Source organism: Candidatus Anaplasma sp. TIGMIC, from assembly GCF_028204095.1.
Lineage (GTDB): Bacteria > Pseudomonadota > Alphaproteobacteria > Rickettsiales > Anaplasmataceae > Anaplasma.
The window spans coordinates 1-54,465 of sequence record NZ_JAQLOH010000003.1 but is presented as its reverse complement, the minus strand read 5'-3'; the positions used below and the strand labels follow the sequence as shown (position 1 = coordinate 54,465).

Genomic DNA, 54,465 nt, shown 5'->3' with positions numbered 1-54,465 from the left:
TTATGTATTTTTAACACCCGATATTCCTTTGTGACAGAATTCCGACTATCGAATAGGGATTACCTGCGTGCATTTTTATGTATGTGTACTAGAGACCAATGCTAGCAGCACTTTGCGCTTTTTGAGGTCATATGCGATTTCACTACGGATTGATAAACAGAGTAGCGGAGATTCAACTATAACCGGTTGTATAGAACTAACTGCAGCAAAGCCGAAACATTTTCTGCAAGTTTTTGATCGAGCACACTGCCCTGTGAGTGCCTTATCTGGAGGTAAAAAAATAAGCCCCTTTGCCCAGCTATCATACATGTAGAAAAACTACTGGGAACAACACCTACTTAACATTGCGGATTAAATCCATGACTTCGTAATCTATGAAACCACTTTGCGGCAAAGTGACCTCCAAAATGCGCCTTTGAGGTATGCATACGTCTCCGCATACGGCAAAACTCATGTGCAGTTTTACTGACCTCGTAGCTCGATCTCTAATACCCAGCGTTACGGGAAACACGGTAACCCCTCCATATGTGAAACTACTGAGCACCTGATTCCCCACTCTATTACGCAACTTTGTCGGTTTTGGCCAATGCACAGTCACGTCACGCACTCCTGTATCATCCACCCAAAACTGTGTAGGCATTCCTATATCACCCGACTCTTTGCCGTATATGTGCCAACCAGGCTGAATTTCGCACAGCACGGCGATCTTGGCAGAGTTTGTCTTCACAGAGCCAACAAGGACTCTCGTGTTAACGTGATTATCGTATTCATGAGCCCCAACCGCAAATGCGCTATGAGCACTAAACAGCAGTATAAAAAGACACAACAGAGGCACGTAAAAACAACACCGTAGCAACGCAAACCCTCTCTACCTTTCCATATGTAAGACGTTATTGCTTTTTTATTAGCATTGCAACTGCATAACGCCACAAGCGACAAGAAAGGAAATATGCTACAATTTTAAACCTAGATGCGCAAAAACTAGGCGAAATGCGATTCTGAATATACTTGAAGCGTGACTGCTGCAATATACCTTACATGGTCAAGCTTGGAGAGTGTAATATGGTGACCCCTAAAGTTGTCAGCAAAGGCGCCACTACAAAGGGGTTTCTTGTGGATAAGCACTACGGGTGATACCATTGTTTTTAATCGCCGTAAGAATGAGGATAGCTTCGTGGATAATGGTCTGAAGCTCAGTGGAGTATCGCACAGATACAGGAAGAGCAGTTTTCTCTTGGAGGTCGAGGATTTTTCTGGAAAAAAAGGGGAGGTTGTGTGCCTATTGGGCCCATCAGGGTGCGGCAAATCTACGATTCTCAAGCTCATTGCAGGCCTAGAGCACAATCTTACGGGCACTATAGAGATAAACGGGAAAATTGTCAGTGATGCGTGTAGAAATTACCACGTATCTACAGAGAAGCGGAATGTTGGGTTAATTTTTCAGCATCCTGCGCTATTCCAACACCAAACAGTAGTGGAAAATGTTGCCTTTGCTGTGAAAGAATCAAGTAGGGATAAAAGAGTTAAACATGCTCTAAAGGCCCTAGACACCTTAGGAATATCGAATTTTCGGGATGCGTATCCTCATATGCTTTCAGGGGGACAACAACAGCTTGTCACCATAGCCCGAACTATGGCGCAAGATCCTGATATAGTATTACTTGATGAGCCTTTCTCAAATCTTGATGTAATGCTCAGAGCAAAAATGAGGACGGAGGTGCTGTCGGTAATTAAATCAGACAAAATTACTGTCGTCTTGGTGACCCATGATCCGGAAGAAGCCTTGGAAATGGCCGACAAAATCTACGTAATGCGTGATGGCAAGATAGTTCAATGTGGTTCTCCGTATGAAATATACAACTCGCCCAAGGATGCTCACCTTGCAAGGTTTTTTTGCACGCTCAACTATTGTGAATCCGTTGTTCGTGATGGCATGGTGTCGTTAGGGCTTGGGAGTATTAAGGCCGACACTATGGAGAATGGCAGCCGGGTTGCAGTGTGCATAAGGCCGGAAGCAATTGTGTTGCGAGACGGTAGTGGCACTGATGCAGTGGTGAAACTTGTGAGATTTTTCAATAATATGGTATACATAACAACTGGTGACAGTGCGTACTGGATGAAGTTTTATGGTTCGGTCTTACCCGAAGTAGGAGATACTATACGAGTGTCTCTGGATCACAGTAAGGCTTTGCTGTTTAAGCTCTGATGTTTTTGGGGGTGCATATTATGAGTTTGGGTCCGTGGCAGGTTTTTTTGATACTGGTGATAATTCTGGTACTGTTCGGCGCTGGCAAGTTGCCACAGGTTATGGGAGATCTGGGCAAGGGTCTAAGAAACCTCAGAGGCGAGTTAAAGGATGGTAAGCTTGCTGCTACCACGGAAGACAAGCCTAACCACTAGTCAACGTTATGGGTTTATGTATCCTAAGTAATAGTTTGTGGGTTCTGGTGTTTTGTGCCTCTTGAGCGTTGTTTATAGTGATGGACATTGGTAAGTTGATAAGCTTATTCTCAAAGCTTCCTAGCTTGGGTCCGGCTTCATCTCGCAGGATAGTTCTGCATTTATTGCGAAACAAAAGGGATGTAATGATGCCGTTGGCTAATGGCATCAAGGAGCTTGGTGAGCAAACGAAAGAGTGCGAAGTTTGCTTTAATCTCGACACTACGTCTCCTTGCGCAATTTGTGCAGACGCTAGTAGGGATAAAAGCCTACTGTGTGTGGTTGAAGAGTTGGGAGATCTCTGGGCTTTTGAAAAGGGGAGAATATATACGGGTATGTATCACGTGCTAGGGGGTGCGCTGTCGGCCCTTTCTGGCATTGGGCCCGAGGATCTCAATCTTGGAAGTTTGCCCAGTAGAGTCAGGCAGCAGGGTGTGAAAGAAGTGATAGTCGCCACGGGGAACGATATGGATGGCCAAGTCACCTGTCACTATATTGCTGAATCTGTTAAGGGTCTAGACGTTAAGGTGACAAGATTAGCCTGTGGTATCCCGCTGGGTGGTGAGATAGATTATCTTGACGAGGGGACTCTGCAGGCCGCGCTTGCTTCCAGATATACGATATGACTTTCCGCACTGTGGGTTGATTGCAAGGTAGTTGGTTTGTATTGTGGCCTGAGGTCGTAACGTTGGCTATTACGGAGCTCCTACTGTGTTACGTGCGCGATTGCACGACAGGCTTAGCCGTTATACGTTCCAGCATTTTTCAGGAATGGTTGCTGTTTTCTGATGCGTACATCTGTGCTGCTTGCATTGGTTAACCATGTTTTTGCGGGTTCTTGTTATTGGCGAAGTGTGCGCTTGAAAGCCTTTAAGCGTCCTGATGGTTCTTTTACATGTGGCACCAATGTTATTCTTGGTTTGGATATGAAGGGTGCTGAGACTCCGGTATGCTAAGTGCAAATTGTTTCTAGACCTGCAATCTTCCACTATCGCCGCTAATTACTTTAATATTCGAATTGCTGGGTTTATATTATTGGCAGAATTCGCATTTGCGTATGTTCAAGTTCTGTGATGCCTTGCCTGCAGCACTGGGATTTTTGCATGGCACGAGAATATGAGCTCTCTGCAAAGCCGCATTCCTTATCTATATGCTTATTTTGCATCTGACAAAAGGTTCGCTGCAGGCTAGATTTTTTGAATAAGAACCGGGATATATGCATATTAACGTTGTGTTTTGCATGATCGCAACGAGCAGATAATAGGCGCCACTGCATGGCTCCGTAGGCATGTGCCCTCATTAGCGACATTGGGCTATTCAAGGCATTCCCTAAACCCGTGCGCTAAAGTCTCCATGAGCTTAAAGTATCCACCGGTTTTCGGAGGTATTGAGATGCCAACAGGGTCTAAATAACGCACTTTCACTGCTTCATTTACTAGTTTATGACCATGTTGGTAATCAGGCACATCAGTAAAAATACACCTAACCGAATGTCTTTTTGCGGCATTTTTTGCCGCTACCAGTTCATTTGCTGTAGCGTGATTTGAGGGCAAAGAGGCGACGAAATTTAACCCGAAAAATCTATCGAAATACTGATACGCATCGTGTACCACTATGTAGGGAATGTCTTTTACTGGTTCCAGAACCTTGCTGATGTTGTCAGTCATTGTAACAAGGTTTTGCAGGATTGTTCTTGTGTTACTACGGTAGATAGGTGCGTTTTCTGGGTCTGCTTCAGATAACGTTGCGCAAATTTTCTTCACGATTTTTTTTACGTTATCAGGGCTCAACCATATATGGAAATCCATAAAGTTGTGCCCATGTTTGCTATTCGTGGATGACCTCTGTGGCAAAAGCTCCACTACGTCCGACAGACGAACAAGGGTTTTCCCGGAATCTCTTGAAAGCTTTTTTATGTACGGTTCCATGTGTTCGTCAACATAGAACACTATGTTTGCGGAGTTTAGACCTGCCACGTCAGAAGGTTTCAATACGTAATCATGCACGCAAGATACTCCAACAGATGGTAGCACAGGTTGCACTACTCCGCGCCCTACGTCGATTACCAGTAGGTGTATTGGATTTATGGTTGCGGCCACTTTTGGAACGGTATATCCTGCTATGGGCAGTGCCATAGCCACAAGTAGCAGAACAGCATGTATTACGGTCAGCACATCAAGGAACCTGTATCAAATGTGGCAATAAGAGCACAGAAAGCGGCGTTACCCATGCTCGTGGCGGACAGTATAACGCTGTTCTACGGAAATAGGAAGGTCATTGACAATGTGAGTCTGTCAGTAAGACCAAGGGAGATAGTCACTATTTTAGGGCCGAACGGCGGGGGCAAGACTTCGCTTGTGCGTATTCTTGTGGGTATAAATCGAGATTACATAGGTAATATCACATATACGGGCGATCCAGTGATAGCGTACATGCCGCAGGGTTTTAGGGTGAATAGCTTTATGCCTATGACTGTCGAGTACCTTCTTACGTGTTCTGGGTGGTGCAGAAAAGCATATCCCGATCTGCAGGATGTGATGCAATACGTCGATATATCAAGGCTCTTATCCCGGCAAGTTTCAGAGCTCTCCTCGGGCGAGATGCAACTTGTGCTTTTGGCGCGATGCATGGTTATGAAGCCTAGTATTATAATTTTGGATGAACCAGTGAGCTGCATGGATGTTGAGGCTAAGAACAACTTCTACAGGTTGATAGGCGAATTGGTATCACATTTCGGTATAAGCGTTATCATGACTTCCCACGATTTGCACTGCGTAATGGCATGTTCAGACCGTGTAATATGTATAAATCGCTCCATCCGCTGTGAGGGCACTCCCGCGGAGATCACTGAGAGTGCAAAATTCATGAGTGTATTTCCAGAGAATGTTTAATGCTACAAGGGGCGCTATCCGACTTTGCAGGATAGTCTATGCTTTGCTTACGTACGGTGTTCTGCCGGGGACGGGGCTGCTCGCGCGTAGACTACGTGATCCGAGTTACGGAAGAAGGGTATATTTATGCCTTAAGAGTTTGGGGCCCACATTCATAAAGTTTGGCCAGTCACTATCTGCAAGAGTGGATGTAGTAGGGGAAGATGTGGCGGAAAATTTACTGCTCATGTGTGACCAACTGCCGCCGTTTCCGTACAGTGATGTCGTCGCAATTATAGAGGGCCAATTTCACAAGAAAATGGGTGATATTTTTCTGGAGTTCGCCGAAGAACCAATTGCTGCAGCGTCGATAGCTCAGGTTCACAAAGCTAGAACTTTAGATGGCAAGCTCAAGGCTGTGAAAGTTCTGCGCCCAGGCGTGGAAGCACAGTTTGCGTCTGATATAAATTTGATGAAGAAAATTGCTGAAATCTCTAGGGCGCTAGGAATATTTACCCGTTTCAAGCTGCCAGAGTTGGTTGAGACGTTTTCAAACATATGTAAACTGGAGCTAGATCTCAGATTTGAGGCTGCAAACGCCGATGAGCTACGCAAAAACTTGTTGGATGATGCAGCAAACTTCTACATTCCATCAGTGGATTGGAAACATACTTCTAGAAGGGTATTGACTCTTGAGTGGATAGACGCTGTTCCAATACACAAGGTTGGCACACTTTGCAATCGGGAAGAGCTTGCGAAGAAACTAATAGTTTCCTTTTGCAACCAGGTATACAGGGACAGATTTTTCCACGCAGACATGCATCCAGGTAATCTTATGGTAGATGCAAATGGTAGGATAGTTGCGGTAGATTTTGGTATTATGGGCAGGCTAAATGGCGAAACATGTTTTTTTATAACAGAAATTTTTCTTGGGTTTTTGAATCGTGATTACAAAAGGGTTGCGGAGGCACACTATGAAGCAGGTTATGTCCCAAGTAGACATGATGATTTTATTACGGCCTGCCGCGCAATATGGGAACCTATAGCTGATGTTGATGCGCAAAGCTTTTCTATTGCAGAGCTACTTGCCCAACTCTTCAAAATTACTGCGGATTTTAATATGAGTGTTCAGCCCCAATTACTCCTTTTGCAGAAGACAATGGTTTTGGTCGAAGGTATGTGTCGGCAATTAGCCCCAGACATGAACTTTTGGAAAGTTGCCGAGCTGTGGGTCAAGGAGCACTACCAGAGAGATGGGTATGTAGAGAGATTAAGGAAGAGCAAGGCCTTCAGATCCGCAGTGCGCGTCAGATCTTTTGTATCGAAAGTGAATAGATGCATGGATGCAGTCATATCGTATGAAGAAAAGTTGCAATCTCAAAGAAGAGGAAGCAACGCCAGATATGTGGTCTTCCTCATTATCATCACCATGTTACTAGGCATTGTTATCTACCTAAAGTAAAAGCTTAGCATTAATGTGTAACATGCTTTTATATTCTCAATTAAATGTGTACGCAATATATCTAAAAGTAACACTTCATAAAGTAAAGTTTAAGTCCGGATAGAAACGACTTTTACAGTTATAAAGCACAATTGGTATAGTAGGTGGTTCTGATGTCTGTATTGCTGGCAAAGACTCTGTGTTCCATAGGAGGCTGCATCAGGATTTGCTATGGGCGTTATCCAAAAACATCTTGATATTTTTCAACGCGTACCCCATAAAACGTACGTGTATCCCAAAACAGTGGACTGTGCGACGCTTCCAGTTGCGCTGTGTGAGAAAGCTTAGACAGAAGGGCAAGATTTTATGTCGCGTTATATGAAGGATTCTGGCCTTACATCAGGCAGCTATAGCACTTATGGCCAATATGTCTTGTGGATATCCTCCGTACTAATGTTGCTGTCAGTATGTTGCTTCGAGTGGATGTATACAACATTTGGTAAAGTTGCGCTTGGTAGCGACATTAAAATTGCGCTTTTGCTCTTTACTCACATGTGCTTCTTTTCCATATTTCAGCTTTTTTCTGGAGTGCTTGTAGACCATTATGGGAGCAGGCTAATGTTGCCAATAGCGGCACTTTTTGTGTTTGTGGGTATGTTGCTACAGATACACACTCATGAGCACAATTTTCCACTAATGGTTATAATATCTCAGTCTTTTCTAACATTTGGATCATCTTTCGGTTTTATAGGTATTGGTTACCTAAGCTATGGTTTTTTTAGGAAATCCCTTGCGGGGGTAATGTTCGGGATAGCTCAGATGATGTACAGTATATTCTACTCATTATCGTGGTACGTCTCTGTGTATTATGATGCATTTCTAAAGTTTAACTTTAGCTTTATTGTGTGGTCGGTTGCGGTGTTTCAATTCATCGTATCCGTGATGATATTGTGCACTGCAAGAGATCCTGAGGCGTATGAATTTCGTGGTGGGAGCATAGGGTTTTTGGAAACAGTTCGCAGTATAGTCAGAGTTACAACAATGCCCAATGTTCTTACCATATCGTTGATTGGTGGCATGGAGTTCGGTCTATTTTTTTCTGTAGCCGGTGTGTTATTGCACAAAACCAATGGTGAAATCGGTACCGTGGCTTCCGTATACGCGTGGGTGGGTTTTGCTTTAGGTTCACCGTGTGCATGTTTCTTATATTCTCTACTCAGAAAAGGACGAGAGTACATTTTTTCAGTTTCCGGATTAATGCAAGGCCTGAGCCTCCTTTGTTTGATGATGTTGCCTATTCAAGATGGTATAGTAGCTGGTGGTTTTGTGTGGGATAACAGCTTTTATTACCTACTTACAGCTCTTTTTGGGTTCTTTTCGGGTGGCCACATGATAGCATTTACTCTGGGCAGCGATATGGCGCTTGCTGGGGCTTTGACGACGTATTGCGCAATAGTCAATGGCTTTATGTGTTTGCTCTCAGGTGCTATTGTGCTGGGCTTGACTGCATTGGCACGTTACCATTCCTTGGCAGATCTTCTTCTTGTTACAGCTATCATTGCGGTTCTGTATTATGGCCTACTTGGTCTTGTACTGCATTCCAAAGCTGCACGAAGCAAACTTTGTTAAGATATCCAGAGTTGCCAGTAGGTTTGAAAGGGCTCTGCCTGCAGGAAACTCGGCATGATCTCAAGATGGACGCATAGATTTGGTGCATAAAACACAAACCTCTTGTCGCTATTAATGCGGTGAACGCAGTAATGGCACGCTGTATACTGCGCTAAAAATTGATGCCATACCCGTTGTGCTAGCAAATTCAGGAATGTTGCATCATGCATGGGAGCTGCCTGAAGATCCGGTAACACCGCGTGCCTGTCCGCTATGATTCTACTTACTCACTTTACTTAATATATGTTGGCATTGTAAGTTACAGTGATTCTAACTATAGAAATAGAATAAGTTTATAGCAAAAATTAAAGTAGTTATATAAATATGTGACATGTGCATCGCGTTTATTAATAGTGCATTTGCGTTGTGCAGTCTTAAAATTCATATACTTAGCAAAATTTCAATCCCAAGTGTCTGCTGAAAATGGGTAATAAGGCACTTGAGCCGTATTGTTTATGCCTTCCCATGACTTAATCTCTGCAGTGTTGTAGGATTCAAGGCTGTATGGGTGATACAACTATGCTGAGTTGCTAAGCAAATATGTCCTTCCGGTGTGGGGTACACATTGATGTGCGCAGTAGTAAAAATGTGTGTAGCCTCCTTGTTGTGTAACGACGGCGTATACGCAGTTATTGTAGATCTACTATGGTGGCTACAGGTCTGGATACCAGTGCTGAGCTTTTGTGATTATGGTGCCTTCTTTGTACGAGGCTGTATGGTACATTCTTAGTGCGAACACAATGTGGCTGTTATGTTGGAGTGGGGTCATTTTCACTCCGGCAAGAGCTCGTATTATACCGGGCGCCGTGCATTTTATAGGCCATTTAGGCTTATTAGGAGCAGGAATCGGTCCGCATGATTTTGCTGTGTCGGAATGATATGTACTCTTTGAGCTTTCTTTAGGTTTTGGCACTGCAGAATTGCGTTCAGGGTATTGCGGCCCGTTAAAGTTGTCCTTATTGAAGATGCCTAATTGGGCACCTGTGCCCTCTGACGTTTATGAGAAAGTCACTGACTGTAATGTCTGTTATTTTTATGGCATGACCAAGATCCTTTAACAGAACTACATCTCCTACGTCCAGCTGCAGATGTTTTATAGGCAAGGATATCTCGTAGATAGTTTTTTGTGCGATAGTACGGTTATGCATTTGGTTCACAACCTTTTCTGCCTGTTCGTCGTCAAGCACTAAGGGTATAAGAGTAATATCTGTTCCATGAGACTGCTGATAAGTTCTGTATTTTTGCAATCTTGTTTGGTAGTCAAACTTCATGCTCAGGTATGCCAGGGCTTGCGTAGAGTCCATACTGTCTGGTTCGTATGTTGTGGTGCAACTTCCTTTTCCAATATCACTTGCAGTGATTGTGACGACACTTTCGGGGTTTTCATGTGCTATTACTAGTTGCCCGTCGCTTTCCCTTAAGTCAAAGGAATAGACAGTTTGCAGTTCTGAAATTAAATCTTGCACTGACAAGTTTCTTGTTATTGCATAGCCCAAAATTGCTTCATGTACATTTTCTGATACTCGCACTGTTCCTACTATTCCGGCGTTCTTTAGAGCATCCTGAATTATGGAAGTAAGGGTGATTAGAGTAAGTTTGTTATTCACACAATGGCTGTATTGCCATTTTTTGTACTCAAGGGCATCCGTGGGAATCTGCGCATGGTTTATGTCCCATGAATACAGGAACATTACCTCAACCATTTTGCTCGTATTCCAAGCTTTGAGTGTACCCTCAATGGCGATTTTTTGCGCCGCATAACTAGCAGTGTATAATGTGCGATCTTCTTGAGTAGGGTGGTTTGCTGAGATTTCGGCAAAACTTTTATCCTGCGTTACACTTCTAAACCCGTACTCTATGAACCAAATTCTTTTGCTGCGAGGCTTCCACTGAGTACCCGAAGAGTTGCCTTTGGATGCATGTTTTGTTCTCCACCAGTATGGGATATTTTTCCACGCAAAACTCTGGTTTTGATATCTTTCACGCGTGGTTTTGTTTGCAGGATCTGAGTAAAAGTATCTGTAACCTTCCCCAGATTTCCATAGTTGTGACACGCTTTCCACGCTAAGTTCGTCGTAGCACTGCCCTGTATGCAATAGGGGAAAGTACGCATTTATGCCAATGACATCTATGCTGCTGGAAGCCCATAGCTCGTCCATATTGTATATTCCGTTGTGTGAATGGTATTCTTCGTAATCGGCAGCGTAGGTCACAACCACATCCGTACCAAGAGTATTTTTTGTCATTTCCGCCAGTTGTTTTAGTGCTTCTACTGCCGGGTATTTGTTATTTACATCCTTTATTCCTGTGAGTTCGCTCATGCCACTTGCTATAACGAACGCGTCGATCATGTTTTTCGCAAGGGTACAGTAGTGCTTCACAAATGGTTGGTACTGCCGGATGAAGAACCTATATATATGGCTTGCGGCGCTGGCGCTTTCAGCTCCACAAGTGATTTTCGTACCATTCTTGGATGTTACTATCAGTTTTACTTGGAGCATGATTTTATATTTCCGAGCTCGCAGCTCCGACAAAAATCTTTTAAGAGAAATATCGCCTACTGTGCCCTCATACTTAGGCTTCCCATCTTCATACGGTATTGAGAAAGCGTTTGCCGCCGTATAGTGAGCTACTTGCCAACTATCAGGTACTGTTTTTACACTCTCATCGTAAATGGTTCCGGGCCTTATGATGCTTTCTTCTATGTCAGAATGTGATGCAAACCAATATACAGTAACTGCAATCCATCTGATATTAGGCAATGTATTGCGCAGCGAGTCTAACCCCGCGATAGCGCTTGACTTGCCGTGTGCTCCATTGATTTTTGATGCTATTCCGTGAGGTATTTTTTTGCCATCTATGTTCAAAGTATTCACGCGCGTTTGAACTGTGGTGTCATACGTAAATTCTCCGTTTCCTGTAACATGTATCGCATTGATTTTTTGCGACACGTGGTTTTGCAAGAATCCTTCGGGGTAAGAGGTTACCTCGAAGACGAAGTTAGGCATCCTGTTGTTATAGTTTGTAAGCGGCATTCCCTCGATGACCATGTACGCTATTCCCCGGTATGCAGGGGCATTCCCTTCGTATTCTTCTAGTAGTTTATCGGGTTCTTGAGTTTCTGTTCCATTGTATAGACGATACCGTAGTGTATTCATATTGAGAGGCTTGTTGTCTGCCCATATTTTCGATACTTCATGTATTGGTCCAGCGCAGATAGATACAGCCAATGTTGCACTATGGCTTATTTTCAGTTTGTGTTTCGGCTCTGATGTTCCGTCATATGATACTTCATGGTGTTGATGGTGTTTTATAGGCTGTGCCCATATTATTCTGCCTTCGACTTTTATGGTGCCGTATACTTTTGGTATTGTCATACCATACACGGAAGAAGATAGGAGTTCACTGCGATTATTTGGATAGTATTCTGGTAATCCTTGCTTTTTATGGAATAAAAGTTTTGCTATCTCTTTGCCAACAACGGCGCCAAGTGCTGATTCTAAGGGCTTGGTAATCAGATTTTCCACGTTTTTTTCTATTACGCTTGCAATGGTAGATAGCAGAGTTGACATGTATTCTCCTTATGTTTTCAAATGTGCATTTATAGAGTTGAAGGCGTGATTTACCCGGATTAGTGATGGTACACCGTAGTTCACTAATAGCTGAGCAAATACGTGCCATTATGTCCGCGCAGCCGACCCTTGATGACAGTATGTAAAGTGAGTTTTTCCTCTCGTCACAACGCAGGTTAAGCAGGGCTATCCCTACGGATACAGAAACGTTTCATGACTTGAAGGTAATTCTTCCAACGCATACCGCCACAGAGTATGTGAGTTATTTTTGTGTGTGCAATTGCTGAGGCCAAGCATGGCTCGAACGAGATTTACTGCAACGTATGCTTATAAGATAGTTTTTCTAGGGCTCATAGTTTCTCTTAAATTAGGTAGGTATGGAGAGTATATCATGGCTTTAGCCGCGCATGAGTGGCACCTACCATTACCTGTTAAGTGCGAAATGTCTGCAGGGCTTGCAGATATTGCGCCTTTTGTAGCTACAGTTTTCTTTCTCCCATATTGCTGCGTAGATGAAGGGTAGAGTGCGTGATATAGGATTGTTACCGGCTCTGCATTTATGGTGTTGCCCAACACTTTCTACATATGGCGTGACGGTATTTGCAGGAAAGGTAGCTGTTAAGGAGTAGCCGCTATGTTCGAAGACTCTTGGTCAAAGATAGCTATGTGAAAATGTTGCGTGGTTCCAGTTTGGTATATGTATCAGGCTCAAAAGCACGCGCTATCTGGTGGTGATGACAATGGCTTTGTGAGCGATTTTTCTGGTATATCGGCGTTCTAACTTGTCGGGTGCGAAAAAGGATATCGGAGGTTGCCGATTATAGTGGATGCGATGCTTACGCACGGGATCAAGGCTGTAATATCCGGAGCAGTGAGACGTAGAATACTAATTTGACCCATTCTCGATGCAAATTTGTCTGGCATGTTAGAGAAAGTCAGTAATTCCCAGACAATACGCACCTTTTCGCAGATCAAGGAGCGCAATTTATACAGGGTATCACGTTCATAGACTGTGCCTCAAACTGTTTTGCGCAAAGCATGACACGCTACGTTCAAAAGTACATGCCGCATAATTGTATAGCTCATGCAACGTAAGTAATTACATTTTACATTCGCCCGCACTGTGTCCGGGAACTACGTGTTCTACACAGAGCCACTTTGCATTGTATCGACGTACGTTGCAGCATTTAATGAATGCGGGGTTAGACTACTGTGTACACAGAGATATGGCCCCTACTACGCATATTGCATAAGCGGATTTTTCCCAGTGCGACACTTGTGGCGTATCTACATTTTCGTTTGATGATGAATCCATAGTGTTTTATGGTATGGCGTCCCGGTAAATATTGCCGAACTCTAGATGCTTTATTTGTGATTACAGGAATCTCTAGCAGTTTTTACTAGATATTACACTTAATCTGCCTACGAGAGGGTTTTTTACGCACTGTCGTTATCTATGCTGAAGGCATAATGCTCACCTGACTATCGGCTTTCCCAAGTGAGAATTTTTCTTTCACATATGGACTGCCTACGGTACCCGACTGTAACATCTAACGCACCGTTTACGGGTGTTATCTTTTTGGCGTGTCAGGAGCTCTTCATCAACAAATTTCTGTAGCTTCGGTGAGCTGACGTAACTCTTGCGATTCTTATTGCAAGTAATTATACAAACACTCATCAATAGCAGCTACACGAAGACCTGAATAGATTGTGCACGGCACATTGAGCTACTGGACTGCCATACCACGCATCCAGTACTTCAAGCCCTATTACTTTTTCAATGTTGCGATCTGGAATGACGGTAAATGCGTAGTTCATAGGTTATGAGAAAAGTACGCCACAGCTTGTTATGCAGTGTTACTGATCATCAGGCACTCCTGTTGTATGCGCGTATACAGTATGCAAATCTGGTACATGTGGTTCACCTCTAAAGTTTTTTGCATTTTCGAATTTTTTAACGCAAGTGTGGAAGTTTTTATCGCAGCCTGCTAATAAGGAGTAGTTATCGCCTACTTGTATGGGGTAAGGCGTGCATTCAGCTAGGCATATGGCATTTTGGGTATTTGCAAGTACAGTTAGCGGTATTTTCTTATTTCTCCCGGTTAGAAAGGTTAGCACTCCATATTTGAAGTAGTTTACTTTTCCCACTTTAACCTCGCTTTCGAATGCTTTGTAGTCTTCCAAAACCTTGAAAGCCGATCCGCGAAAAGTAAATCTCTCTGCGTTTAACTTGCAGGCGCTATCGCAGAATTGTGCTCTGCACTGTGGGGAGAATAGATCTCCCACTTTGTTCGACAGCGTTAACGTCAGGCCGTGGAGTTGGGCGCTGAATACGCCATTGCAGAGTTTTATTTCGCCAACTGTTCCACGAAATAGCGTGATAGCGCCTTTTGAGGTGTCCGCGTAATTTACCAAAAATATTTCTATTTGTGCTGAGTTATACAAACCCCTGTGTGCGCTGTCTGCAGTTATGGTATAGCGAGTGTGCATACATTCAATGTGTGCCGTACTGTTCCACTTACTAAAATGTACTAGTTTTATTTTTGCACTGGTATTTGATCTGTAAATTAGACCACCTATTGTTAAATCGACGTCGCAGTTGGTAAAGCACACGACGCTAGAGTCTTTCAATGTCATCTTGAAGCAGAAGGCAACTGTTGTGACATCTTTGGATAGATGAGACAAAAGTGCATCAGGTATAGCTTTCATACAGTTACATTCATTGCTTAAATTACCCTACAGAGGCTCAAGAAAGTCTGCAGCATGTTACTATCAGGATAGAAAACCATACGCTGTAGCGTAAGCAAAATGTTATAGGTATCTTGGGGTACTATGATAGCTTTGATACTAATGTAAAAAGTGCTAGAATGCGGGCAACGTGTCTTTGTGTTGGGAAGACATGGTATATCGGTGCAATTTAGGTGGTTCGGGTGTCTTACGGAAGATTAGACGAGGAAGGCTGTTTAGTCGGTGATAATGCGCTTTTTGTTGAAGAGATGTATGGTGAGCATGAGCAGGGTAGCGCCGAGCTTCCAGAGGGCTGGGGGCAGCTTTTTTCTCGCATTAAAGAACGCGCTGAGGATGCCTCAGTGGCAGAAAAAAAACATCCCAAATCTCACGGAGATGATGCTGACGAGCTGTATCGTGTTCTGGGATTAATGAACTTTTTTAGATCTTATGGACATGCTTCGGCTGATTTAGATCCTCTAAAAATGGCAGAGAGGACCAACATCGACTATGAGAGGTATCTTACCCTTATTGATCCGCGGGGGGATAGCGCGCTGTGGCCTAAAGCAGGGTTCTCTGTGGATAAACTGCTGCAGAAATTGATGGACACATACTGCAGAAATATCGGGTTTGAATACATGCACATACACTCGGATGAAAGGCGTATGTGGCTCCAGGACAGGATAGAAAGTGCTCGCAACAAAATCTCTGCTGATGAAAAAAAGGAGATTCTGAACCATTTGCACGAAACTGAGATGTTTGAGCAGTTTTTGCATGTGAGGTATCCCGGTTACAAGAGGTTTTCGGTTGAGGGTGGGGATACGCTTATTGTCGCGCTTGAGAAGGCTATAGCCTTGGCTCCTAGCATGGACATAGCGGAAATTGTTATCGGTATGCCGCATCGTGGTAGGCTGAACGTTTTGACTAAAATTACGAAAAAACCTTACGTTGCTATGCTGCATGAATTTTCAGGTGGTACAGCCTATAGAAGCGATCTCAATGTTACTGGAGATGTGAAATACCATTTGGGCTATTCCCACGATAGGAACGTAATGGGTAAGAATGTGCACATTACCCTAACAGCTAATCCATCGCACTTGGAAGCTGTGAACCCTGTTGTAATGGGAAGGGTAAGGGCGAAAATGGATCGGCTAGGTGTTCCGGTGTTGGGCATCATGGTACATGGGGATGCGTCTTTCATAGGGCAGGGTGTTGTAGCTGAGGGGTTCAATATAGGTGGGGTGGATGGTTATGCAGCGTGTGGTTATATCCACATTGTGGTGAATAATCAGGTCGGCTTTACTACTAACCCTAGCAGTGCCAGAACCTCCTTGTACTGTTCTGATGTTGCGAAGATGGTGGATGCTCCGGTATTTCATGTAAATGGCGATGATCCCGAGTCTGTTGTGGAAGTTATGCAGATAGCCATGGAGTATCGTGACAAATTCAAGAAGGATGTAGTTGTGGACATTGTGTGCTATAGACGCCATGGGCACAACGAGGGCGATGCGCCATCATTTACCCAGCCACTAATGTATGGCCGTATTGCGAAGCACAAAACAGTTGCTACTTCTTATGGTGATAAACTGGTGGCGGAGGGTGTTGTTTCCAAAGAAGAAATTGAGAGTTTCCGCAAGCAATTCCGTGCGGGGCTCGATTCTGCCTATTCGGAGGTTGCTAGTTATAAACCGCCTGAAGCTTGCTGGTACGATGGATACTGGAAGGGATTGAAGTATCCTACACCTGGGAAGTTTGACGACTATCTTACTGAAACCGGTGTTGATGGCGATAAGCTGGTGAGTCTCATGCGTGCTCTATGCAGCGTGCCGGCGGGCATTACCATAGACAAGAAGCTCTCTGCGATGCTCAATGCTAGGCTTGAGAGCATGAGTAGCGGCTGTATAGACTGGGGGGCAGGTGAAACTTTGGCTTTTGCGTCATTGTTGGCGGAGAAGAAGCGGGTTCGTCTTTCTGGGCAGGATTGCGGTAGGGGTACTTTCTCCCACAGACATGCGATGTTGATCGATCAAGTTACAGGGGCTCCGTATGTTCCGTTGAATAATCTTGGTGTGGATCAAGAAAAGTTTGAAGTTCTCAACAGTCCGTTGTCTGAATATGCAGTCATGGGTTTTGAGTACGGGTATAGCCTGGACTCACCTGACGCACTTGTAATGTGGGAGGCTCAGTTTGGTGACTTTGCCAACGGAGCACAGATTATTGTAGATCAGTTCATTGTGTCTGCAGAGACAAAGTGGCTGCGTTCTAGCGGGTTGGTATTGTTATTGCCTCACGGTTACGAGGGGCAGGGTCCTGAGCACAGCTCGGCTCGGATTGAGCGCTATTTGCAGCTTTGTGCAAGTGATAACATTCAAGTTGTCAACTGTACTACTCCGGCAAACTACTTCCATGTGTTGCGTAGGCAGCTGCACAGAGACTTTAGAAAACCTCTTGTGGTATTCACCCCTAAGTCCCTGCTGAGGCATAAGCTGGCTGTTTCCAAGTTGTCAGATTTTAGTGGTAGGTTTATGCCTGTGATAGGAGAGGCAATCGATCGCTGTACGGGGGCAGCTGTTAAGAAGGTTGTCATTTGTAGTGGGAAGGTGTACTACGATTTGCTAGCTGCCAGGGGGGATCGTGCTGATATAGCGCTTCTGCGGCTGGAGCAGTTTTATCCGTTCCCCAAAGATATTTTGGCTGCAGAGCTCGCTAAATACCCTGCTGCGAGTGTTGTGTGGTGCCAGGAAGAGCACGAAAACATGGGTGGGTGGCAATTTGTACGACATCGCATAGAGGAGTCCATGCAGGCTGCGAAGTTGAAAGGTGCTGTGACATATGTGGGTAGGCCTGAATCAGCCTCAACCGCAGTGGGATATGCTAGTATGCATGCCAAAGAGCAGGAGCTTATATTGTCGGCGATCTTGTCCTGATTCGGGGGATGTTTGTTGCAGCTTTCCTGTGGTGTTGAGGAGGATTCCGGTTTTGCTGTAATTGCCGTGTGCTAGTGTGCAAGGTACACGTTTTTTTTTTGCAGATTATGCTTCTGAGGCTAGGGCGCGCTAGCTTCGTGGCATGAGGCAGCCTAATGATCGCCGCCTCATGCTGGTGGTTTACATTGTATGTGTTGTAAGTAGCACGTGGGCCTATTCCCAACAGTTCAATCTATTATCAGCATCTACTTTACCAATCAGGGTGCATGTTTAAAGCCATGCTATCTAGGCGCAAGTGTTTTCTGTATGGCGATCTAGTGTTTTACTGGGACTTTTTCAGATCTGCACTTTTTCTTTCTTCGGGCATGTCTGCAGGGGAACTTGATAATGGGTTTTCAGAAGTATCTTGCGTGGTAGGGGGGTTGTTACCTGTTGCAACAGAAAGATCATCTTCTGTTGATGTGCCTCTGGCTGCTGGGTTAGTTGTGCCGCCACCTTGTTGAGAATCTGTAGCATTTTTTGCTGAATCATGTTGCGGAACCGTGTTACCTGTAGAGGTGCGCGCTGTTCTATTTTGCGATTCTGGAGCTCCGATTTTCAGCATTTTTATAGCATTCTTGTTTATAAGGGCTCCTCCTATGCGTTTTGTTACGTAGAATTTTACGAAGGCTTTACTGGTATAGGGGTCTCTAAGCACCCTTAGGTCGCTATTTTCCACTATTTTGTATGCACTTTTGAAGTCTGCTAGCGCGACAGCTGGGTATGTTGTGGAGTTTACCTCAGGCATGTCTGATGTTTGGTATACTGGTATACCCATAATCAGTTCTTCTCCCGTGGGTCCCTGTTGTAGCAAGTACTGTCCTGAGGCGGTTTTTAATGACCTAATCTTTTGCAGTACGCTACGATGCATAATAAATGATGCCCTTGATGCGAAGTACTCATCCAGTGAGTAGTACAGCTCTATTAGGGAGTCAGCTGTTAACTGTTCTGTGTACACATAGTCTATGGAATCAGTGGGTTCGGATTTAGGGGTTTGGTCGCCTTTAGAGTGTTTGGTTATGTTTTCTGGGGCGGTAGAACTTGTGCCCTTTTTTGTCTGTCGTGGCGGTATGGTTCGCAAGTAGCTCATGATCCCTAGTGGTTGCTTGTCCCCATTTCCACTTATGAATGCCCTGTTTTCTGTTCTACAAAATGCGTCAACCAAGTTGCTAATTAGCCAATCCTCTAGGTTTATCGATGCGTCATTTAGGAGTTTCTGGGATATTTGTGGTTGTGCATACATCTCACACAAGCTAATTGTAACACTCTTCATAGTGGGGGCAGTAGTAGCAGCGTCTGGTCCGCCCTCATTGTTACTCCAGCCCACAAAGGTGTTTCTATTATCCGTTGTGAGGTATTCCATACTTTCTCCTGATATTTTTTCTACAGAACAAAGCTTGCGCATTACGGAGCTTTTTTCCAGCAGCTTGTCGATGTGTAGGATGAATTTTCTGGGTACTAAGTAAGAAAAAGGGGTTCCTGTGTAGGAAGATTTTCTCTCCATATCAGAGTAGCTAGCACCAGTACTTATGTATTCACGTAGTGATTTGCACTGTAATGTATCGGGTTCCTCATTTAGGTTGATGTAGTTGTGCGTAGCCTCGATTTTATCAAGGCGTTTACTGCAATCATCAAACTTGCAATTTATGTTTCCAAGCAGCTTAAGTATCTCATCACTGGATGAATGAATGTTTTCCATTTCGTCTTCGTGCGATATGTGATGATGCGTCGCAGTATCCTGCGGAAAAAACTCTGTAATGCCATCCTTAACTTCGAGAGGAGGTATTGTCATGTTTTGCCTTGCTCAATTAAAAATGTAAAAAGAAATGATATGGACGTACGTTTTGTACGTAAGAGTATTATTCGTTCGTTTGCACAGTTACGTAAGCAGTAAATATTAAAATCACGAATAGTACCGCGTCTTCCACGATAACTTCAGCCTACGCTGTATGTGTACATTTGTGCTAGGATCCTACAGTGGACAATCAAGAACGCCACTGTGGGCAGTGAGAGTATCTGAGGCAGTATAGTGATGCTACCTGTAAATTTTGTATCCCGAGGGGATCATTGTAGGTTTTTAGACGGTGCTGCGACTAAGCCCACATAGGTGTATTTACAGGTACCGTCTGGTAAGGAGTATGACGTTGGATTTTTGGTAGGCAGTATACGTAGTTGTCTCTCACATTGTTGATAACGCTATTATGGCCAGTGTGATACTGAGAATGGAACGCTTTGATACCAGGCTTTCGGCGTGGCACCAACTTCAGTGTTAACACGATAACATGATGTTATTTATGTTTTGGCGCTACGCTGTGTTGGTTTTCAAGTGCGATAGGAAGTGCAGCATGTTTTATCCAGAATATTGTGGTTACGAATCGGTTTGGTATGCAAAGCGTTGATGGAGGTTTGCGTAGGAAGTTATAACATGCGGTAACGCCGTGTTGCAGATAGCTGTGGCCAGGTCTATTAAGTAGCAAGAGCCTAGTTATTGGTGTTAGTTATGCGATCGGGAGAGATACCGCATGTGGCGCGGGAATTGCGTCTATGACGCAATTCATACCACGTGATATTTGGCTGAGGTTCAGGTTTTTTGTATACACGTGTGTGTAAAAATACGTACGAGAAGTAAGCTACACTGTTGTTTAATGAGCTCCCAACCTGTTGGCCTTACTTAATAGAAACTACGCCATGCAGAGACTGGCTCTTCGCAGCTGATTTTCCTCAGTTATTGAGTGTTCTCTGTATGTTTCACTCTAGGAAGATGACTTTTGATAGCCAAGAATATGCACATGGAAGTGATACACAACTTGTCCTGCAGCCGCACCATGATTTGTTACTAGCCTGTAACCTCCCATACGTAGCCCGAGCTTATGAGCGATATGGCCTACGGTTTTGAAGAACGCTGATATGTCATAATCCGACCTTACAAAATCGTCGAACGACACATATTCTCCCTTTGGTATAACCAACACATGTACAGGAGCTTCAGGTCTTATATCATGAAATGCCAGAACGCAATCATCCTCGTACACCTTGTTACACGGCAACTCCCCTCTCAAGATCTTTGCAAAGATGTTGTTTCTGTCGTACTGCATATAACTACATTCCCTTTCCTTGCGATGTAGCTCCACGTGCCGCTTGCGACACAGGGGTAGCGTAGGGTGATTCCTGCGTTGTCCCACGGGGAGACTGATCATGAGACATGTCTTCTAGTCCCGCGGCAGCGTCTATGATCGTATCCATATTTAAGGAAGACCCGCTCTGCTGAGGCATAGAGCTACCAGCGATTCTGTCGGACTCCTCAAGGAACTGTGTTTGTCTAGTAATGTGATCGACGCCAGTGTCAGGAGAAACAGGGGAAACCCCTCCGCTCATTGAAAAGCTCTCAGCTACGCAATCATTCATCACGGCGCTATCTCGAGAAGCACCAGACGCTAGTTCTACAACGTCTGTATCGTGCGATGCACCGCGATCCGAAGCAGTCCTTTCTGCTCCACTAGCTACATCCCTACCACTGCCTTGTTCAGCAACGGGTCCTGATGTAGGCGTTTTGCTTGGGTTTTTGTACGTTTGGCTTACTAGATTGGATGTCTCCATACCGGTGTCTCGAGCATGTATCAACTCTTCCGCCAGGCTCTTAGCCAAATCAGGACTACCAATCCCCAGAGCCCCGAAGACATTTTCTATTTCCTTCTGTATATCCTCTACTGTCTTGTTATTTGTATCTATAGTTATTTTTAGCATTCTACTGAAGCCATCAGGTGAGCGTTCTACGGCCAAGCCTCCAGAATTCATTTCCAGGGACCGTCTGAGCTCTACAAGAGTCTTACACTGGTTGTTTGCCTGCATGTGTGTGAAGGCCAATCCAATATCACCAAGCCCGCCTTGCAACCCCTTGCTACTGGGGTCCAGCTTTCCTATTTCGCTGTTATCCAATGCTTCCAACAGCTGTAGAGACTCCTCACTGACCACGCCGTCTCTCAGTGAGAGCACTAGTCTCCCATCATTTTCGTAGTTGGGATTCACTAATGTTCCGCGCATCCTATCCCAGGAGAGATTTCGTATGCCGGCGGCCCTGTCATATAAAGGAGCGCCCTTGCCGACGAGATCCGCGGCGAAGTGCTTTGTAGCGCCCCATATGTTTCTCTGAGTTTTGGCTACGGAACTCTGTGTAAGGGGCAAAGTCGCATTTGCCACTGCGCGCCGCGCAAAACGCAGCGACGAAGCGAAGAATCTTCCTATTAACATGTTGACACCACGGATAATCCTGAATTATAGACCCCTAACATTCTGATTGCAAAGAAACTAAAAAGCCACAAAGCGAAACTGCGCACAGATTTAGGTATGCAAACGGACATGTTATGTTAAAATACGAGATCGTAGCCTAGCATGCTTAAGTTAACAAATACTTTAGAGTGACTAATAGTACGGAATACACGCCCGTTCTGAGGCAGTATAGATCGCTAAAAGAGCAGTATAAAGAGTGTCTGCTACTGTACAGATTAGGCGACTTTTACGAGTTGTTTTTTGAGGACGCAGTAATTGCGTCCAAGGCGCTTGATATAGTGCTTACCAAGCGTGGTGCTGACACTCCGATGTGTGGTGTTCCATATCATAGTAGTGATAGCTATCTAGGGAAGTTGGTCAAGCTTGGATATAAGGTCGCAGTGTGTGAACAGCTGGAGACCGCAGAGGAAGCAAGAAAAAGAGGCATAAGATCCTTGGTCCGGAGAGAGGTTGTGAGGATCGTAACTCCTGGGACTCTGTTAGAAGATGGAATGCTAAATGCGAAAGATGATAATTATCTTGCTTGCATTGCAAATATTGGAGACCGCTATGGGATCGCGTGGATGGAACTTTCCACAGGTCTGTTTAATGTGCGTTCAACAAGGATAGAAGATCTGGACAGCGAGATACAAAGATTAGGCCCGAGCGAGCTGTTAATTTCGGATAAGCTAAAAGAGCAGCAGTCAATGGAGCTTGTTCTGAAGAGGCATAGATGTGCGGTAACGAGTCATAATGAGAGTTTTTTTGATGCCAAGCGGGCAGAGAAGGTTTTGTGTGGCATATATGGTGTAAGTACGGTACAGGGCCTTGGTAATTTTGAAGAGGTTGAGATAGCTGCTTGTGGATCTTTAGTTGAATATGTCAGAATGACGCAGAGGGGTAATCTGCCGAAGTTGAGCTATCCTAAAGTCCGCGATAACAGCAGTTTTGTACTAATCGATGGGCCTGCGTTGCGGAATCTTGAGCTTTTTTGCACCCAATCTGGCGACAAGAAGGGCTCTCTGATCTCCGCTATTGATCGCACTGTTACGACCATGGGTGGTAGGTTGCTGAAGAGGTACCTTGCCTTTCCTGCCGCGTGCCACAATGTTATCAAGGGTAGGCAAGATGCGGTTGAGTTCTTTGTAAATCATAGGTCCATGTGCGAGATGCTCAGGGGAGTGATGGGCGGAATTCCGGATATAGAGCGCATATTGACTAGGATAAAGCTATCCAGGTGTTCTCCCAAAGATGTGTATATGCTGGGACAGGCCCTAAGTAAGATCTACGAATTGTCAAAAATCATGAGTGCTACTACGCACTCGATTGTATCCAGGATCCTTGTAGCATTGGGAGATCACAGGGCTTTGCTCAAACTAATAAGTGAGACTATTGCGGAGCACGGTGCAGTACATTGCAGAGATGGTGGGTTTATAAACCCAAGTTGCAACGAGCGTTTGGCAGAATTGGCACGCATACAGGACGACAGTGGGTCTTTGATACAGAGGCTACGCGATAAATACAGAGCGCAAACAGGGATTAGTAGTCTTAAAATATTGTGTAATAATCTTTTGGGGTACTACATAGAGGTATCCTCGTCTTATAGGGTGACCGATGAGTCGTTCATCCGAAGACAGAGTATGGTTAATAGTACGCGATACACCACAGCAGAGTTGAAGGAGCTCGAGGAAAGAATAATTTCTGCGCGTAGCGAGAGTGTGGACTTAGAGGCTCAGATATTTAAAAGTCTTTGCACTAGAATTGCTGATGAGGCACAGGGTATCGGCTTAGCTGCAGAGTCGGTGGCGGAATTGGATGTTCTAACATCACTTGCTGAAGTTGCTGTAGAGAGTAATTATGTCAGGCCTATTGTTGACGATAGTAGCAAGTTCAGAATAGTACGAGGTCGCCATCCAGTTGTTGAGGAAGGCACCGACTTTATTGCAAATGACTGTGATCTTTCGGAAGGGAGCCGTATGTGTCTTGTTACGGGGCCTAATATGGCTGGTAAGAGCACATTTTTGCGTCAAAACGCATTGATAGCAGTTTTAGCTCATATAGGTTCGTTCGTACCTGCGGAGTACGCCCACATAGGAGTAATCGATAAGATATTTAGTCGGGTAGGGGCTTCAGACAATATAGCTGTGGGGCACTCTACGTTCATGGTTGAGATGGTAGAAACAGCGGCTATTTTGAACCAAGCCACATCGCGTTCTCTGATCATTTTGGACGAGATAGGAAGAGGCACAGGCATAAATGATGGTCTTTCTATTGCTTTGGCCACTATCGAGCACATACACGATGTTACCTTCAGTAGGGCTATCTGTGCTACGCATTATCACGAGCTTCCAAAACTCAGCGAGCGTTTTGCTAATATGAAGTTTCTGTGCCTCAGAATAGAGGAGTGGAAAGGCGAAGTGGTATTTCTTCATGAGGTAGTTCCTGGTATTTCTAGTAAGTCTTATGGCATACATGTTGCAGGGTTAGCAGGTTTTCCCAAGAGGGCACTAGACAGAGCCAAGTTTTTCATGAGTAAGTTTGATGCACATGATGTCAGCTACAATAAATGTCTGGACGGTCTAGATACCGCTTGTAACAGCGTGGATGACGAGCTGTTGGTGGAAGAGAGAGAGTAAGCACCATACCTCACTATTTTTACGGCTCATTATCGAGGATCTTCATTTGGGTGATATTCTAGGGTGTCGCATATGTGCTTGTTTTGCGCTCACGTGTTGCTGTGAAGAATGATTGTGTGAAGTGTGTATAGCAGTAGGGCGTATGCCTTGGCGTCATTAATGTCTTGCGAACAATAGGGCATTAGGATGCGTTTAGAGGTATACTGTGTTACATTAGTTTTTAGCCGCTATGTGTGCTCATGTAAAACTATCGGAATCTGTTGGTCGCGCCGCAGATATAGTTTGTATTATGGTGCATCTGTTGTATCCATCCTGCATGTTCCGAATTCTTTTTTGTCTGGATAAGTGCCTAAACTAGCAAAGTGAGGTCCTGGCGAGTCTGCATAACTGCTAAGCGGTCGATCGCATTGTGCGGTGTCGACGCGAAAAATTTTGGTCTTAGACGGATAATAGGTTTGTCTACCCATGTTGAATATAGCGCGTGGCTATAGTATGGGAATGCAGTAAGTAGATTTTGTTCCTGCGACAGCGTATTAGGCCGCTGCCAAACTCCAGAGATGCCAGTGCAAATCATTACGGGCTTTTTCCACTGTAAACACGCAGAGGGCTTATAAGTACAGGCTTTCTACGGACAAAGCAGAGTTTATGTGTTTAAGTGGCGTTAGGGATGGCTTTGATGGTGTTCCGCTGTGCACACAGTTTTATGTAGTTTCACACAGGTGTTGTAGTCATAAGTTTAGTTGGTGGAGTTTCATGTTCTTCAATTAGTGCTGGCTGAAGGATTTGTACAAAACACCTTGGCATTCGCAAGTCGCTCGCACATATCACACATTGCGCTTAAGCGGATTATCGAGAATTGTGAGGAGTTGTGCTGCTATATGCTGGTAGCCAAGACAATTATGTGTGTCATTGTATTTCGAGGAAGTGCAATGACCACTAATTTTTAGACTGAGTGCAGTGTGTGGAAAGAAGAGCCTTTGTTAGAGGTCGTACATGACAGTCAAATATAATTTCCATAATTGACCAAAGCTTCAGCGCTGACGACGAATTATATGTTTAGGCGCAGATTGGCGCTGTTAAAAAGATACTTGCTTACATAACCCAGTGTTTCCCAGGGCAGAACATAACTTCTCATATGTTGTGGGAAATGTTTTAATGCATGGCGATATGACAGTCTAGGACAATCTCGAGAAATATAAGAAAGGTGCCCGAACGCGGTAGTATCTTGAAGTACGGTATGTTCTGGCAATAGCTTGCTTATGATGTCTGGCTTATAGCTTTAGTTGTTGAGACAGATGATATTTAAATGCTTTTTTCGGGACATGGGGTTTTGTTCACGGAACCTCGTGGCGTGACTCATGCAGATTTCAAAAAGGGTGAAAAATACGCAGCCTAATGGGTGGTGAGAATATATCAGAGAATTTACTGCTCCTAGGTTAGATTCTGTATTGGCTTTAACCCTTTGAGTAGAGGCATATAGCTTTGAAAAGCTCTTTTGTAGAGCATAACCAGATCTGTAAAGCTACATGTGTTTTGAATGCAAATGTGGTGTCTTTTCAAATTAGGACATACGGCTTTTCTTGAGGGCCAATTGGTACATGTAACACAAGCTACAGAGACGCAGTGAGTTTTTGATATTTTACTTTTGTGATGCTTGAAACTTCTTGTGCGATTCTGTGTTGCGACGTTTTAGGATGGTGGTAGGGGTTTGTGTGCCAATCTCCCGTGTGTTCCAGCGCTGTGTAATTTTGTGTAAGTGTGCAGAGATTTATAGAGCCACCTGCAACAATATCATAATGTGCGTAGTCTCCGATTCTGCAATGCCGTACAAAGTTATAAAACAACAAATTTTGCCCATGTGTTGACCAGAAGTTTGTTTAGGGTTTACAGGCAGTAGTTACGGATCGCATTGTGCCATGGCGCAGAATAAAGGAGGGCTGTGAGTGAGAACTATAAAGATGTTTTCGCGGTTTGCCCCGTTGACAAAATGTATCCAGCAAAAATCCACGAACCACATCTTGAACATTGAGCGGATAAACGGCGCTTAGAAGTATTGCCATGGGCTCAGCTATACGCGGAACAACAAACACTGAACAATGCTCAGCGCGCAGAGAGCGCAAGCCAGAGAACATAAATAACGCGGAGGCCTACGAAGACCTCTGCGTGTGGTTACAGTATCCCTGCAAGGATAGGACCTGGCGCTGCCTGATTGAGTTTGAAAGCTGACTTTCTTACCAAACCAGCTACTAGTTTGACCTCTTCCTCGTCGTAACCCAGGCGAACAACCTCTTTTTCGGGAAGACGCTTGTCAATCAGCAAATTCAGGATTGCGTCAAGCTTATGATACTCAGGCAACGTATCCTGGTCTGTTTGGTTTGGCTTCAGCTCAGCTGAAGGTGCCTTTTCCAGTATGGATTTGGGAATAACATTGCTCTTCGCACATAGGCTATGAACCGGTACATTACTATTTCTCCATCTTACCAGGTCATAAACTTTCGTTTTGTAAACGTCTTTAATGGGTGCAAATCCGCCACAAGAGTCCCCATACAATGTCATGTAGCCCGCACATATCTCAGACTTGTTTCCGGTGGCAAGCAGTATAAGCCCCATACTATTACTCACAGCCATCAAGTACATGCCCCTGATCCGGGACTGCATATTTTCATTGGTAACACAACCATCAATGCTACTTGTGCCAGCGGGCACCGTAACGCTCTCTGAGCAGGCACCAAAGATGGCCTCTATGCTGACGACCTCATGCGACACTCCGAGAAGGCCGGCGCACTGCTTTGCGTCATCTATGCTGCACTGCGAGGTGTATCGTGTTGGCAGCATGTACGTATATACACATTCCGGAGACAGCGCGTCTGCGGATATTGCCGCAACTAATGCTGAGTCTATTCCACCTGAGAGCCCCAGTACAACTCCCCTAAAACCACTTTTCTTAACGTAATCCCTCACAGCTAGCATTATGGTGCGGTATACGAATTCCTCATGACCAAAATGCGACAATGCAACGCTAGCACCGCTGCAAGCGTCTTTATTTGGTTCTACTATTGGAACACTACACTGATCCTGTCGCGATGAACTAGTTTTTGAATTGCCACCACTACACTCAGAAGATCCATTATTCCATGTTTCAGTGTCAGTAGTATAATCTGCCGGTACAGAGGGGGAAGATTTACCAGCTGAAGCCTGTAGCTCTAATACCTTTGTATCTTCCTCCCACATGCTAAATGCATCTGTGGACATGTTGCTGTAGATCAGGGATCCGCCGGGGAATATGCCGCTCTCATAGCCTCCAAGCATATTGAGATATATGAAACTGCCATGTTTCTTCAACACATCTTCCATGTTGCTCGAGCGAAAAAGCCCTGAGTACCCATTCTGAGACCTACCCAGTAATATCACTACATCAATGTCATCGGGTACGCCACCGTATACATCAACCCAGGTTTTCGTGCCTTGCTCTAAAGTACATCCTTCCAGTATCATGGCGACGCGCAACGAGCCCACATCAAAAACTACATAGCCAGAAGGTGCACTGTGAGTAAATGCGGGAATCTCCATAATCTTTTCTGATTTCCCGCGTGAGAGCAAATAAATCGCCTCAGTCAACATGCCATTTCTTTCCGAGACCCCGCCCACTATAGCATGGGTTCCCGAAGCACTTGAAGCCAAGTCCTGCACGCAATGATGCGAACGCTCTACAAACTCACCCGCAAGCACCGGCTCCTTGCTAAGATACCCTGAAATTGCGTACCTTCCGAACACTACCAAGTCTACATGCGAGGACTCGCACTTCCTGTATTCGGACAGCACCTTACTATAGTTCGCAGCGATGTCATAAAGACCATAATTGAGCTGTTTAACGCAAATTGTAGCCACTATACATATCCTCCGAATGACTGCCACTTTCTCGCCATTTCTAACGCGGCGTACGTGACAATGCACCGAGCCCCAGCACGTTTCATGCTGAGCAATGATTCATACATGCATTGGTCATAGTCCAACCATCCACGCAAGGCTGCAGACTTAATCATGGCATATTCTCCACTTACTTGGTAAGTGAAAACGGGAATGTCTAGATCTTTGCTAATAGACGAAAGGACATCTAAGTAAAATATACCGGGCTTCACCAACAATATGTCAGCTCCCTCGTTTACATCCATGCGCGCTTCAAGCAGTGCCTCTCTGGAATTGGCGGGATCCATATGATAGGTGCGCTTGTCTACAGATTGAGATGCAGTACGAGACCCAACCACCAGCCGAAATGGGCTATGAAGACATGAGCAATACTTTGCGGAGTATGACAAGATACTGACGTGGCTGAAAGAGCTGTTGTCAAGAAATTCCCTAATCACTCCAACCCTACCATCCATCATTTCTGAAGGCGCCACAACGTCGCATCCAGCTGCAGCCAAAACGGCGGCCTGCTTGCACAAAACGCCCAACGTTATGTCGTTATCAACAACGTCGCCAGCTAAAATCCCATCATGACCAGAAGATGTATAAGGGTCCAAAGCTACGTCTGCCATAACCCCTATGCTTGGTACAGACTCCTTGACCATGCGCACTGTTCTGCAAATAAGATTTTCAGGATTATATGCCTCCTCAGCATCAGCAGACTTTTTGCAATCTGCAGGGAATAGCATTACAGCACTTATCCCCAAGCTATGCGCTTCTGCTGCAAGATCGACCGCCATTTTCGGTGAAACGCGTTTCATGCACTCCAGACCTTCGAGCACCACACATTCAGTTTCATGCTCATGGATGAAAATGGGCAGTATCAGATCACTTGGCAGTAGAGAAGTCTCTCTCACCATACTACGAATCCACTCATGAGAACGTTTGCGCCGTAGCCGCGTTGTTGGGAACCGCATGATTGTCTTAAACCCGAGATATTGGGGCAGAGTATATTTTCTTTGCATACTCATATCAATCTATTTTTGCACCAAGTAGCAAAGCACGTACCAGGACTATGTCTTGGCTGAATATGCACCGATACCGTTGTTTTGCAAAGTGCTGTAAGGACTATCTTGTACCGTAGATATAGAGTTTGAAGTACATTGTGCGCTTCCAAAAACAGTAACCAGTGCCCCATTTTCAATAGCTCATGCAACAATGCTTAGGGACGTTATCTTAGCGAATGGATATTTGTGGTACGCAGGAGCAGTGAGTATTGCACTGTTAATATCATTCAATAATGCTGCAGATTGAGGTCAATAAATAGCCTCCTTAATTATGCGTGACTGTGAGAATTTGAGAATATACACTTGCCCGAGTTTTTGTCAGGTATAGTCAGTGCTTCCAGAAGGCAGAAATGGTGAAGTGCTTACCGTTCACAGCAGTGAGATGTTTGCAGAGGTTGTCGCCAGACACGCTGTATCGCACGCTGTGGATACTGTTGTCGTTCCCAACGATGTGGATGCAGACCACTTTCTTTTGGAGTTTAAGAGTATAGGAGGTAACTCCGTAGATGTTCTGTCATTTACAGACATTATTGATGCACATCGCTACTATCACGTAGACCGGGACAGTATATCTTGCCTGGTTCCATTGATGCAATTTATAGAGGAGTGGAATGTTTCTCATGGTTCAGAGTATCCCCCCTGTATAGCTGAGGAATTGCTGCTCTTATTGAAAGAAACGTACATGAACTGTGGTGATGTCAGTGTTTTGTCTTCACTGTCTTACAGTGAAAGTCTAGCGGAGCACTGGCGTTTGAAGTCAGAATTCTTAAGGGACTTTGCAGCCTGGTGGAAGCGTACTCTTCCTACAGAGCAAGGTACTGTGTCGGCTTACCAGCTGGTGGACAACTTCATTGCGAGCGTGCAGGCATCAGGGAAGAAGGTCATGTCTGCCGGAATAGCCTTCAATCGCGTGTTTGTAAGCTTTTTGAAGGCCCTGCAATGTGTTGCTGACAGCAAAATAATCCTTCCATTTTTGGACCTTGAGCTTTCAGAGGACGCATTGGATGCTGTGGAAGAGGGGCATTATCAGCATTTTCTGATGCAGCTTCTAAGACAGCTTGGTATCGAAAGAAAAGAAGTGAGGCGTATAGGTGATGTACGCCGTGGTAACAAGGTTTTGAGTGCAGTTTTCAACTTTGAGTTACCGGACAACAATACTCTCAACTCTTGCGCGTACGGTGAGGAGCTATCAAATATAAAATTGGTAACATGTGACTCCGAAAACGAAGAGGCAGTCAAAATCGTGGAGATTTTGCAAAAATATGCTTCTGACCCTGCAGAGTGTACAGTTAATAAACCGTGTGATGATGAAACGCAAGGCAGTGCTGCATTATCTAATGAGTTCCGTGATTCCGCTACGAGTTCTAAGAGCGCTAAAAAAATCGTTGAAAGTTTCAGGTGCCTGAATAAGAGATGCGTTGCGTTCATAGGTGGTGAATCTTTATTGGAAAGGGTGCATTCTATTTTGTCGGTAGAGGGTGTCGAGCCCTCCGTAACCGACTGTGGTCATATAGTATCTTCCCTGGTTAACAGCGTATTGGAGGTCGTTCTGTCCGCCGGTGAGGCTGCGCATCTATTAGCGTTGTTGAAGCACCCACTTGTCACTTTGGGTTATGAAGAGGAACAGTATCGCTCGATAGTTTCTGAATTTGAAATCGACATTATAAGGAAGAATTCCGTATCGGGGTTTGATGCGATAGGTAATGTCATAAGTGAGAAAAGCCCGGAGTTAGTTGAGTTTTGGTGCAACGTGCAAGAAGTGCTTCGAGGACTTGTGTGTCTTCGAAGCACTCACTCAATGGGCGAGATTCTAGGTGAGCATTGGAGCTGTATAAGGAGTCTTATTGCTGGCAAGCACCGTGATATGTCGGCCTATCGCAGTTCTGCACTCGACGAGATGGAGAATTTTTTTACCGAAATGTACAAGTACTGTACTACCGCGGAAGTATTTTCTATGCAGAGCTACAGAAGGGTATGCACAGAGGTTGTGGCGCACTACTTTTGTGCACGAAGTAATGAACTATCAGCCATGAGTTTTGCCAGGAACGAAGTGGTTATAATTGCAGGATTTAACGATGGCGAGTACTCGTTGTTGCCGTGTAAAACCCTGATCAACAATGATATGCGTTTACAAATTGGTCTTCCCACCGTGGGTGAGTATGAAGGATATATGAGATGTATCTTGTACGGTCTTTTGCAGGCAAATTGTGCTTATATCACAAGAGCAGCAGAACGTCGTGGCAAGGCCATGGAAGCCCCCGTACTTTTCAGATATATGAGTTTTTTGATGGGTGTTTCACCAAACGCTAGTGATACCCATTCAACAGAGGACATCATGGCCACTGATGGCATTGTAGCTCCTGAAGAGGTTATCGTGCATGTTCCAAATCCTGGGCTCGATGTTAGGAAATCAGCCCTTTCTGAATTAACTGCGGCAGCTGTAGCAATGTTGGTTAATAATCCTTATGTGTTTTACACACGCCATATTCTGGGCATACGCCCGGTGAATGAGGTCAATACAGGGAGAATAGCACCGAACTTTGTTGGTGCAGTTCATAGGATATTGTCAAAATACCTGCGTAGCGTAGGCGTTGGCAGCGACTGTTATGCCTTTATGGAAATGGCAAGGCAGGAATTCTGCCGAATAAGCATAGGATATCCATATGTTGAAAAGCTATGGTGGCCTCGGTTTAAGAGGATGTCTGAGGGATTTTTGCAAGTTGATGCGGAGAGAAAACGTAGCATTTCGAAAATAGACACAGACTGTGGTTTTTCTTGGAAAGTGAGCGATGAAATAACAGTAACGTCGCAGTGTGAAAGGGTGGAGTACTTGAAGGACGGAAAGTTATCAATTGCGTGCTATAAAGTTGGTTCAGTCCCTCCTCAGGTCGACATACAGTGCGGCTTTGAACCCAGGGGGATAATAGAGTCTATTTGTGCCACAGATAGCACGGGTATAGAGGATGTCTCTTTTGCGTATTGGAGGATCACTCCAGAAGCTGTGGAGATTACGGAGATCTCAGATTTTGCCAATGTTCTAGAAACGGCTAGGAGCGGGTTGAAAGGCTTTTTAGTCAAATATAGAGAGGAGATGACCCCGTTTCAACAACGGGAAGATTTTTCTAAGTTTGTCGAGTATGAACTTTTTTCCAGGATAAGGGAGCGTATTTCCATATACAGCAGACGATGGTAAACGTATACGGAGGGAGTAGCACATTATCGCATTGTGTGAGCGGACGTTTGGTTTTGTGCACGGCAAGTACTGAGATGTTTTAGATGGTGGCTCCAGAAGACCCTATAGCTTCTATGTGTAAGTCTCTACTGAACTGTTCCTGTTGAGAAAATATTCTTCACATGGTCATGAGTTGGCACGAGGGCTCTGACGTGCGTTTATGTAAGTCGCCATGGACGAGGATACATTTTTGTAAAACGCTCTAATTTGTTTAAGGCTAGCGTTGAGGGCAAGCCATCAAACGTGTTGTGAGATATCAACCGTTATATCATAAACACAACAGGATTTATCATATTAAGTATATTCATACGTTGTCCTGATTGAAACACGAGCGATATACAAAACCGCTATTGTACGGCGCTTGTATGTCCCATGGTATTTTGCTACACTAGGCCAAGTTCGCTATACACGGGAGGTATTCGTGGTTTTTAGATTATGGAAGAGGATAACAGGTCTTAATGAGGTTGTGCTGTCAACGTTGTTGTGCAACGCCATAGAGCATTACGACTTCATAGTGTATGGAATCCTCAGTAGCACGATAAATAAGGTGTTTTTTGCTCAAGAAAACTTTTTTTCTGGGGACGATAGCGCGTATATGGCCTCTCTTATAGGATTTTTTGTTTTCGCATCGGCGTTTATGGCAAGGCCTATAGGCGCAATATTTTTTGGTTACATTGGTGACAAGAAGGGAAGAAGGGTTGCGCTAAATGCATCTACATTACTTCTGATTGGGTCCGTTCTAGGAATTGCTATGCTGCCAACTCCTCCGGTGTGGGGCATATACTCTGTAGTGGCACTTACCTTTTTGAGAGTAATGCAGGGATTGGCCTATGGTGCTGAGATAGGTGGCGTGGTATTGATGGCGGAAAGTATCGATAGCATGAAAATCCGCATCATGTGGGTAGCGCGTGTTACGTGCTGCACGGTCGGGATGATCGTGGGCGTATTTGTTGTTAAATTGTGTGAGACTTTCCTATCTGCTGAGAATATGGGAATATGGGGCTGGAGAATACCGTTCCTCGTTGCGGCACTGATTAGTCTTCCGCTTCCGAAGCTTCGTAAATTCATAAGAGAGAGCACGGAGTACATTAAATACAGAGAATCCGGTGTGGAAGAGAAGATTTTAAATTCCCTTTTCCATAACATTTTCTCTGTACTGCTGATAACCACTACGAGTGCGCTATCTGCGGGATACTTCTACATTTTTGTCGTTTACATGGAAATCAGTCACAAAGCTATGTTCTTTGAGTACGAAATATCTATGACTCTTTTGGGTATGGCTGCGTACACAAGCCTGTTGGTGCATGACTTTACTAAGAGAAGGTACTGCTTTATTCTTATATTGCTGTTCCTCGCCGCAACAGCGATGCCGTTCACTTATTATGTCCGGGAAGGCTACATGATAGCGCGTGTGACTTATGTTGCAGTGTCGGGTATATATCTTGGTTGGTACGGCACATTTATAGCTTTGCTTTTCCCTGTAGGGGCACGGCAGACTTGTTTTTCCGTAGGATACAGTATGGGCTACCTTGTAGGTGCTCTGGCTCCAGCATTGTGTTTGTGGTTTTATCATACTACTGGTAAGGATATAATGCCGGGATTGTACTTTACTGTACTCTCCCTTGTGGCTGCTGTAATTTTCGCGTTCTTCGTGCGCGAAGAAGGTGGCCGATACAAACTCACATACGGAAGTTGGCGGTAACTTTATTGCCAATTATAGGAGGCCCTTGCCGCTTGTGGTGGAGGCCTCTAAGTGTCGGGTGCAGCTCATTTAGCAGCGCACTGGTGCGGTTGGTTAGCCTATCGTGTTAGTGCGCTGCGTGATGCGTATGCTAGTATCATGCACTGATCTACCGTTTTCGTGGTTTTACTTTAGTGGATTAGAGGAATTGTGGTGAGTCTTGTGATTGTACGAGACTTGCCATGCAGAGTTTAGGTGCTACGCTTTGAAAATGTAAGCAGCCCTAAGCGCACTGGTATATTACTGGCATATTGGTGGTATTGTCGAAATGTGTAAAGCTCGTCTACTATTTCCTGCATAGCCAAAGGATCTGTGCGATTTGCCTGGTACTACGGTGTGAAGTTTATCAAATTGTGCATTGTCTATAAGATTCAGATTGGCATCTTGTATAAGTGGTCATACACCGGGCGTCGCAGTGGGCGTAATTGTCTCGATTCCGATATTTTTACGTAGTTTTTTGGTTAGGTGGCAGGACTGAAAGGTGTGAATATAAAATTTCAAGATGGGAGCAGCTATTAATGGCAGTAATGTAATTTTTATTATCACACCATGCTATTGGGCAACTGCTCATAGTTATTCTGTCAGGGTCGTTCGCGCTACAGCAATATGTGGTAAATCTTAATACTCACTGACCCGCTACATAGCGGAAGGATGGTCAATATGGATTGCTTTTCATCCGCATAAACTCTCGTACAGTATGCATTTGTAGTATTTCCATTTGTGTTTCGAGGCCATTACGCGGATTACGGTATTCTAAGTAGCGCTATCAAGTTGATATTGACAACTTTGTTGAGGTTGTGCAGCTTTGCAAGCGCGAAAATTTGATACAATGAGATTATCAACCGTAGCATCCATTGTGCTGGCGCATGTTTTGCGGGAAGTATTTCCTACAGGTGGTAGTTACGCATACAGTATGACTGTAGCCACGTTTTTTCTGAATGCTCATGTAGTGAAATATTGCGTATTTGTTTGCAGTACTCAACAAAACTTGCTTGTTTACGTAACGTAAATGCGAGATATGCACGCATGCTTATTGTCTGCGGATGGATTCACGAGTGAGTGTTGCAGCTTCCTAGCTACAATGCGCTATACGCTGGGTTGCAGTGCAAGATTTTCAGCCTTTTGCGCTTAGTTTGCCTACGAGTCCGAACAACATAACATCAAGACCGTATTGCAAAAGTAGAGATATGTAGCATGTGGTTTTTTGGCTTGCTTGAAAACGGCGCGTAAAAACCTTGCGGGGCGGGGAAGGAGCACACCCTGCGCAAGAACGGGCAACCTGTCACCTTTACGGAGTCTGCACAGCATAACTTAAACAATGCACAGACGCCCCACAACAACTAGGTAGCTCAGCAACAGTAGGAAAAACTAGTATGCGGCGACTACTAGAATGGAATCTCATCCACGTCGGGGTCAAGAAAGTCCGCCCCACCTAGGCTGCCGTCACTTGCTGCGATGTCTGCAGGTGCGCAATCGGTAGGAATGTCATGCCCAGTCATACCCTTGGGGTCTAGCAGACACAACGCGGAGTTAAAGCCCTGAAGCACCACCTCTGTTACATATCTGTCGTTGTTATTCTGGTCCGTCCACTTTCTTGTACGTAGAGACCCTTCAAGGTATACCTTGCTACCTTTCTTTGCGCAGGTTTTTACTACCTTTACTAACCCCTCGCTGAACACCACGACATTGTGCCACTCTGTCTTTTCTGTACGATTACCAGAAGTTTTGTCCAGCCAACTATCAGACGTTGCCAAGGAGAAGCTAGCCATTTCCTTGCCATTTTGCATTACCCTGATGTCAGGGTCCTTTCCCAGGTGACCTATCAAGATGACCTTATTGATTCCCAGTGAAGACATATACGCTAAAAAATTAAAAGCACCGGTAATACTAATCTTCCAATGAATTTAATTCAAGTTTTTGTTATCGATTGGGAAAATCGGAGATGCCGGCTATTGCGCTGTAATGTTTGGGTATTTCAAGTATTTTGTCCTTATGTATAATAAAAATGTGTTTTACTGGTTATGTGATGTAGTACTAGCCTGTGTACACACTATAAATTAAGATGGGTAACCCCATAGAGTTCTCAAAGATCTGCTGTGCGCATAAATATTCTGGTAATAACTGGTAAAATTTTGGGGCATTGGTGGGAATTTTGGTATAGACGTAATCCTACAAATGTTATAGTATCCGCTATGTTGAACTAGCCGTTCTAGTCGGGTGGAAAACTCCCTATCGAGGATAAAATACAGGACCCTAAGCAGTGTGGCGCGAGTCATCGACGAGGTGACGGATGTGGTGCTTTCGTGGGTTGGTAATATCAGCAAAGACTTGTCGCGCAGCCAAGACGTAGACAAGCTACTGAGTAGGATGCATGAATGTGTTAACCCCAAAGGGGGTGAGGTTAAGGCGAGGCACAACACAATATCGCTTGGGAATCTGTATTTGCAATTGTCTGAGGTGGGAAAGACACGATTTTTGTGTCTACTTAACGATCATTTCAGCTCCAAGCGAGAGGAGATAGAAGACAGGGTTAGTAGGTATATTGAAAATACCGATGATTCCCTTGAAGAGAAGCTAAGATTTGATCTGGCTTCTGCCTTGTCTTCACCCAGGCTAAGCATTCTCAAGCAGTTTATGTCTCTAGAAGAGGGTGTAAAATTCTTGGTAGACATGAGGGCGGATGTAATAACGCTAACGAGGAAGGGCAAAAGCTTTTTCGCATTGGAAAGAGATTTGAAGAATGTACTTTCTTCACTGTTTGACGTTGGGCTACTGGAGCTTCGTCACATAACGTGGGATTCTCCAGCGTCTATGCTAGAGAAGTTGATATTTTATGAGGCCGTTCACGCGATTTCCTCATGGGAAGATTTAAGACACAGGTTGGACTCTGATCGCAGGTGCTTCGCGTTTTTCCACTACAAAATGCCGCGAGAACCGCTAATTTTTGTCGAAGTTGCGTTGGTAGACGACGTCGCAGATAATGTCCAGGAGTTGTTGGATGATAGTGTTCCAAAAAAGGATCCTCGTGATGCTAAGGTTGCTATATTCTATTCTATTTCCAATACCCAGGTGGGGCTTGTTGGCATTAACCTCGGAAATTTTTTGATCAAAAGGGTTGTCAGTATGCTTTCCAGCGAGTTTGACAACATAGGCACCTATGCGACTCTATCACCCATACCCGGCTTTGTCAGGTGGTTGACGGGCATTTTATCTGAGGGTGATGTGGCTCTACGTGATATGGGCGTGATATATTCTGCAGAAACCCTCATGCAGTATGTAGATTCCATAAATAGCGATGCGCGGTGTATTCCCCTTGTGTGTCAGGGGCTGTTTCTGAAGTTATGTGCGCGCTATCTCAGTACTCAGAGTGGCAGTCGAGTTATAGATCCTGTTGCGCATTTTCATCTTAGCAACGGTGCGTCTATTCGGAGACTGAACTGGATGGCAGATAGTTCGCAAAAGGGTTTAAGTAGCTCGCTTGGTATAATGGTAAACTACAGTTATGAGCCGAATAGGATTGATGATAACTACGAGGCTTATGTTGTGCACGGTAAGGTGATATACTCTAAGGAAGTTGCTGCGCTTTTAAAGAACACTAAGAGAAGGGAGGGTGCAGGTTGAGCGCGTCTGGTACAATAAAGGGTAACCGATTTGACTGGGAAATGGTCATTGGGTTGGAGGTTCATGCACAGGTTACATCGGAGAGTAAGTTGTTTTCTCCAGCGTCGGCATGTGTAACCAATGAGCCGAATACCCGGGTTGCGCTGTTGGATATTGCCATGCCTGGAATGCTTCCAGTAACAAACCTGTACTGTATAAAACAAGCTGTGAAAACTGCTCTGGCGCTGTCATGTGAAGTAAATAGGTATTCTGTTTTTGATAGGAAGAACTACTTTTATCCTGATCTGCCTTCAGGATATCAGATAACGCAGTTTTACCATCCTATAGCAAGAGATGGCCACATAATTCTTGATGAGACCGCTGATGGCAAGAAGATAGGCATAACACGCATTCATCTCGAGCAAGATGCTGGTAAGAGTATGCATGTCGGTGAGAGGACTTGTCTTGACTTTAACCGGGCGGGCGTTGCTCTTATGGAAATAGTGACGGAGCCGGATTTACGTTCTCATGAGGAAGCTGCTGAATATTTGAAGAAGCTACGTATGATCTTGAGATGTATCGGGACATGTAGTGGAGATATGGAGAATGGGGCCCTGCGTTGTGATGCAAATGTCTCGGTGAGACGGGTGGGTGAAAGTGGATTGGGTGTTCGTTCCGAGATCAAGAATTTGAATTCTATAAAGTATGTAGCTCAGGCCATAAAGTACGAAGCTTGCAGGCATGTAGAGGTATTGGAAAGTGGTGGAAAGTTGGAGCAAAGTACCCTGCTCTACGATGTAGAAACAGGTACCACTAGAACAATGAGAAGTAAGGAAGATGTGTGTGATTATCGCTACTTTCCAGATCCTGATTTGCTTCCACTTAAGATTACAGAGGAGTTTATAGATGAGATAAAGGCGTCTATACCAGAGTTGCCCATGGAGAAAATGGCGAGGTATATGAGAGATCTCTCCTTGTCTAGGTATGATGCAGCTATTCTATCTTCAGATAAAGACATTTCCGAGTATTTTGATAGGGTAATTGAGCATAATTTGCCCGCTGAATTGGCTGCATCGTGGGTGACGGGTGAACTTTTTGGCGCATTGAATAAGCGTGGAACAGATATAGGAGAGTCTCCTATAGGGGCTGATGCGCTTAGTGAGTTACTGTCTTTAATAGTGAAGGGAACAATTTCTGGTAAGCTGGCAAAGCAAGTGTTTGCGATTATGTTCGAAACGGGGCGTAATGCAGAGGCCATAGTGGAAGAGCAGGGCCTGCAGCAGATATCTGATGAATCAGCGCTGAGTGTTGTTGTGGATGAAGCGATCGAGCAGAACCTCGATAAGGTGCTACAGTATAAGCAAGGGAAAGAAAAGCTGTTTGGGTATTTTGTCGGTCAGGTTATGCAAAAAACAAAAGGGAAGGCCAATCCCGATATGGTGAATGCTCTTATGAAGAGTAAGCTTGATCAAAAATGAGTAATGATGCGAACTCTGTGTTTACCCTAAAAAGGAAGCGCAGATGTGTTATTTCTGCAACAACTAGCTTCCATCCTATGTGGTGATCTTGTGCCCGTTTTATTCCTGTTTGGCAGAGAATTAGCATATATGGTTGCATTTTTAACAATTACCATAGCTTCTTCCATTGGTGTTAATTTTCTCAGCTAGATACTATATACGGACGTGATAGTAGAGTACTTATCAATTTGTATTTGTTACCAAAACTGTGATTGACAATGACGGTGTAAGCCAGTAGCATTTCGCTTGGTCCGTGGGGGTGTAGTTCAGTTGGTTAGAATACAAGCCTGTCACGCTTGAGGTCGCGAGTTCGAGTCTCGTCGCTCCCGCGGTGTTTTTTTAAGTGCATGGTTTTTTGTTGAGAATTACGGGTGGATTGTGCGTACCGGTATGCTCATGGAGGGAAAGAGGGGAGTCATCATCGGGGTTGCGAATGACAAGTCCCTAGCATGGGGCATTGCCAAGTCGGTATGTGCTCAGGGTGCCGAGGTAGCGATAACGTACCTTTCAGAGTCTTTCAAGAAGAGAATAGATCCTCTCGCGGAGTCTCTTGGTGTGAATTTAACAATTCCGTGCGACGTTGCTGTTGCAGAATCTGTAGACAATATGTTTGACGTGCTGGCCAAGGAGTGGGGAGGTCTGGACTTCGTTGTACATGCTGTAGCATTCTCCGACAAAAATGAGCTCAAGGGTAGGTATGTCGACACCACGCTTGGGAATTTTCTGACATCTATGCACATATCTTGTTACTCACTCACTTATGTTGCAAGCAAGGCAGAGCCACTTATGGTGAACGGTGGCAGCATTTTAACGCTTTCTTACTATGGGGCTGAGAAGGTTGTTCCTCACTATAATGTGATGGGTGTGTGTAAAGCTGCCTTGGAAGCCAGTGTGAAATATTTGGCAGTTGATTTAGGGCAACGGCAGATTAGGGTGAATGCTATTTCTGCCGGTCCTGTGAGGACTTTGGCGTCTTCAGGTATTAGCGACTTTCACTACATACTTACGTGGAATAGGTACAACTCTCCGCTGAAGCGTAATACTAGCCTTGATGAAGTAGGCGGTGCAGCTGTGTACTTTCTTAGCGATTTGGGTAAGGGTACTACCGGGGAAATTCTGCATGTGGACTGTGGGTACAACGTGGTAGGTATGAAAGCTGTTGATGCTCCTGATATAAGTCGGGTCAAAGAAGGGTCATAGTTGTTGGGTGCTTGGGCCTTTGAGGAGGTTTGGGGTGTGTGTTCCTACTGTATTCCAAGACTTTGGTGGTGCATCTTGTGTGTTGGCAAGGGTTCGTTGCCGGCTGGGGATGTTAGCGAGAAATATTTTTGCAATTTTACGCGGACCATGTGAGATGTTTTCCGCGGCAATGTGGTGAAGGGCTGGTAGTCTGTGCTTGTGCATGGATATCGAAAATAGGTGAGTAGTCGGGGTTTGTGTGATTTGGGTTCGTTGTTATGATAGGTAGTTCCGGGGCTGCTGATTGTAGTGTTGGTGTTGTGGACGAGGGTCGCGCGCACGACGGTCGTTCCGCATGGCGGAGCATTCAGGAAAAGTTACGAGACTTCTATGGTAGCGCCGTGTATGACAGCTGGCTTAGCTCCTTGTCGTATTCTGGCTACGAAAATGGTAAGGTGGTTCTTTTCGTGCCCACCAGATTTATTAAAGAGTGGATTCTAGTACATTACTTGGACAGGATTCTGAAATATTGGCAGAGTGAGAATAGTTCGGTTTACTGTGTTGATATTTGTGTTGCAGATAGTGGGGTGTCTGATGCAAGCACCTTCCATGTTGCAAATGGTCATCAGGCGGCGAGGCAGGAATCCACTTCAGCACCGGCTGTAGCGGCAAGTACCTATGAGAACCTAAGTTCTCCGTTGGATCCCAGATTCACCTTCGATAATTTTGTTGTTGGTAAGCCTAATGAGCTTGCGTTTGCGGCAGCCAGGCGGGTCGCAGAATCGTCGGAGCCCATTCCTGGCAGTAATCCTCTGTTTTTGTATGGTGGCGTGGGTCTGGGCAAGACTCATCTTATGCACGCAATAGCGTGGTATGTGTTGGGAGCTTCTGCGAAGAGGAAGATTGCGTATTTGTCTGCGGAGAAGTTCATGTACCAGTACGTTACGGCGCTTCGTAGTAAGGACATAATGTTGTTTAAGGAGCAGTTCCGCTCTGTTGACATCTTGATGGTGGATGATGTGCAGTTCATAAGTGGAAAGGATGGTACGCAGGAGGAATTTTTCCATACATTCAATGCGCTTATAGACCAGAGTAAGCAGCTAGTGATCTCCGCAGATAGGTCCCCAAGTGACCTTGATGGTGTTGAAGATAGGATAAAGTCTAGGTTGGGCTGGGGCCTTGTTGCAGACATTAATGAGACCACTTTTGAGCTCAGATTGGGTATTTTGCAGCTCAAAGTAGAGAAAATGGGGATACGTGTTCCTAATGAGGTGCTAGAGTTTTTGGCAAAGAACATAAAGTCCAACATTAGAGAGCTCGAGGGTGCTTTAAACAAGGTTGTAGCGCACTCGTCTCTTGTGGGTAGTAGTGTTACGGTCGAGCTTGCTAGTGATATTTTGTCTGATCTGCTGAGAGCTAATCATAGGCTTGTTACGATTGATGCGATTCAGAAGAAAGTAGCGGAATTTTTTGGCATAAAACTTGAAGATATGCACTCTTCGAGGAGGTTGCGCGCTCTGGCGCGGCCGCGTCAGATAGCAATGTATCTTGCAAAAAGGCTTACGCAGAAGAGCCTTCCAGATATAGGTAAGTGCTTTGGTGGTCGTGATCACGCTACGGTTATCCATGCAGTTAAACAGATAGAGAAATTTATAGATAACGATGCTAAGCTTGCGGGTGATATTAGTCTGCTGATAAGGATGCTCAGGTAGCGTGCTAAATTAGTCTGTCGTTGTTTAGTTAACCGCCAGATGTCCCGGTGTTTTTGGGGCATTGTGCTCGTTTTTCATCGTCAACTATGGTCTGCGGTTAAGGGTTTATCCGAGTGGACAGCAAGTGCTCAGTGTCTGTGGACAGAGGATGTGCTATATCGTCGTGTTGTGCTTTGAACTGGTGAGTTGTTCAAAGTGTACGGGATGCAGTGGGCGTGTAGCACGTTTTCACGGCCTGTTTTTCCGGAACAATAGCTTGCTTTAGAGACATATAAACGACTCTTTATAAGGTTCCGAGTAATGCAACGTGGCGATTGAGTCCTAGTATGCAGTTATGAAAAAACTGTCATCGTGTACAGAGTGGTATGCTACAAATTTAGCGGAATATGCAACGCATTTAGGTTCCGCAATAAGTCGTATGAACCTTTTCTGACTTAGACATTCAAATCTGGGTAGCGCGTGTATGTGAATTGCAGGTTTCATTTTCTAAAAACTGTGTTCTGCACGAGAAAAACGCAAGAACAAGTACCGATGCAATAACAGACTTTGTAGTGCAGGCACCACATCTTGGAAAAATGAAAACGGGGGCAGCTATATTGCTGAAATTACATCAGTGAATCCGGAGTACAAAGCATGCCGTACCGTAGCAACGAACAGAACGATACTCAGATCTGTCGGACGCTACTTTGGAGCGTGGCAACCGCAGAGATGCCAAACACAAAACATATGATGCGTGATATCCTAAAGGAGAAAGCCATGCGCGCTGAGAGTTCGCATTCTCCGAAGAGTAAAAATCTACCGTGAACCGACGCCACGTGTACGAGATGCAGCGTACTTTTCGGTATTTGTCTCAGTAATGTAGCTACTTATGTCTTTTGGTTGTTTAAAGTCGCTGTCAGTAGTTGTAACAAGCCTTGCAGCATTAGCACCCGACGTCAAATCGTGAATGTCCGTGGCGTCTTTCGTCTCAGACGTCAGGTTTTTCACGTTACTAAATGTATTCCAGGCTGCGTATGCAGGCAGCATAGCAGCTACCAAACCAGTGCCTCCGGTGACGCAAGAAACAAGTAGCATCATAACTAGACCTAGAGGAGATGTTAATAGCTCAATACAAACCTCGTCGGTGCTTTGTTCATCCTTTCCTTTAAGGTTCATTTTTTCTTTAAAGAACTCCATAGTAGCGGACATCACAGCGGAAACACCGCCTGAGGCATCAGGTACGAAAGCAGATAGTATCTTTTCAGTAAGTGAAGCCTTGTCGCATGCAAACTTGTTTTCTCGTTGGTACGCACGGACAGTCTCCTTATCATGGCTGACCAATGGTGCGTTAGAAGCTGAGTTGACCAGAGTTAGGAAATATTCCAACTCCTTATCTTTCAGGCCCGAGATGAATGACCTTGCCTCGTCCACGTAATGTAGCTTGTACATACCTATGGCTATGCGTTCACGTTCCAGTCTGCCAGAGCCGTTGCGGTGCATAAAGTCATACAGCGTGTTGGTCTTGCTCTTGCCATAGCAGGACTCAAGAGCACGACGGAGCGTCGTATTGACGAATTCTGTACGGCAAACGATAAGGCCCTCATGGCGCTTAGGAGAATTCTCATCAGCTAGAGCGCGTGCTAGAAGCGCACTATCAGCACTTCCGGAACTCTGCAACGAAGCAATCTTTTCATTAAGCATTTCAAGCGTGGCTCTATCTACCTCGCCATCGACGAAGTCGTCTGTACGCTTACATACGCTGGCAAGACGCTCAGCGCCCAAAGCCAAGCCATTCTTACGGAGTGAAAAATTCTTATCAGTGGACACAACGAAACCTCGCTGGAAGTGCAACAAAACACGCGGGACGGCTAGCATAGCACTTTATCAAGGTGCCGAACAGTATACCATACCTTAAGACATTAAACAAACCAGACAGGCGACTAGCCCGTACTGCGGCGAACTACGTACGCTCCTGAACCAGCGCTGTTAATAATTATGAATACGTGACATATGACTGTCAAGAGTATATACACGAAGGTGGCTTATAGGGATGCAGAAAGTGTACATAGGCATATATGGTGGCACGTTTGATCCCCCTCATGAGGGGCATCTTCACGTGGCTACTACCCTGATGAAGCGGCTCAAACTTGGTGGTGTGTGGTGGGTCGTTACCGGGAGGAACCATCTGAAGCCAGAGGCCATGTACAGTTTTTCTAAGAGAAAAGAGCTTGTGAAGAACATGGTGTCACGCCACGCAGGCATGCGGATAGCGGATATAGGCAGCTCAAGGTCGTATGACGTTGTTAGAACATGTCAACAAAGGTATCCGCACATAAAGTTTGTATGGCTATGTGGAACGGACAATATGGCAACAATGCACATGTGGCATCGATTTTCGGATTTTTCTGCCATGGTTCCTATAGTCTTTCTAGAGCGCCCGGGATACATGTATTGTGTAATGCATAAGAAAGTAGCATCCTTAGTGCCACGAATACCTGTGGTATGTAGTGAGGTTTTGTGCAACGCGAGGTTCGGCTGGTGCGTTATAAGAACAAAAACTAACACAGAAACATCAACGAGCATAAGATGCGGTTTGAGAGTTGAGAATTTTCCATCACCGCACTAGGAAGCACAGCACAATTGTGTTGCCAGGGAGTCGTAATGTGCCGATAAACAATATAGATATAACAAATGTTAACTCGAGTGTTGTTTAGAAGCATTGTCATATGGACATGGTGAAACAAATTTCGTACATAAAGGTCGAGTACAAGCGATAGGAGGAGGCTGCGGTGCTGTTAGGTGTGAATGTTGATCATGTTGCAACGCTACGGAATTTAAGGGGTACAACATATCCTAGTATTGTAGAAGCAGCGAGAGTCGCAGTAGATAACGGTGCTGATTTCATAACTGTCCATCTACGCGAGGATAGACGGCATGTACGTGATGGAGATCTCCACGAGCTACGACGTGATGTTACCGCTCCACTAAATTTGGAAATGGCCGCAACAGATGAGATGATAACAATTGCTAAGGAAATCAGGCCCGAGTACGTCTGTATTGTTCCAGAGAAACGTGAAGAAGTAACAACAGAATCTGGTCTTGACGCTAAAGTTCTTGAAAACGAGCCTGCTATAGTCGAGGAACTGCAACGGCACGGTATAAAGGTGACGTTATTTCTAGATCCGTATTCTGAGCAGATAGAAATCGCGAGTAGGTTAGGTGTTGATAAGATAGAGCTGCACGTAGGCGAGTATTGCAGGACTCGCAGCTCTGACGAATTTGACAGAATTACAAAAGCAGCTGAATTATGTTATTCAAAGGGGATAGAGTGCCACGCTGGACATGGGATAGATTATGGTGCAGCTGTCCAATTATCCAAGTTGCGCCACATAACAGCAATTAACGTAGGCCATTTCATAGTATGTGAGGCTGTACTTCATGGTATGGCTAATGCAGTTGGAAAGATGAAAGCTATTATAACGAGCTGATTATCGCAAATAAGCTGTAAGTTTTCCGCGACAAAGCTGGCAACAAAAATTAGTCCGGTGTGCCACGTGTAGCCTTACCACATAGACAGCCAACAGTGGGGTTACTCAGCACAAACCGAGTGTAAAACAGAGATATGCAGCAGTATTTTCCTAGGAGAAGGTTTTAGTATCAATAGAAGGCCGAAACTATCACTGAATTTTCAAATCTTAAGCCAAATAACCACAGATAATTATCAAGTAACTTTGTATAAATCGGCTTTGTAACGTCATCTTACGTACCGAGTGACTATAGGACTACGAGTACACAGTAACGCCTCAAACGCAAAGCCTCTGTAGACTTCCTCAGTCCACAACAATACATCTGCGTCGTATTCATTTAAATCAACAATCCGAATACTTTGTTTCAGCACATTTTCTTGGCGGCGCCAAAAAAACTTCTCACTCCCGTAGGACGTATTTTCTGCTATTAGAAACAAGTTCAACATAGCGTAGTCTATCGGCAGACGATAACAGCAACCCCAAACCCTTACGTCAAGCGTAGCCTAGTCCATATCATATAGAACGTATCCTGTTTCTGATGCCCCCTCTTTATCAACACAAGCACACGGTACGCCCTATGTTACATAAGTCACAAGGCCAGTACATGTCCTAATAAACCCTTTGTTGTCAACAAGGCTAAAAAACAGGTACATCTCCGCCATCAGCTTTCAGTACAGATACTCCATGTACACACCAGCCACGTTATGACACATCTATATGCGTCCTATCCTCAGCACGGTAAGTACTCGCTACACCCACGCATACTATGCGAGCTGAAACCAAACGCGGAAATTACACACACCAAACAAGGGACACCCGCAGACCAGCACCAAAAACACACCCCCACGGGAACAAAACCCTCTAACACCTAATGGCGCAGTATCCCAGTGTCAAAACACAACAAAACTACAGAGAAACACACACACCTAAGAACGCCAAGCTCCAACCCGCACGCAATGCGCTCTATACATTTACCGTATCGAGTAACTTCCTGCTAGATCTGAATCGTACGCGCCTTTTTGGAGGCAATGTTTCCAAATGACCGGTTTTAGGGTTGTGGTATTTCTTCTCTGCACATTGAATCACGTGTAGTGTTCCAACATTATGAAGGCGGATTGAATTGTTAGTCTCCAGCGCTGTTTTGATAGCCGACATCACCACATCGTACGCGCTACTCGAATCCTTCTTCGTAAATCCCAAACCCGACATTAACGCCCTTACTATGATCTCCTTGCTCATAAGTAAAACTCCTAACTCGACATAAGTTAATCGGACCTAGGATATTAGGTTGGTTGGCATAGTCAACTAAATTCGTCGCCATTAACTAACGTATTATTAAGCATGGATGACTTTTTGCTACAAAGTGACACAGGTACACACTGCTAAACAGTATAGATATTATTCCCTGTAGGTTTTGCTTTATACGGTCAATTCTCCTTATAACCTACTGTAAGTCGTGTCATAATCTCGGTTATCCGATATATAGTTGCAGCCTTGTGCACTTGCAGTTTTCTAGAAATAGTGAAAATCTCTTGTGCCTTGAAGTACCGCTCTAGCATGTGAGGTATACAATTCAGCTTTTTGTTGTCTTTTTGCAACTTTAGCGTGTTACTAATAGTATCATGCATAGCTTTTAACGCTAAATACTCAACTTTGTGTATTGGTATGTCAGTCGATAGCACCGATTCCGCATTGTTAGGTATTGCGCCCGTGCGAATTGTAGAGACAAAGCTTTCGTATAGAGATATTTCTTTTTCTATGTCACAGGTAACCATGCCAGGAACACCAGGATACAAAACCACTGCCTTCTTCTCAACATTCATACCGGGGAAGTTAAGCCCTACAATATGTTGTGTTTCATCATCAGATAACTCGTGGAAGTTAAGCACAACGCACCGTGATCTAATGACGATAGGGACATTGTGCACGTTGTGACTAATGAGGAGTATTAAGGAATTCTTTGGAGGCTCCTCGAGGACCTTCAGCATGGAATTCATGGTATTGTCGCTGAGTCCATCAACGCTGTCCAAGATGGCAACCTTACGATCAGCACTGACTGTAGACATATGTAAAAAGTTTTTCATTCTTCTAACTTTGTCTATGCCTATAGGCGCGGAGTCGTTGTCTATAATTATAACATCAGGGTGTGCTTCAAGATCACTAGCATGGGTCACATGTCTTGCAAAGGCGTGAGATAAGCTTGCTTTTCCAATGCCTCGTTTACCACACAGGAGCCATGTACTTACCCCTGGGTTTTCACGAAGAGCTTTCTTTTGTGAGACATGCCCCACTATCGAGTCCATATTGTTTTTCCGCAATACCAATAGCATTGAGAATCTTCTGCTTCGTCAACATACCATTCCTAAGTATCTTGCGTGACGCGACCTCAAACACGGTCGAGCATACACCGTTGACGGAGCTGTCATCCTCCAAAAACTCAGCAACACTCTTCCGAATTTCGTGAGGAACATCAGAAGCACGCGCAGCACTGTGCATGCCTGACAAGTTGGCACTCGTGGCCACCACTGGGTACTCAAACCTCTTAAGCACCTCGCGTGCCAGTGCATGGTCAGGTATTCTCACCCCCAGGGTATCCTTGAAGAAACCTCTTGGCAAGTTTTGTGTGGAGCTTATAGGCAGTATGAATGTTACGGGTCCTGGAGAAAGAACATTCACTATCTCCATATCGCAGTTCCGCACGTCTGCGAACTCACGAATCTGCTTTGCATCACTCAGCATGATGGAGAATGGTTTTTCCGGTTCACGCTGTTTTACTTCATACAACCTGTGTACGGCACTCTCGCAAAGCGCGCTGCATGCCAGGGCATAGACAGTCTCGGTAGGAAAGCAGACGAGTTCACCGCGCCTTAGCGCACATACAACCTTCTCTAGCACTTCTTCCTTAATTACAGAGACATACCCCGGTTGCACATGGTGCGGGGATGATCTAAGTATATTTCTTTTGCTAACAAAACACCACGATACTTTTTGCATTGCTGCGTGGGAGGCGTATAAAGGACACGTTGTAGGTGCTACGGTGAAGTGGAAAAAAGATGAGACCGTAGCGTTGAATAGGTACATATTTCGTAAGTTTTACAATAATTGGACACGTAAATGAGCATTCACGGCAAGTGCAGGACTCACTATATCGAAAAAAGGACAGTTTTCATGCGTAGATGTCGTACACATTAATGATGAATTCTACCCGTAGCACGGATAAAACCTTAGGGTAGAATGGGCCTTTTCTAGTCTACATAGCGCCTTGAGTATTTTCCGCAGCATTATCTTCTCTGATAGAAGATCAAAGGTCTACAGGGCACGATCCAAGTGTATACTACGGGTGGTATGGCAATACTGTGAATAAGACGAGAGGTTTTCTTCGTATTAAAACGCGAAGTCATTATTGAGATTTGCACGCTTGGAAAGAAAAAAAGCATATATCTATGCTAAATACCAATACTAGAGAGGCGTTTTCTGTTTGTAAACACTATAGCTCCTGCTAGGATGAGCTTATAGTTTGTGTACTCTTGTTAACTATAAAGGTAGGAGATGATAATTCTAGGGCTCAGCGGTGGATCTGGCTCAGGAAAGACCACAGTTGCAGCCATGTTTGCAGGGTTAAGTAACGCTGCGGTGTTCGATGCTGACAAGGAAGTGCACCTGATGTACGAGAAGGATATTCGCGTGATAAATCTTGTTCAAGAGTATTTCCCAGATTCAGTATGCGATGGACGTATTTCAAGGGAAAGTCTTGTCAGTCATTTTCTTGTGTACGATTCAAAATGGCGTGAGCTGCAATCCGTAATCTATAAAAAGCTTCTGCATAGGCAAAAGAAGATGGTGCTAAACTGCAGAAGGGTAGGGGTGAGATATTTGATTTTGGACATTCCGTTGTTAATGGAAGAGGGTTTTTGGAGATGTTGTGATGCTATTGTGCATGTGAGCTCTAGTCTATGGGTCCAGCGTAGGAGGCTTAGTGCTCGTGGTATGTCAGATAGGAATATAAGTGTGCTCCTTTCGAGGCAGGTTAGTATTGAAAAAAGACGCAATTGGGCGGATTTTTGTGTAAATACCAGTGGGTGCCTTAGGGAAACCTCGTTGAGTGTTTTGCGTATAATAAAACAGACGTGCGTAGATTACGGAATGGGTTCGCATCATGTTAGGTACTCCAGTTTTACTCCCTCTTTTGGCAGTAGAAGCATTAGCCAAACGCTGGTCTATGCTGCAATGCAGTAGCAGAAATTTCGGGTTATCAACATCGTGTGAGAGTCACGTATGTAACCAGCTTCGCGAGAGTAGCTGCACTCGCGATCGTATGAAGCAACGAAGATTTGGGACAACTAGCTACGCCCGATATGCGAACCCTGTTGCTGAGAAGGGATTATGTATGTTGAAATCCATAGTTAGGACAATGTGACAAAACGTTAAGTAACACTGTTCTTGAGCTGCAAAAGCTACGCGATGTTTTTTCACAGTTCTGTTCAGGATAGATGCAAAGTCGCTTCTGTTTCTTCTAAAAGCTCATATCGACAGGCATATGCTATGACTGCTGTAACGCCTTACTCAACTTCATGGAACAAAACTTTGGTCCACACATAGAACAGAAATTTGCTGTCTTTCCACCCTTTCCAGGGAGAGATTCATCATGTAGAACCCGTGCAGTTGTAGGATCTATAGATAAGTTAAACTGATCGTTCCATCGGAAGTCAAACCTAGCCTGACTTAGGGCATAATCTCTAGCAGATGCTGAGGGGTTACCTTTTGCAAGATCAGCTGCATGTGCAGCAATTTTATAAGCCATAACGCCCGCTTTTACGTCCTCTAAGTTTGGTAGACCCAAATGCTCTTTCGGTGTTACGTAGCACAGCATGGCTGTACCGTACCATCCGATCATTGCAGCACCTATTGCGCTAGTAATGTGATCATAACCGGGAGCAATATCCGTTGTTAGAGGGCCTAAAGTGTAAAATGGTGCTTCATCACAAATATCAAGCTGCTTTCGAACATTTTCTTCTATTAAATGCATAGGGATGTGACCAGGTCCTTCAACAATGACTTGGCAATCATGTGATCTTGCTACCTTAACAAGCTCACCTAGAGTCTGAAGCTCTAAAAACTGCGCCGTGTCATTAGCATCATCAATAGACCCTGGTCTTAAGCCATCCCCCAGAGAGAATGTTACATCATAGCTACGCATGATCTCACATATCTCCTCAAAGTGTTCATAGAGAAAATTTTCTTTGTTATGCGCTAAGCACCAGTGAGCCATTATCGCTCCACCTCTGGATACTATACCTGTGGTCCGCTCACGTGTGTGAGCTATATAATCTTTTAAGACACCGGCATGGATAGTGAAGTAGTCTACCCCCTGTTCTGCCTGCTCAATAAGTGTTTCCTTGAAGACTTCAAAGTTTAGATCTTCCGCAACACCGTTAACTTTATTGAGGGCTTGGTATATCGGTACGGTGCCTATAGGAACTGGGCTATTGCGAATTATCCACTCACGGATGTTATGTATGTTGCTCCCAGTAGAAAGGTCCATAACTGTATCAGCACCGTAAACTACGGCCAGTGCCATTTTTTCAACTTCTTCTTCTACACCCGAAAGAACCGCTGAATTACCGATATTGGCGTTAATCTTCACCAAAAAGTTCCTTCCTATTATCATTGGCTCCGATTCCGGATGATTGATGTTTGCAGGAATGACCGCTCTGCCTCGCTCAATTTCTTCCCGAACGAACTCGGGTGTTATCTCCTTACGCGGTGAATTATTGCGCCGTGATTCAGGAACCTGCATTCTTAACGCATTTTCGCGTATCGCAACGTATTCCATTTCAGGGGTTATAATTTTATTTTTTGCGTAGAAAAGCTGTGTAACTGCTTGCTTATCATTTGCCTTTTGAAGTACCTTGTCTGTTGCACTAGGGTGTGCAGTCAACAATGCGTTGCCCGCCGCAACATAACTTCTCTGTACACTGCAAGTGTCTTGCCGATTTGCTATCCAATCCTTTCGCAACTTCTGCAGGCCAGTGCGCGGATCTACCTTTTCTGAACTGTCTGTATACTGACCTCCGGTGTCGTATACTAAAAACTTCTGCTCTCCATTTCTTATATCAATTTGGCGCATCCCAACCTTCATGTTTGGATACGTAACGCCTTTAACATAGACTTTGCTGGACGAAGGGTAAATTTCAGAAAAATTCACGAAAATATCACCGAAATATCGACCCCCATATCTTATATTTATTGGTACGACGATACAACCACTAAGATCAAGATTTTTACTATTTCATCTACGACTAATACAGTGCACATGCGGTGCGCACATTGAAGATGCATGACTGGCTATAAAAGCGGGTTCTGGCCGTTCTCATAACGTACTTTTTCCTTTTGAACGCAGCAACACGTAGAACGCACCCTTACCACCATGAGTAGGTTTTGCTTGAGTGTAATAGAGCACCAGTCTTGCCAAATTTCTGCTTTGCAGCCATCTATGCAAGTTTTGTCTTATAATGCTTGTCCCATTGGATTTGCTACCCCAGCCCGTGATAACTAGTACACACTTATGGCGGGCTTCAAAGCTATCAGTGATAAAATCTACAAGCATATCGAAGGCCACATCTGTACTCAGACCGTGCAAATCTATTCTGGCGGCTATCGGGTATCTTCCTCTGTCTATTCGTGATTTTGTCCCAGCATCTATGTCAGCAATAAGGCCACTGTCTTCAGTGCAGTGGCGGCTGGTTTCAAGTTCTGAAGAAACTACCCCATACAGGCTTCTGTTTGCTGCACAAAGTCTATCAAAAATCTTATCAGTGATTTTAAGCCCCTTTAAGGCATCGCTCTTGTTACTTTGTACATGTTTTCTCGTTTTTATTGAGGTTTCGCAACCGACTTTGCTGAAATTGGGTGGGGCAATCGTAACCTTGTCTACTTTGTTTATTTTTCGAGTATACCGCTCGACATCTTCCCAACAAGATGCGTCATCAGAGCCTTCATCGGAGTTGTCTGTATTCATCACCAATTCCGCAACACCAATACTAGACACAGAGTGATTTGATCCATACGTACTGTACAGTAAACCAAAGTGTCCTAATAGTCAGCTTTGATTTTATCTGTTATTGCGTACGACGCGTATGAGAAAAGTTCTTAGAAGATACCCGATATGAAAAGCACGAAGCACCCTCCAGACATCATGCATGACTAATACTTGGCCTGGCCCGGTACGTGGGCACACGCCACAGAAGGCCGCCAACACAACACCATAACAAGTAGCAACCCCATACCGCACTGCGACGCGCAAACACGCGAAATCCGCAACAACTGCACTTCAGGTGCTACTGTAACAAATTATGCCAACGCGAGACTAAAAACCATCTAGGCTACCGCCCTTGCCTGAAAGAAACTTATCTTGATCCAAGAATCCCGGATATGCGCCCTTGTCGCCGTACCCTTTGCCCGTGTCTGACGGATTGGGCCCTCTATGCGTAGCTTGGTACGCACCACGAGACATAACGCTACGAGGATTTGTGAATTCTTCCAGGTACTTCTTGCACCTTTGAACAGCTAACCCGAACACCACAGAGAGATCCAGATGACCTGATGCTATTTCACGCAGTGCAACAACTGTATTCTTGTCATCCTGTCTGGCAACCAAAGTTGTGGCACCAGAGCTAAGCTCATGAGCCCGCTGGCTGGCCAAGATAACAAGTTTAAACCTGTTGCCGGAGTAGCCAGTAAAACACCTACTATCTTCAGAATTCATCTCCAACCGTAGAGAAAGTAACAACCCGGCTATTGTACCCGCTTAATTCGTTATATGCAACACGATCGATGATCTCCAGGGTTTGTGCTGCAAAATTGTTTTCTACCGATATCAGTAAAGGGTGAGTTTACCCATGCGAAGGACGTGGTTAAAGAACTTTGCAAATCAGGTAATAACATATCGAGTATCGAGAAACCGTATTCCAGTTTGCTAACATCGATCCAAGGGTACGTAGTTGCTATGCAGGTCATTTTAATAACGGAATACCTGCAGGTTCTGTAGCGCATGGGAGAAGCACATGACTAACTTGTTAGGTACCGACCCATACCAAGTAGTGCCGAGATCTCATTGTCATACTCACGACAGGAAATTGCGTTATTCTCCTCATTCCTGCTTTGGATAACATGCCATAACGTGTTACTTGCTAATTTTTACTTCAGCTGCAAGGGAGCAGGGGAGATTACAACGGGGCAATACCAGGCATGGCCCTTACTTATTAAGACTAGTGCATTGTGGTGAACTGCCATTTTGGGGACCATTGCTGATTTCGTAGTACATACTTCTTGCCTCGGTGGGACAGCAGCATATACTGACATGCCTCATGCCTCATGCCTCATGCCTCATGCCTCATGCCTCATGCCTCATGCCTCATGCC

Annotated in this window: 36 protein-coding genes and 1 tRNA gene; 19 read left to right on the top strand and 18 right to left on the bottom strand. The window is 44.7% G+C overall.

Translation table 11 applies throughout. From position 1 onward, the window contains the following. Positions 1–334 precede the first annotated feature (334 nt). Positions 335–856: a protein-disulfide reductase DsbD domain-containing protein gene (locus tag PGW94_RS00730; protein WP_271757493.1), complete on the bottom strand. Its 522-nt coding sequence runs from the start codon at positions 854–856 to the stop codon at positions 335–337. Positions 857–1,174: 318 nt separating this feature from the next. Here PGW94_RS00730 and PGW94_RS00725 point away from each other — a divergent pair, with 318 nt between their 5' ends. The 3 genes from PGW94_RS00725 to recR all read left to right on the top strand — a co-directional run bounded on the left by PGW94_RS00725 (position 1,175) and on the right by recR (position 3,065). Then, positions 1,175–2,206, top strand: coding sequence for an ABC transporter ATP-binding protein (locus tag PGW94_RS00725; protein ID WP_271757542.1), 1,032 nt, complete (start codon positions 1,175–1,177; stop codon positions 2,204–2,206). 20 nt (positions 2,207–2,226) lie between these two features. Further along, on the top strand, positions 2,227–2,400 hold the full coding sequence (gene tatA / locus PGW94_RS00720; protein ID WP_271757491.1) for a twin-arginine translocase TatA/TatE family subunit: 174 nt from the start codon (positions 2,227–2,229) through the stop codon (positions 2,398–2,400). Between the two features lie 80 nt (positions 2,401–2,480). Beyond that, positions 2,481–3,065, top strand: coding sequence for a recombination mediator RecR (recR, locus tag PGW94_RS00715; RefSeq protein WP_271757525.1), 585 nt, complete (start codon positions 2,481–2,483; stop codon positions 3,063–3,065). A 687-nt stretch (positions 3,066–3,752) separates the two neighbouring features. Here recR and PGW94_RS00710 read toward each other — a convergent pair. After that, positions 3,753–4,613 (bottom strand): metal ABC transporter solute-binding protein, Zn/Mn family, encoded by an 861-nt coding sequence (locus tag PGW94_RS00710; protein ID WP_271757489.1) that lies wholly within the window; start codon positions 4,611–4,613, stop codon positions 3,753–3,755. On the opposite strand from PGW94_RS00710, the gene PGW94_RS00705 reads away from it, so the two are divergent. The 3 genes from PGW94_RS00705 to PGW94_RS00695 all read left to right on the top strand — a co-directional run bounded on the left by PGW94_RS00705 (position 4,596) and on the right by PGW94_RS00695 (position 8,379). Further along, positions 4,596–5,330 (top strand): metal ABC transporter ATP-binding protein, encoded by a 735-nt coding sequence (locus tag PGW94_RS00705; RefSeq protein WP_271757486.1) that lies wholly within the window; start codon positions 4,596–4,598, stop codon positions 5,328–5,330. The two genes, PGW94_RS00710 and PGW94_RS00705, sit on opposite strands and share 18 nt — an antisense overlap. Continuing rightward, a complete protein-coding gene (gene ubiB / locus PGW94_RS00700; protein ID WP_271757483.1) occupies positions 5,323–6,771 on the top strand; it encodes a 2-polyprenylphenol 6-hydroxylase in 1,449 nt (482 codons plus the stop codon). The genes PGW94_RS00705 and ubiB overlap by 8 nt, the downstream gene beginning before the upstream one ends. A gap of 357 nt (positions 6,772–7,128) precedes the next feature. Beyond that, positions 7,129–8,379 (top strand): MFS transporter, encoded by a 1,251-nt coding sequence (locus tag PGW94_RS00695; protein ID WP_271757480.1) that lies wholly within the window; start codon positions 7,129–7,131, stop codon positions 8,377–8,379. 995 nt (positions 8,380–9,374) lie between these two features. Here the strand turns inward: PGW94_RS00695 and PGW94_RS00690 are convergent. Beyond that, positions 9,375–11,990, bottom strand: coding sequence for a glycoside hydrolase TIM-barrel-like domain-containing protein (locus PGW94_RS00690; protein ID WP_271757477.1), 2,616 nt, complete (start codon positions 11,988–11,990; stop codon positions 9,375–9,377). A 274-nt stretch (positions 11,991–12,264) separates the two neighbouring features. On the opposite strand from PGW94_RS00690, the gene PGW94_RS00685 reads away from it, so the two are divergent. Continuing rightward, positions 12,265–12,513: a hypothetical protein gene (locus tag PGW94_RS00685; RefSeq protein WP_271757475.1), complete on the top strand. Its 249-nt coding sequence runs from the start codon at positions 12,265–12,267 to the stop codon at positions 12,511–12,513. A gap of 1,334 nt (positions 12,514–13,847) precedes the next feature. Here the strand turns inward: PGW94_RS00685 and PGW94_RS00680 are convergent. Further along, entirely contained in the window at positions 13,848–14,699 is an 852-nt protein-coding gene (locus PGW94_RS00680; RefSeq protein ID WP_271757473.1) for a DUF2163 domain-containing protein, read from the bottom strand. Positions 14,700–14,986: 287 nt separating this feature from the next. Here PGW94_RS00680 and PGW94_RS00675 point away from each other — a divergent pair, with 287 nt between their 5' ends. Continuing rightward, on the top strand, positions 14,987–17,644 hold the full coding sequence (locus PGW94_RS00675; RefSeq protein ID WP_410519510.1) for a 2-oxoglutarate dehydrogenase E1 component: 2,658 nt from the start codon (positions 14,987–14,989) through the stop codon (positions 17,642–17,644). 322 nt (positions 17,645–17,966) lie between these two features. Here PGW94_RS00675 and PGW94_RS00670 read toward each other — a convergent pair whose 3' ends face one another. The 3 genes from PGW94_RS00670 to PGW94_RS00660 all read right to left on the bottom strand — a co-directional run bounded on the left by PGW94_RS00670 (position 17,967) and on the right by PGW94_RS00660 (position 21,931). Further along, complete coding sequence (locus tag PGW94_RS00670) at positions 17,967–19,475, bottom strand: phage major capsid protein (protein ID WP_271757468.1); 1,509 nt, start codon at positions 19,473–19,475, stop codon at positions 17,967–17,969. A gap of 961 nt (positions 19,476–20,436) precedes the next feature. Next, positions 20,437–20,778 carry a histidine triad nucleotide-binding protein gene (locus tag PGW94_RS00665; protein ID WP_271757464.1) on the bottom strand — a complete coding sequence of 114 codons (342 nt, stop codon included), beginning with the start codon at positions 20,776–20,778 and terminating at the stop codon, positions 20,437–20,439. 4 nt (positions 20,779–20,782) lie between these two features. After that, positions 20,783–21,931, bottom strand: a complete 1,149-nt coding sequence (locus PGW94_RS00660) for a hypothetical protein (RefSeq protein ID WP_271757461.1) — start codon at positions 21,929–21,931, stop codon at positions 20,783–20,785. Between the two features lie 167 nt (positions 21,932–22,098). Between PGW94_RS00660 and mutS the strand changes: the two genes are divergently transcribed. Then, positions 22,099–24,585 carry a DNA mismatch repair protein MutS gene (gene mutS, locus PGW94_RS00655; protein ID WP_271757458.1) on the top strand — a complete coding sequence of 829 codons (2,487 nt, stop codon included), beginning with the start codon at positions 22,099–22,101 and terminating at the stop codon, positions 24,583–24,585. A 2,169-nt stretch (positions 24,586–26,754) separates the two neighbouring features. Here the strand turns inward: mutS and nadE are convergent. Together nadE and hemB are read right to left on the bottom strand one after the other, a co-directional pair. Next, positions 26,755–28,473 (bottom strand): NAD(+) synthase, encoded by a 1,719-nt coding sequence (gene nadE, locus PGW94_RS00650; protein WP_271757454.1) that lies wholly within the window; start codon positions 28,471–28,473, stop codon positions 26,755–26,757. Beyond that, positions 28,473–29,468: a porphobilinogen synthase gene (gene hemB, locus PGW94_RS00645; RefSeq protein ID WP_271757449.1), complete on the bottom strand. Its 996-nt coding sequence runs from the start codon at positions 29,466–29,468 to the stop codon at positions 28,473–28,475. Before hemB ends, nadE begins: the two co-directional genes overlap by 1 nt. A 421-nt stretch (positions 29,469–29,889) precedes the next feature. Between hemB and PGW94_RS00640 the strand changes: the two genes are divergently transcribed. Both PGW94_RS00640 and PGW94_RS00635 read left to right on the top strand, forming a co-directional pair. Beyond that, positions 29,890–32,751, top strand: coding sequence for a hypothetical protein (locus PGW94_RS00640; RefSeq protein WP_271757441.1), 2,862 nt, complete (start codon positions 29,890–29,892; stop codon positions 32,749–32,751). 460 nt (positions 32,752–33,211) lie between these two features. Further along, on the top strand, positions 33,212–34,492 hold the full coding sequence (locus PGW94_RS00635; protein ID WP_271757438.1) for an MFS transporter: 1,281 nt from the start codon (positions 33,212–33,214) through the stop codon (positions 34,490–34,492). A 1,424-nt stretch (positions 34,493–35,916) separates the two neighbouring features. Here the strand turns inward: PGW94_RS00635 and ssb are convergent. Then, complete coding sequence (gene ssb / locus PGW94_RS00630) at positions 35,917–36,387, bottom strand: single-stranded DNA-binding protein (RefSeq protein ID WP_271757435.1); 471 nt, start codon at positions 36,385–36,387, stop codon at positions 35,917–35,919. Positions 36,388–36,748: 361 nt separating this feature from the next. Between ssb and PGW94_RS00625 the strand changes: the two genes are divergently transcribed. From PGW94_RS00625 to dnaA, 5 genes are all read left to right on the top strand, one after another. Further along, positions 36,749–38,152: a malonyl-CoA decarboxylase gene (locus tag PGW94_RS00625; RefSeq protein ID WP_271757432.1), complete on the top strand. Its 1,404-nt coding sequence runs from the start codon at positions 36,749–36,751 to the stop codon at positions 38,150–38,152. After that, entirely contained in the window at positions 38,149–39,609 is a 1,461-nt protein-coding gene (gene gatB / locus PGW94_RS00620) for an Asp-tRNA(Asn)/Glu-tRNA(Gln) amidotransferase subunit GatB (RefSeq protein ID WP_271757429.1), read from the top strand. Before PGW94_RS00625 ends, gatB begins: the two co-directional genes overlap by 4 nt. 294 nt (positions 39,610–39,903) lie before the next feature. Further along, a tRNA-Asp gene (locus tag PGW94_RS00615) sits at positions 39,904–39,977 on the top strand. Between the two features lie 61 nt (positions 39,978–40,038). After that, positions 40,039–40,848, top strand: coding sequence for an SDR family oxidoreductase (locus PGW94_RS00610; protein WP_271757500.1), 810 nt, complete (start codon positions 40,039–40,041; stop codon positions 40,846–40,848). A 257-nt stretch (positions 40,849–41,105) separates the two neighbouring features. After that, positions 41,106–42,539: a chromosomal replication initiator protein DnaA gene (gene dnaA / locus PGW94_RS00605; RefSeq protein WP_271757426.1), complete on the top strand. Its 1,434-nt coding sequence runs from the start codon at positions 41,106–41,108 to the stop codon at positions 42,537–42,539. 795 nt (positions 42,540–43,334) lie between these two features. On the opposite strand, the gene PGW94_RS00600 is transcribed toward dnaA, so the two are convergent. Continuing rightward, positions 43,335–44,345 (bottom strand): hypothetical protein, encoded by a 1,011-nt coding sequence (locus PGW94_RS00600; protein WP_271757423.1) that lies wholly within the window; start codon positions 44,343–44,345, stop codon positions 43,335–43,337. A 223-nt stretch (positions 44,346–44,568) separates the two neighbouring features. Between PGW94_RS00600 and PGW94_RS00595 the strand changes: the two genes are divergently transcribed. Next, positions 44,569–45,144 carry a nicotinate-nicotinamide nucleotide adenylyltransferase gene (locus PGW94_RS00595; RefSeq protein ID WP_271757420.1) on the top strand — a complete coding sequence of 192 codons (576 nt, stop codon included), beginning with the start codon at positions 44,569–44,571 and terminating at the stop codon, positions 45,142–45,144. 163 nt (positions 45,145–45,307) lie between these two features. Then, positions 45,308–46,006 carry a pyridoxine 5'-phosphate synthase gene (locus PGW94_RS00590; protein WP_271757417.1) on the top strand — a complete coding sequence of 233 codons (699 nt, stop codon included), beginning with the start codon at positions 45,308–45,310 and terminating at the stop codon, positions 46,004–46,006. A 266-nt stretch (positions 46,007–46,272) separates the two neighbouring features. Here the strand turns inward: PGW94_RS00590 and PGW94_RS00585 are convergent, their stop codons facing one another. The 4 genes from PGW94_RS00585 to PGW94_RS00570 all read right to left on the bottom strand — a co-directional run bounded on the left by PGW94_RS00585 (position 46,273) and on the right by PGW94_RS00570 (position 48,976). Next, positions 46,273–46,491 (bottom strand): hypothetical protein, encoded by a 219-nt coding sequence (locus PGW94_RS00585; RefSeq protein WP_271757414.1) that lies wholly within the window; start codon positions 46,489–46,491, stop codon positions 46,273–46,275. Positions 46,492–47,008: 517 nt separating this feature from the next. Next, the gene (locus tag PGW94_RS00580) at positions 47,009–47,284 is read right to left on the bottom strand and encodes an HU family DNA-binding protein (protein ID WP_271757410.1); all 276 of its coding nucleotides are present in this window, start codon (positions 47,282–47,284) and stop codon (positions 47,009–47,011) included. 188 nt (positions 47,285–47,472) lie between these two features. After that, positions 47,473–48,348, bottom strand: coding sequence for an AAA family ATPase (locus PGW94_RS00575; RefSeq protein ID WP_271757407.1), 876 nt, complete (start codon positions 48,346–48,348; stop codon positions 47,473–47,475). Then, positions 48,302–48,976: an L-threonylcarbamoyladenylate synthase gene (locus PGW94_RS00570; RefSeq protein ID WP_271757405.1), complete on the bottom strand. Its 675-nt coding sequence runs from the start codon at positions 48,974–48,976 to the stop codon at positions 48,302–48,304. Before PGW94_RS00570 ends, PGW94_RS00575 begins: the two co-directional genes overlap by 47 nt. Before the next feature lie 618 nt (positions 48,977–49,594). On the opposite strand from PGW94_RS00570, the gene coaE reads away from it, so the two are divergent. Continuing rightward, on the top strand, positions 49,595–50,281 hold the full coding sequence (coaE, locus tag PGW94_RS00565; RefSeq protein WP_271757402.1) for a dephospho-CoA kinase: 687 nt from the start codon (positions 49,595–49,597) through the stop codon (positions 50,279–50,281). Positions 50,282–50,585: 304 nt separating this feature from the next. Here the strand turns inward: coaE and thiC are convergent, their stop codons facing one another. From thiC to rpoZ, 3 genes are all read right to left on the bottom strand, one after another. Next, a complete protein-coding gene (gene thiC / locus PGW94_RS00560; RefSeq protein WP_271757496.1) occupies positions 50,586–52,256 on the bottom strand; it encodes a phosphomethylpyrimidine synthase ThiC in 1,671 nt (556 codons plus the stop codon). Positions 52,257–52,415: 159 nt separating this feature from the next. Beyond that, positions 52,416–53,093, bottom strand: a complete 678-nt coding sequence (locus PGW94_RS00555) for a Smr/MutS family protein (protein ID WP_271757399.1) — start codon at positions 53,091–53,093, stop codon at positions 52,416–52,418. Positions 53,094–53,411: 318 nt separating this feature from the next. Further along, complete coding sequence (rpoZ, locus tag PGW94_RS00550; RefSeq protein ID WP_271757396.1) at positions 53,412–53,810, bottom strand: DNA-directed RNA polymerase subunit omega; 399 nt, start codon at positions 53,808–53,810, stop codon at positions 53,412–53,414. Between the last annotated feature and the right edge of the window lie 655 nt (positions 53,811–54,465).

Excerpts from the sequence above, each read along its gene's own strand:
- rpoZ (WP_271757396.1), bottom strand. The coding sequence starts at position 53,810 with ATGAATTCTGAAGATAGTAGGTGTTTTACTGGCTACTCCGGCAACAGG.
- PGW94_RS00665 (WP_271757464.1), bottom strand. The coding sequence starts at position 20,778 with ATGCAGTACGACAGAAACAACATCTTTGCAAAGATCTTGAGAGGGGAG.
- hemB (WP_271757449.1), bottom strand. The coding sequence starts at position 29,468 with ATGCGGTTCCCAACAACGCGGCTACGGCGCAAACGTTCTCATGAGTGG.
- coaE (WP_271757402.1), top strand. The coding sequence starts at position 49,595 with ATGATAATTCTAGGGCTCAGCGGTGGATCTGGCTCAGGAAAGACCACA.
- tatA (WP_271757491.1), top strand. The coding sequence starts at position 2,227 with ATGAGTTTGGGTCCGTGGCAGGTTTTTTTGATACTGGTGATAATTCTG.
- PGW94_RS00680 (WP_271757473.1), bottom strand. The coding sequence starts at position 14,699 with ATGAAAGCTATACCTGATGCACTTTTGTCTCATCTATCCAAAGATGTC.
- PGW94_RS00675 (WP_410519510.1), top strand. The coding sequence starts at position 14,987 with ATGTATGGTGAGCATGAGCAGGGTAGCGCCGAGCTTCCAGAGGGCTGG.
- ssb (WP_271757435.1), bottom strand. The coding sequence starts at position 36,387 with ATGTCTTCACTGGGAATCAATAAGGTCATCTTGATAGGTCACCTGGGA.
- PGW94_RS00660 (WP_271757461.1), bottom strand. The coding sequence starts at position 21,931 with ATGTTAATAGGAAGATTCTTCGCTTCGTCGCTGCGTTTTGCGCGGCGC.
- PGW94_RS00610 (WP_271757500.1), top strand. The coding sequence starts at position 40,039 with ATGCTCATGGAGGGAAAGAGGGGAGTCATCATCGGGGTTGCGAATGAC.
- ubiB (WP_271757483.1), top strand. The coding sequence starts at position 5,323 with ATGTTTAATGCTACAAGGGGCGCTATCCGACTTTGCAGGATAGTCTAT.
- dnaA (WP_271757426.1), top strand. The coding sequence starts at position 41,106 with ATGATAGGTAGTTCCGGGGCTGCTGATTGTAGTGTTGGTGTTGTGGAC.
- PGW94_RS00705 (WP_271757486.1), top strand. The coding sequence starts at position 4,596 with ATGTATTACGGTCAGCACATCAAGGAACCTGTATCAAATGTGGCAATA.
- PGW94_RS00580 (WP_271757410.1), bottom strand. The coding sequence starts at position 47,284 with ATGAGCAAGGAGATCATAGTAAGGGCGTTAATGTCGGGTTTGGGATTT.
- PGW94_RS00670 (WP_271757468.1), bottom strand. The coding sequence starts at position 19,475 with ATGACAATACCTCCTCTCGAAGTTAAGGATGGCATTACAGAGTTTTTT.
- PGW94_RS00595 (WP_271757420.1), top strand. The coding sequence starts at position 44,569 with ATGCAGAAAGTGTACATAGGCATATATGGTGGCACGTTTGATCCCCCT.
- PGW94_RS00585 (WP_271757414.1), bottom strand. The coding sequence starts at position 46,491 with ATGTTGAACTTGTTTCTAATAGCAGAAAATACGTCCTACGGGAGTGAG.
- PGW94_RS00695 (WP_271757480.1), top strand. The coding sequence starts at position 7,129 with ATGAAGGATTCTGGCCTTACATCAGGCAGCTATAGCACTTATGGCCAA.
- PGW94_RS00575 (WP_271757407.1), bottom strand. The coding sequence starts at position 48,348 with ATGGACTCGATAGTGGGGCATGTCTCACAAAAGAAAGCTCTTCGTGAA.
- PGW94_RS00690 (WP_271757477.1), bottom strand. The coding sequence starts at position 11,990 with ATGTCAACTCTGCTATCTACCATTGCAAGCGTAATAGAAAAAAACGTG.
- recR (WP_271757525.1), top strand. The coding sequence starts at position 2,481 with ATGGACATTGGTAAGTTGATAAGCTTATTCTCAAAGCTTCCTAGCTTG.